Source organism: Streptomyces sp. NPDC107522 (genome assembly GCF_055657525.1).
This window is the reverse complement of sequence record NZ_JBVKAU010000016.1, coordinates 57,336-113,901: the sequence shown is the minus strand read 5'-3', so window position 1 is coordinate 113,901 and position 56,566 is coordinate 57,336. Positions and strand designations below refer to the sequence as shown.

51 protein-coding genes (2 of these 51 only partly in view) are annotated in these 56,566 nt (G+C 71.2%); 24 read left to right on the top strand and 27 right to left on the bottom strand.

Features of this window, described 5'->3' with window-relative positions; genetic code table 11:
• The 3 genes from ACZ7L6_RS35100 to ACZ7L6_RS35090 all read left to right on the top strand — a co-directional run.
• On the top strand, positions 1–749 hold the end of the coding sequence (locus tag ACZ7L6_RS35100) for a YfjP family GTPase (RefSeq protein WP_471931072.1). 1,489 nt of this gene lie to the left of the window's left edge; only the last 749 of its 2,238 coding nucleotides appear in the window; its start codon lies beyond the left edge, outside the window; the stop codon is at positions 747–749.
• A gap of 419 nt (positions 750–1,168) precedes the next feature.
• Positions 1,169–1,633: a single-stranded DNA-binding protein gene (locus tag ACZ7L6_RS35095; protein WP_471931070.1), complete on the top strand. Its 465-nt coding sequence runs from the start codon at positions 1,169–1,171 to the stop codon at positions 1,631–1,633.
• A 261-nt stretch (positions 1,634–1,894) separates the two neighbouring features.
• On the top strand, positions 1,895–3,316 hold the full coding sequence (locus tag ACZ7L6_RS35090; protein WP_471931068.1) for a Cys-Gln thioester bond-forming surface protein: 1,422 nt from the start codon (positions 1,895–1,897) through the stop codon (positions 3,314–3,316).
• 273 nt (positions 3,317–3,589) lie between these two features.
• Here the strand turns inward: ACZ7L6_RS35090 and ACZ7L6_RS35085 are convergent, their stop codons facing one another.
• Positions 3,590–3,865 carry a hypothetical protein gene (locus ACZ7L6_RS35085; protein WP_471931066.1) on the bottom strand — a complete coding sequence of 92 codons (276 nt, stop codon included), beginning with the start codon at positions 3,863–3,865 and terminating at the stop codon, positions 3,590–3,592.
• Between the two features lie 245 nt (positions 3,866–4,110).
• On the opposite strand from ACZ7L6_RS35085, the gene ACZ7L6_RS35080 reads away from it, so the two are divergent.
• The 4 genes from ACZ7L6_RS35080 to ACZ7L6_RS35065 all read left to right on the top strand — a co-directional run bounded on the left by ACZ7L6_RS35080 (position 4,111) and on the right by ACZ7L6_RS35065 (position 7,605).
• Positions 4,111–4,659: a GNAT family N-acetyltransferase gene (locus tag ACZ7L6_RS35080; RefSeq protein ID WP_471931064.1), complete on the top strand. Its 549-nt coding sequence runs from the start codon at positions 4,111–4,113 to the stop codon at positions 4,657–4,659.
• A gap of 166 nt (positions 4,660–4,825) precedes the next feature.
• Entirely contained in the window at positions 4,826–6,490 is a 1,665-nt protein-coding gene (ettA, locus tag ACZ7L6_RS35075) for an energy-dependent translational throttle protein EttA (RefSeq protein ID WP_471931062.1), read from the top strand.
• 6 nt (positions 6,491–6,496) lie between these two features.
• Positions 6,497–6,937: an acyl-CoA thioesterase gene (locus ACZ7L6_RS35070; protein WP_471931060.1), complete on the top strand. Its 441-nt coding sequence runs from the start codon at positions 6,497–6,499 to the stop codon at positions 6,935–6,937.
• The gene (locus ACZ7L6_RS35065) at positions 6,934–7,605 is read left to right on the top strand and encodes a DUF8185 domain-containing protein (protein ID WP_471931058.1); all 672 of its coding nucleotides are present in this window, start codon (positions 6,934–6,936) and stop codon (positions 7,603–7,605) included. Before ACZ7L6_RS35070 ends, ACZ7L6_RS35065 begins: the two co-directional genes overlap by 4 nt.
• Positions 7,606–7,637: 32 nt before the next feature.
• Here ACZ7L6_RS35065 and ACZ7L6_RS35060 read toward each other — a convergent pair whose 3' ends face one another.
• The gene (locus ACZ7L6_RS35060; RefSeq protein ID WP_134041762.1) at positions 7,638–8,042 is read right to left on the bottom strand and encodes a globin; all 405 of its coding nucleotides are present in this window, start codon (positions 8,040–8,042) and stop codon (positions 7,638–7,640) included.
• A 124-nt stretch (positions 8,043–8,166) separates the two neighbouring features.
• Between ACZ7L6_RS35060 and ACZ7L6_RS35055 the strand changes: the two genes are divergently transcribed.
• The gene (locus ACZ7L6_RS35055; RefSeq protein WP_471931056.1) at positions 8,167–9,162 is read left to right on the top strand and encodes a methyltransferase domain-containing protein; all 996 of its coding nucleotides are present in this window, start codon (positions 8,167–8,169) and stop codon (positions 9,160–9,162) included.
• 100 nt (positions 9,163–9,262) lie between these two features.
• Here ACZ7L6_RS35055 and ACZ7L6_RS35050 read toward each other — a convergent pair whose 3' ends face one another.
• From ACZ7L6_RS35050 to ACZ7L6_RS34990, 13 genes are all read right to left on the bottom strand, one after another.
• Positions 9,263–10,810, bottom strand: coding sequence for an FHA domain-containing protein (locus tag ACZ7L6_RS35050; protein ID WP_471931054.1), 1,548 nt, complete (start codon positions 10,808–10,810; stop codon positions 9,263–9,265).
• A gap of 31 nt (positions 10,811–10,841) precedes the next feature.
• The gene (locus ACZ7L6_RS35045; protein ID WP_471931052.1) at positions 10,842–12,188 is read right to left on the bottom strand and encodes a vWA domain-containing protein; all 1,347 of its coding nucleotides are present in this window, start codon (positions 12,186–12,188) and stop codon (positions 10,842–10,844) included.
• Between the two features lie 98 nt (positions 12,189–12,286).
• The gene (locus ACZ7L6_RS35040) at positions 12,287–13,729 is read right to left on the bottom strand and encodes a PP2C family serine/threonine-protein phosphatase (protein WP_471931050.1); all 1,443 of its coding nucleotides are present in this window, start codon (positions 13,727–13,729) and stop codon (positions 12,287–12,289) included.
• A gap of 3 nt (positions 13,730–13,732) precedes the next feature.
• Positions 13,733–16,246, bottom strand: a complete 2,514-nt coding sequence (locus ACZ7L6_RS35035) for a serine/threonine-protein kinase (RefSeq protein ID WP_471931048.1) — start codon at positions 16,244–16,246, stop codon at positions 13,733–13,735.
• A 25-nt stretch (positions 16,247–16,271) separates the two neighbouring features.
• Entirely contained in the window at positions 16,272–17,603 is a 1,332-nt protein-coding gene (locus ACZ7L6_RS35030; protein ID WP_471931046.1) for a zinc ribbon domain-containing protein, read from the bottom strand.
• Between the two features lie 90 nt (positions 17,604–17,693).
• Positions 17,694–18,842, bottom strand: coding sequence for a glutamate ABC transporter substrate-binding protein (locus ACZ7L6_RS35025; RefSeq protein WP_471931044.1), 1,149 nt, complete (start codon positions 18,840–18,842; stop codon positions 17,694–17,696).
• Positions 18,843–18,856: 14 nt separating this feature from the next.
• On the bottom strand, positions 18,857–20,329 hold the full coding sequence (locus tag ACZ7L6_RS35020) for a hypothetical protein (RefSeq protein ID WP_471931042.1): 1,473 nt from the start codon (positions 20,327–20,329) through the stop codon (positions 18,857–18,859).
• Positions 20,330–20,907: 578 nt separating this feature from the next.
• Positions 20,908–21,879, bottom strand: coding sequence for an N-acetylglucosamine kinase (locus tag ACZ7L6_RS35015; RefSeq protein ID WP_471931040.1), 972 nt, complete (start codon positions 21,877–21,879; stop codon positions 20,908–20,910).
• Entirely contained in the window at positions 21,870–23,135 is a 1,266-nt protein-coding gene (locus tag ACZ7L6_RS35010; protein WP_471931038.1) for a 6-phospho-beta-glucosidase, read from the bottom strand. Before ACZ7L6_RS35010 ends, ACZ7L6_RS35015 begins: the two co-directional genes overlap by 10 nt.
• Before the next feature lie 90 nt (positions 23,136–23,225).
• Positions 23,226–24,116 carry a carbohydrate ABC transporter permease gene (locus ACZ7L6_RS35005; RefSeq protein ID WP_471931036.1) on the bottom strand — a complete coding sequence of 297 codons (891 nt, stop codon included), beginning with the start codon at positions 24,114–24,116 and terminating at the stop codon, positions 23,226–23,228.
• A gap of 3 nt (positions 24,117–24,119) precedes the next feature.
• Entirely contained in the window at positions 24,120–25,061 is a 942-nt protein-coding gene (locus tag ACZ7L6_RS35000; protein ID WP_471931034.1) for a carbohydrate ABC transporter permease, read from the bottom strand.
• Between the two features lie 6 nt (positions 25,062–25,067).
• Positions 25,068–26,405: an ABC transporter substrate-binding protein gene (locus ACZ7L6_RS34995; protein WP_471931164.1), complete on the bottom strand. Its 1,338-nt coding sequence runs from the start codon at positions 26,403–26,405 to the stop codon at positions 25,068–25,070.
• Positions 26,406–26,523: 118 nt separating this feature from the next.
• Positions 26,524–27,735: an ROK family transcriptional regulator gene (locus ACZ7L6_RS34990; RefSeq protein WP_471931032.1), complete on the bottom strand. Its 1,212-nt coding sequence runs from the start codon at positions 27,733–27,735 to the stop codon at positions 26,524–26,526.
• A 284-nt stretch (positions 27,736–28,019) separates the two neighbouring features.
• Here ACZ7L6_RS34990 and ACZ7L6_RS34985 point away from each other — a divergent pair, with 284 nt between their 5' ends.
• On the top strand, positions 28,020–28,280 hold the full coding sequence (locus tag ACZ7L6_RS34985; protein WP_471931030.1) for a hypothetical protein: 261 nt from the start codon (positions 28,020–28,022) through the stop codon (positions 28,278–28,280).
• Positions 28,281–28,304: 24 nt separating this feature from the next.
• On the opposite strand, the gene ACZ7L6_RS34980 is transcribed toward ACZ7L6_RS34985, so the two are convergent.
• The gene (locus ACZ7L6_RS34980) at positions 28,305–29,399 is read right to left on the bottom strand and encodes a mechanosensitive ion channel family protein (RefSeq protein ID WP_471931028.1); all 1,095 of its coding nucleotides are present in this window, start codon (positions 29,397–29,399) and stop codon (positions 28,305–28,307) included.
• 317 nt (positions 29,400–29,716) lie between these two features.
• Between ACZ7L6_RS34980 and ACZ7L6_RS34975 the strand changes: the two genes are divergently transcribed.
• Positions 29,717–30,253, top strand: a complete 537-nt coding sequence (locus ACZ7L6_RS34975) for an HNH endonuclease (protein ID WP_109498769.1) — start codon at positions 29,717–29,719, stop codon at positions 30,251–30,253.
• A 96-nt stretch (positions 30,254–30,349) separates the two neighbouring features.
• On the opposite strand, the gene ACZ7L6_RS34970 is transcribed toward ACZ7L6_RS34975, so the two are convergent.
• The 4 genes from ACZ7L6_RS34970 to ACZ7L6_RS34955 are packed head-to-tail and all read right to left on the bottom strand — an operon-like array spanning position 30,350 to position 33,148.
• Positions 30,350–31,696, bottom strand: a complete 1,347-nt coding sequence (locus ACZ7L6_RS34970) for an FtsX-like permease family protein (RefSeq protein WP_471931026.1) — start codon at positions 31,694–31,696, stop codon at positions 30,350–30,352.
• On the bottom strand, positions 31,693–31,923 hold the full coding sequence (locus ACZ7L6_RS34965) for a hypothetical protein (RefSeq protein WP_471931024.1): 231 nt from the start codon (positions 31,921–31,923) through the stop codon (positions 31,693–31,695). Before ACZ7L6_RS34965 ends, ACZ7L6_RS34970 begins: the two co-directional genes overlap by 4 nt.
• Positions 31,920–32,618: an ABC transporter ATP-binding protein gene (locus ACZ7L6_RS34960; protein ID WP_471931022.1), complete on the bottom strand. Its 699-nt coding sequence runs from the start codon at positions 32,616–32,618 to the stop codon at positions 31,920–31,922. The genes ACZ7L6_RS34965 and ACZ7L6_RS34960 overlap by 4 nt, the downstream gene beginning before the upstream one ends.
• Positions 32,615–33,148 (bottom strand): PadR family transcriptional regulator, encoded by a 534-nt coding sequence (locus ACZ7L6_RS34955; RefSeq protein WP_471931020.1) that lies wholly within the window; start codon positions 33,146–33,148, stop codon positions 32,615–32,617. The genes ACZ7L6_RS34960 and ACZ7L6_RS34955 overlap by 4 nt, the downstream gene beginning before the upstream one ends.
• A 238-nt stretch (positions 33,149–33,386) precedes the next feature.
• Here ACZ7L6_RS34955 and ACZ7L6_RS34950 point away from each other — a divergent pair, with 238 nt between their 5' ends.
• The 3 genes from ACZ7L6_RS34950 (at position 33,387) to ACZ7L6_RS34940 (ending at position 36,140) form a co-directional block, all read left to right on the top strand.
• The gene (locus ACZ7L6_RS34950; protein WP_471931162.1) at positions 33,387–33,596 is read left to right on the top strand and encodes a hypothetical protein; all 210 of its coding nucleotides are present in this window, start codon (positions 33,387–33,389) and stop codon (positions 33,594–33,596) included.
• Positions 33,597–35,711, top strand: coding sequence for a 4-alpha-glucanotransferase (malQ, locus tag ACZ7L6_RS34945; protein ID WP_471931018.1), 2,115 nt, complete (start codon positions 33,597–33,599; stop codon positions 35,709–35,711).
• Positions 35,712–35,864: 153 nt separating this feature from the next.
• Positions 35,865–36,140, top strand: coding sequence for a hypothetical protein (locus ACZ7L6_RS34940; RefSeq protein ID WP_471931016.1), 276 nt, complete (start codon positions 35,865–35,867; stop codon positions 36,138–36,140).
• Positions 36,141–36,287: 147 nt separating this feature from the next.
• Here ACZ7L6_RS34940 and ACZ7L6_RS34935 read toward each other — a convergent pair whose 3' ends face one another.
• Entirely contained in the window at positions 36,288–36,872 is a 585-nt protein-coding gene (locus ACZ7L6_RS34935) for a TetR/AcrR family transcriptional regulator (RefSeq protein ID WP_471931014.1), read from the bottom strand.
• A 115-nt stretch (positions 36,873–36,987) separates the two neighbouring features.
• On the opposite strand from ACZ7L6_RS34935, the gene ACZ7L6_RS34930 reads away from it, so the two are divergent.
• Positions 36,988–38,514, top strand: a complete 1,527-nt coding sequence (locus tag ACZ7L6_RS34930; RefSeq protein ID WP_471931012.1) for an FAD-dependent monooxygenase — start codon at positions 36,988–36,990, stop codon at positions 38,512–38,514.
• A 378-nt stretch (positions 38,515–38,892) separates the two neighbouring features.
• Here the strand turns inward: ACZ7L6_RS34930 and ACZ7L6_RS34925 are convergent, their stop codons facing one another.
• Positions 38,893–39,405, bottom strand: coding sequence for a MarR family winged helix-turn-helix transcriptional regulator (locus ACZ7L6_RS34925; RefSeq protein WP_471931010.1), 513 nt, complete (start codon positions 39,403–39,405; stop codon positions 38,893–38,895).
• 106 nt (positions 39,406–39,511) lie between these two features.
• Here ACZ7L6_RS34925 and ACZ7L6_RS34920 point away from each other — a divergent pair, with 106 nt between their 5' ends.
• From ACZ7L6_RS34920 to ACZ7L6_RS34910, 3 genes are read left to right on the top strand one after another with little or no spacing between them, the layout of a single operon-like run.
• Positions 39,512–40,459, top strand: coding sequence for an EamA family transporter (locus tag ACZ7L6_RS34920; RefSeq protein WP_471931008.1), 948 nt, complete (start codon positions 39,512–39,514; stop codon positions 40,457–40,459).
• A gap of 35 nt (positions 40,460–40,494) precedes the next feature.
• The gene (locus ACZ7L6_RS34915) at positions 40,495–41,433 is read left to right on the top strand and encodes a DMT family transporter (protein ID WP_471931006.1); all 939 of its coding nucleotides are present in this window, start codon (positions 40,495–40,497) and stop codon (positions 41,431–41,433) included.
• 14 nt (positions 41,434–41,447) lie between these two features.
• Positions 41,448–42,350: a LysR family transcriptional regulator gene (locus ACZ7L6_RS34910; protein ID WP_471931004.1), complete on the top strand. Its 903-nt coding sequence runs from the start codon at positions 41,448–41,450 to the stop codon at positions 42,348–42,350.
• 307 nt (positions 42,351–42,657) lie between these two features.
• Here ACZ7L6_RS34910 and pepN read toward each other — a convergent pair whose 3' ends face one another.
• A complete protein-coding gene (pepN, locus tag ACZ7L6_RS34905; protein WP_471931002.1) occupies positions 42,658–45,234 on the bottom strand; it encodes an aminopeptidase N in 2,577 nt (858 codons plus the stop codon).
• Between the two features lie 198 nt (positions 45,235–45,432).
• Between pepN and ACZ7L6_RS34900 the strand changes: the two genes are divergently transcribed.
• Together ACZ7L6_RS34900 and ACZ7L6_RS34895 are read left to right on the top strand one after the other, a co-directional pair.
• Positions 45,433–45,663, top strand: a complete 231-nt coding sequence (locus tag ACZ7L6_RS34900) for a ribbon-helix-helix domain-containing protein (protein ID WP_471931000.1) — start codon at positions 45,433–45,435, stop codon at positions 45,661–45,663.
• Positions 45,650–45,997, top strand: coding sequence for a type II toxin-antitoxin system PemK/MazF family toxin (locus tag ACZ7L6_RS34895; protein ID WP_399102239.1), 348 nt, complete (start codon positions 45,650–45,652; stop codon positions 45,995–45,997). The genes ACZ7L6_RS34900 and ACZ7L6_RS34895 overlap by 14 nt, the downstream gene beginning before the upstream one ends.
• Positions 45,998–46,055: 58 nt before the next feature.
• Here ACZ7L6_RS34895 and ACZ7L6_RS34890 read toward each other — a convergent pair whose 3' ends face one another.
• A complete protein-coding gene (locus ACZ7L6_RS34890; RefSeq protein WP_471930998.1) occupies positions 46,056–47,072 on the bottom strand; it encodes an aspartate-semialdehyde dehydrogenase in 1,017 nt (338 codons plus the stop codon).
• 307 nt (positions 47,073–47,379) lie between these two features.
• Between ACZ7L6_RS34890 and ACZ7L6_RS34885 the strand changes: the two genes are divergently transcribed.
• On the top strand, positions 47,380–47,907 hold the full coding sequence (locus ACZ7L6_RS34885; RefSeq protein ID WP_471930996.1) for an RNA polymerase sigma factor: 528 nt from the start codon (positions 47,380–47,382) through the stop codon (positions 47,905–47,907).
• A gap of 1 nt (position 47,908) precedes the next feature.
• Positions 47,909–48,661: a hypothetical protein gene (locus ACZ7L6_RS34880; RefSeq protein ID WP_471930994.1), complete on the top strand. Its 753-nt coding sequence runs from the start codon at positions 47,909–47,911 to the stop codon at positions 48,659–48,661.
• A 50-nt stretch (positions 48,662–48,711) separates the two neighbouring features.
• Here the strand turns inward: ACZ7L6_RS34880 and ACZ7L6_RS34875 are convergent, their stop codons facing one another.
• Positions 48,712–51,999, bottom strand: a complete 3,288-nt coding sequence (locus tag ACZ7L6_RS34875; RefSeq protein ID WP_471930992.1) for a S8 family serine peptidase — start codon at positions 51,997–51,999, stop codon at positions 48,712–48,714.
• A gap of 225 nt (positions 52,000–52,224) precedes the next feature.
• Between ACZ7L6_RS34875 and ACZ7L6_RS34870 the strand changes: the two genes are divergently transcribed.
• The 3 genes from ACZ7L6_RS34870 to ACZ7L6_RS34860 all read left to right on the top strand — a co-directional run bounded on the left by ACZ7L6_RS34870 (position 52,225) and on the right by ACZ7L6_RS34860 (position 56,006).
• On the top strand, positions 52,225–52,695 hold the full coding sequence (locus ACZ7L6_RS34870; protein WP_471930990.1) for an NUDIX hydrolase: 471 nt from the start codon (positions 52,225–52,227) through the stop codon (positions 52,693–52,695).
• Between the two features lie 199 nt (positions 52,696–52,894).
• The gene (locus tag ACZ7L6_RS34865; RefSeq protein WP_471930988.1) at positions 52,895–54,682 is read left to right on the top strand and encodes a TIGR03767 family metallophosphoesterase; all 1,788 of its coding nucleotides are present in this window, start codon (positions 52,895–52,897) and stop codon (positions 54,680–54,682) included.
• Between the two features lie 100 nt (positions 54,683–54,782).
• A complete protein-coding gene (locus ACZ7L6_RS34860) occupies positions 54,783–56,006 on the top strand; it encodes a serine hydrolase domain-containing protein (RefSeq protein WP_471930986.1) in 1,224 nt (407 codons plus the stop codon).
• A gap of 13 nt (positions 56,007–56,019) precedes the next feature.
• Here the strand turns inward: ACZ7L6_RS34860 and ACZ7L6_RS34855 are convergent, their stop codons facing one another.
• On the bottom strand, positions 56,020–56,406 hold the full coding sequence (locus ACZ7L6_RS34855) for a hypothetical protein (protein WP_471930984.1): 387 nt from the start codon (positions 56,404–56,406) through the stop codon (positions 56,020–56,022).
• A gap of 102 nt (positions 56,407–56,508) precedes the next feature.
• On the bottom strand, positions 56,509–56,566 hold the final stretch of the coding sequence (locus tag ACZ7L6_RS34850) for a hypothetical protein (RefSeq protein WP_471930982.1). It continues 989 nt past the right edge of the window; the window shows 58 of its 1,047 coding nt (coding positions 990–1,047); the start codon falls outside the window, past its right edge — the gene reads right to left on this strand; its stop codon occupies positions 56,509–56,511.

Below are 56,566 nucleotides of genomic sequence, written 5' to 3'. Positions count from 1 at the left end.
GGCTCAGCGAGGAGGCACGGGACGAGTTCTCCGCCCGGCTCGCGGACGCGATCGGCGCCACCGCCGCGGGCGAGGCCGCCGAGCGGGCATGGCTGCGCAACGCCAACCGCGCGTGCGGGACGCCGTGGCTGCGGCTGTGGCGCTGGTACCAGGACCGGGGCGAACCCCCGACGGGACGCCTGTCCCTGCGCGCCCAGACGGACGAGGAGTCCACCGCTCGCCAGCGCGTCGAACAGGCGGTGCGCACGGTCGCCGAACAGGCCTCGGCCGGACTCCCCGCGCCCTGGGCGCAGGCGGTGCGCGAAGCGGCCGTACGGGGGGCTCAGGGGCTGCCCGAGGCGCTGGACGAGCTGGCCGCGCGGGCCGGACTGCCGCCGGGGCGGCCGCCGAGGCCGGGCTGGTGGCCGGCGGCCGTGCTGGTACAGGCCTCCATGACGATCCTTCAGGTCATCGGCGGGCTGTGGCTGGTGGGGCAGATCATCGGGGTGATGGCACCGAACCTGGGCGTGCCGGTGCTGCTGATGGTGGCGGGCATCGTCGGCGGGCCACTCGTCGAGTGGGGCTGCCGTATCGCGGCACGAGGACCGGCGCGGCGGTACGGCCTGGAGGCGGAGCGGCGGTTGCGGGAGGCGGCGGCCGGGTGCGGGCGGGCCCGCGTGCTGGATCCGGTGGCTGCCGAGTTGCTGCGCTATCGGGAGGTTCGGGAGCAGTACGGGCGGGTGATGGGGGTTGGGGGCGCGGTGAGGTGAACTGCCGCCTGGGAGACGGCCCTTGGCCGGGGGCGGTCTTTGAGGGGGCGATCTTTGAGGTGAGTGTCCTGGGGCGGCGGGGAGTGTCCCGGGACTGCGGGGGGCGCCCCGGGGCGGCGGGGAGCGCCCCCTGGGGCGGCGGATGCGCGTGGGTCGCTCACTCACTCGTCCGGGTGGCGGAGATATCCACAAGCGGCCGGTGGTCCACAGCGCTCAGCGGGCTCGGCCCGGCGGAGGCAGTCTGGCTTCGCGGCGACCCCGACGGACGCGGTCGACCGCGGTGACGGCGGTGCACCAGGGACGCCCACGGACGTCCAAGGGCGCCCAGGGACATGCCGTCACGTCCGACGCAGTTGTACGGGACGGGCCCGTACGCGTATCCGCCCGGCGGGAACGGCCGGGTGAGGGAGGGGTTCGAGATGAACGAGACGATCATCTGCGCAGTGGGCAACGTGGCGACGCAGCCGGTGTACCGGGAACTCGCGACGGGACCGTCCGCGCGCTTCCGGCTGGCGGTGACCTCGCGCTACCTGGACCGCGGGAAGAACGAGTGGACCGACGGGCACACCAACTTCTTCACGGTGTGGGCCAATCGGCAGCTCGCCACGAACGCCGCCGGGTCGCTGAACGTGGGCGACCCCGTCGTGGTGCAGGGCAGGCTGAAGGTGCGTTCGGACGTGCGGGAGGGGCAGAGCTGGACCTCGGCCGACATCGACGCGCTGGCGATCGGCCACGATCTCGCCCGCGGCACCTCGGCCTTCCGGCGCACTCCCAGGCCGGAGGCCGGCGTCGCCGCGGCCCCCGACCGACCGGAGCCCGACTGGGAGACGTCCCCTTCGGACAACGGCTCTCAACAGGCCGCGGAACCAGTCGCGGTGACGTGACGTCAGTCACGCCCAGAGTCTGACCGAACTGCGGCTTATCGGCGAATGCGCTCCGAACGCCCCCGGTGGATTTGTCGATAAGCCCTGCTCGCAAGGGATCTTGGCGATAACGATTCCGAGTCGGATCGGCCCTGCGACGGGATCACAGGGAAGCGTGGTGCGCCGCGTACCTAGGATGCCGGGCATGGCTCTCGGGGCTTGAAGATTCTGCTGGTGGGACCGTCCCCCCACGTCAACGGGTCCTGCTCGAAGGGGAATTCTGTGTTTGCTGCGTTCTCTGCGCTGTCGGTGCGGGGGCGGCGAGGGGCGGCCCGCCTCGCCGCCGCGACCCTGATGTCCGGGCTCGTCGCCGCCTCGGTGATGGCCGGCGCCGGCTCCGCCGCGGCCGACGGGACGGCGCAGAGCCAGGGCGGCGCGACCGCCACGATAGGCGGCCTGAAGACATACGGCGCGGCGGTCGTCCACGCCGACTCCGGGGACCAGGAGATCTCGGCGGGCCTGTTCGAGATGTCCGTCGACGGTGGCGGCACCCTGCAGACGTACTGCGTCGACATCCACAACCCCACACAGCGCGACGCCCGCTACCACGAGACGTCCTGGAGCGGCACCTCGCTGGGCGCCAACAAGGACGCCGGCAAGATCCGCTGGATCCTGCAGAACTCCTACCCGCAGGTGAACGACCTCGCGGCACTCGCCGGCAAGGCGGGCGTCAAGGGCGGCCTCACCGAGGAGGACGCGGCGGCCGGGACCCAGGTGGCCATCTGGCGCTACTCGGACGGCGTGGACGTCGACGCCGTCGACCTGCAGGCCGAGCGGCTCGCGGACTACCTCGAGAAGAGCGCGCGGGAGGTGGCGGAGCCCCGGGCCTCGCTGACCCTCGACCCGCCCGCGGTCTCCGGCCGGCCCGGTGAGCGGCTCGGCCCGGTGACGGTGCACACCGACGCGGAGAGTGTGACGGTGACGCCGCCGGCGGACGCGGCCACCAGCGGGGTGCGGATCGTGGACAAGGACGGCAAGGCCGTCACGTCCGCGGTCGACGGCGGCCAGGTGTTCTTCGACGTGCCCGAGAAGGCCGCGGCCGGCCAGGCCGAGCTGACCGTGCAGGCCTCGACGACCGTGCCGGTGGGGCGCGCCTTCGCCGCCGAGAGCCGCAGCCAGACGCAGATCCTGGCCGGTTCAAGCGAGTCGACCGTCTCGGCGACGGCCGACGCGACCTGGGCGCGGACCGGCGCGATACCCGCGCTGTCCGCGGCGGAGAACTGCGACAAGGGCGGTGTCGACATCACCGCGGCCAACGAAGGGGACGAGCCGTTCACCTTCGAACTGCTCGGGATCGAGCACACCATCCCGGCGGGCGAGTCGCGGACGGTGACGGTCCCGCTGCAGGAGGACCAGGCGTACGACTTCACCATCGAGGGGCCGGGCGGCTTCCAGAAGCGGTTCACCGGAGTGCTGGACTGCATGACGCAGGTGACCGAGGCCGAGGCGGCGGGCCCCGCCACCCAGACCCTCAGCGAGCCGAGCCCCGCCACCGTCGGCACGGCATCCGACGACACCAACCTCGCCGCGACGGGCGGCTCCGACATGACTTCCCTGATCACCGGTGTCGCCATCGGCCTGGTCCTGATCGGCGGCGCGGCTCTGGTGGTCGTGAGGAAGAGGGAAGCGCCGACTCAGGACTGAGTGCCGGACGAGGTCTCCTTCTCCTCTCCCCACCCGGCAGAGAACCGAGTCAGGGGCCTGATCCACTTGCGTGGGTCAGGCCCCTGACGCCAGACACCGGTGCGTTGCCATCGGCGGGACCCATGGACCGTCTGCCCACGGCCCGTACTCCACCGGTAGGTCCTGCCCTGGGGGCACCGGCCCGCACCCGGCAGTCGATGCCGTCGATCAGCCTTCGCCGACCTGCGGAGGGCTGCCGGGCTGCGTGGTGGGAAGCCCTTTGCGGAACGAGGGCTAGAAGGCGCTGCTGTTGCAGCCCATGGTCGAGCCGATGTGGGAGTCCTGGCCACCCGAGTTGCCCTCGCCGTTGAGCGCGTTGCCCAGCACGCCGTTGAGCACGCCGACCTGGCCGAGGACGTCGAGGTTCAGGTCGTGCGACTTGCAGCTCGAGCTCTGCAGGACACTGTTGCCGTGACCATCGAGGCCCTGGGCGGCGGCGGTGCCGGTGCCCAGGAGCCCGACGCTGCCCAGGGCGGCGACCAGGACGGAAGCCTTGCGAAGCTTGTGCATGTCATCTCCGGTGAAGTGAGGTGTGTGCGAGGGGTGCGATCCGTGACAGATCGACTTCGTTCAGTCACGGAAGGCTAATATGAAAAAATCCGGAAATGTCCGAACGGCGCGCCGACATGTGATCTCATCCCGAATCCACCCGAACGACCGCGACCCCCCTGTCGTGAGGGGTCAGGCAAAGCCCCTCAGCAGGCGGTATCCCACCTCCGGGCCTGTCTCACGGGCGTGCGATACGTTTTCCCGCCATGAGTGAACTCGGACCCGTCGCCTGGCCACCTGCCCCGATACGGACCGAACGGCTCGTGCTCCGAGAGTCCGAGGCCCGGGACCGTGCGGCGTTCATCGAGTTGTTCGCATCGCCGGAGGTGGGCACCTACATCGGTGGCTCTCGACCGCGTGATGAGCTGGAACGCGCCGTGCCTGAGGTGCCCGGGCGGCGCCCTGGCCTCTTCGTGATCGATCTCGACGGGGCGATGGTCGGCATGATCACGCTCGATCGGCGCGACGCGGAGCGTCCGGGGCACATCCGCCCGGATGCCGGGGAGGCCGAGCTCGGCTACCTGCTTCTGCCCCAGGCATGGGGACGCGGGTACGCCGCCGAGGCGTGCACAGCGGCCCTCGACTGGTTCGCCCACGCGCATCCCGGCGAGCCGGTGGTGCTCTGCACCCGGACCGCCAACGACCGCGCGATGCGCCTCGCGGCGAAACTCGGGTTCACAGAGGTGGAGCGGTTCGAGGAGTACGGCGCCGAGCAGTGGTTCGGCGTGTGGTCCCCGGTCACGCCGTCCGGTTGAGCGGTGGGGCGTTCGGCGGCGACAGCGACACGCGAGCGAGAGCCGCCAGCGGCGAAGCCCCAGGTCAGAGGCCCCCGACCATACGGGTTTCCCCCAGGGGGTAGCGATCCGGCAAGATGGGGTGTATCTGCCCACTGCCAGATTTCAAGCTGCCGGACGGTTTCTCTTGGCTGAGTTCATTTACACCATGCGCAAGGCGCGCAAGGCGCACGGCGACAAGGTGATCCTCGACGACGTCACCCTGAACTTCCTTCCGGGTGCGAAGATCGGCGTCGTCGGCCCGAACGGTGCCGGTAAGTCGACCGTTCTGAAGATCATGGCGGGGCTTGAGCAGCCCTCGAACGGTGACGCCTTCCTGTCGCCCGGGTACAGCGTCGGCATCCTGATGCAGGAGCCCAAGCTGAACGAGGAGAAGACCGTCCTGGAGAACGTCCAGGAGGGTGTCGCCGAGATCAAGGGCAAGCTCGACCGGTTCAACGAGATCGCCGAGCTGATGGCGACCGACTACTCCGACGCGCTGCTCGACGAGATGGGCAAGCTCCAGGAGGAGCTCGACCACGCGAACGCCTGGGACCTCGACGCCCAGCTCGAGCAGGCCATGGACGCGCTCGGCTGCCCGCCCGGCGACTGGCCCGTCACCAACCTCTCCGGTGGTGAGAAGCGCCGCGTCGCGCTCTGCAAGCTGCTGCTCGAAGCGCCCGACCTGCTGCTCCTCGACGAGCCCACCAACCACCTCGACGCCGAGTCCGTGAACTGGCTGGAGCAGCACCTCGCCAAGTACGCGGGGACCGTTGTGGCCATCACCCACGACCGGTACTTCCTCGACAACGTCGCCGAGTGGATCCTCGAGCTCGACCGCGGCCGCGCCTACCCGTACGAGGGCAACTACTCCACGTACCTGGAGACCAAGCAGACCCGTCTGAAGGTCGAGGGGCAGAAGGACGCCAAGCGCGCGAAGAGGCTCAAGGAAGAGCTCGAGTGGGTCCGCTCCAACGCCAAGGGGCGGCAGGCCAAGTCCAAGGCGCGTCTCGCTCGCTACGAGGAGATGGCCGCCGAGGCCGAGAAGATGCGGAAGCTGGACTTCGAGGAGATCCAGATCCCGCCGGGTCCGCGTCTGGGCAACATCGTCGTGGAGGTCAACAACCTCAGCAAGGGCTTCGGTGAGAAGCTCCTCATCGACGACCTGAGCTTCACGCTGCCGCGCAACGGCATCGTCGGTGTCATCGGCCCGAACGGCGCCGGCAAGACGACCCTGTTCAAGATGATCCAGGGGCTCGAGACGCCCGACTCCGGTGACATCAAGGTCGGCGAGACCGTCAAGATCTCCTACGTCGACCAGAGCCGCGAGAACATCGACCCGAAGAAGACCCTGTGGGCCGTCGTCTCGGACGAGCTGGACTACATCAACGTGGGCCAGGTCGAGATGCCGAGCCGTGCCTATGTCTCGGCCTTCGGCTTCAAGGGTCCCGACCAGCAGAAGCCGGCCGGCGTGCTCTCCGGTGGTGAGCGCAACCGTCTGAACCTGGCGCTCACCCTCAAGCAGGGCGGCAACCTGCTGCTCCTCGACGAGCCGACCAACGACCTCGACGTCGAGACCCTCTCCAGCCTGGAGAACGCGCTGCTCGACTTCCCCGGCTGCGCCGTCGTCGTCTCCCACGACCGGTGGTTCCTGGACCGCGTCGCGACGCACATCCTCGCCTACGAGGGTGAGTCCAAGTGGTTCTGGTTCGAGGGCAACTTCGAGTCGTACGAGAAGAACAAGATCGAGCGGCTCGGACCGGACGCCGCGCGTCCGCACCGCGCCACCTACAAGAAGCTGACCCGGGGCTGATCGATCTTGCGGCACATCTACCGCTGCCCGCTGCGCTGGGCGGACATGGACGCGTACGGCCACGTCAACAACGTGGTGTTCCTCCGGTACCTGGAGGAAGCCCGTATCGACTTCCTGTTCCGCCCGGACAAGGACTTCCAGCAGGGGTCGGTGGTGGCGCGCCATGAGATCGACTACAAGCGGCAGCTCGTCCACCGGCACACGCCCGTGGACATCGAGCTGTGGGTCACGCAGATCAGGGCCGCGTCCTTCACCCTCACCTACGAGGTGAAGGACGACGACCTCGTCTACGTCCGGGCGTCGACGGTGATAGTGCCGTTCGACTTCGAGGCGCAGCGGCCGCGCCGGATCACCGCGGAGGAGAAGGAGTTCCTCCAGGAGTACATGGACGGCTCCGCCGACGACGAGGGCGATCCGGACGACGAGGAGGAGGCCGTCGCAGCATGACGGTGCTCCACCTCGCCGACGAGGGGGAGGCGGCGGACCTCGCGGCCTTCCTCTCCCGGCTGCTCCACTACGACCGTTCCGCCGCGGTGCGCCTGCAGGCGGCCGGCACCGCGCTCGCCGTCTTCGGGCGGCCGCCGTCCTTCGAGGTGCTGGCGATCCGCGCGGTGCGGCTCGCCAAGCCGTACGAGAACGGGCTCGACGTCACGCTGGACGTGACCGTGTCCGCCGGTGAGCTGCTGGAGTCCGTCGACGAGAAGGCGGCCACCGCCGTCGTACCGGCTGCCGTGACCGGGCCGCCGTGGGCCGGAGTGCTGCCGCCGCGCGGTGGCTGGCGGGCGGAGCCGGGGCTGCCGGCGCCGACCGAGCTGCGGGGCATGGTCGGCGCGGCCGTCGGCGAATTCCGGTCCCGTACGCAGGAGCTGGCACCCGAGGGGCGTACCCGCGCAGAGCTCGACCGGATCGGGCGGGAGATCTGGTCCCGGACGGTCGGGGAGACGCGCCTGCCGGTACGGGCCGTGCACGCGGCCCAGTCGCTGGGCTTCCTGCGACCGGGCCAGGAAGAGGCGGCGCTGCTGTCCTCGGGGGCGTGGCTGCGGCTGCGCACGCCCTACGGGTCGATCGCCGTACGCCGGGCGGGGCTCGGAGCGCTGGACGTCAGCGTCCGCTGACCCCGCAGCGCCGCTGGGCGGGAACCGGCGGCTCAGCCCGCCGTGTTCACCATCGACGCCGCCGCATACGTCAGGTAGTTCCACAGCGTCCGCTCGTGCTCCTCGGAGAGGCCGAGCTCGTCGACGGCGACCCGCATGTGCTTCAGCCAGGCGTCGTGGGCCGCCCGGTCGACGGTGAAGGGGGCGTGGCGCATGCGCAGGCGGGGGTGGCCGCGGTTCTCGCTGTACGTCGTCGGGCCGCCCCAGTACTGGATCAGGAACAGGGTGAGCCGCTCCTCGGCCGGACCCAGGTCCTCCTCGGGGTACATGGGCCGCAGCAGCGGGTCCTCGGCGACACCCTCGTAGAAACGGTGGACCAGGCGGCGGAAGGTCTCCTCCCCGCCGACCTGCTCGTAGAAGGTCTGCTCCTGAAGCGTGCCGCGCCGAATCTCATTCACGGATCCATGGTCTCAGACCGGACGGACCAGGACTCAAGGCCTAGGACCACCGCACCGAGCCCCCATTCCGGACGCTTCCGCCACGGCACTCGCCTCGTGCCGCCCGCCGCAGCACAGTGGACGTATGAGCACGCAGGATCTCGACAGGGACGCCGGGGAACTCGCCGGCCTCGCCGCGTCGGCGCGGGCCGCGCTGGTGCGCGAGATCGACGCGAGCGGGGCCTGGGCCGACGACCTCGTCTGGCGTGACGTCTTCGCGGCGGTTCCGCGGCATCTGTTCGTGCCGTACTACTACGTCGGCGTCGCCGGTGGCTACGAGCGGCGCTGGGGCCAGAGCCCCGACCCGGCAGCCCGGGAGCGCTGGGTGCGCGGCGCGTACGCCGACACCCCGCTGGCCACCCGGCTGCGCGACGGCGAGCTGGTCTCCTCCAGCAGCCAGCCGTCCCTGATGGCGATGATGCTGGCCGCGCTGGAGGTGGAGGACGGCGACAGAGTCCTGGAGATCGGCGCGGGCACGGGCTACAACGCCGCCCTGCTCGCCCACCGGCTCGGCGACGACGACCTCGTCACCACCGTCGACCTGGAACCGGAGATCACCGAGTCGGCCCGGCAGCACCTGGCGGCCGCCGGGTACCACCCCGTCGTCGTCACCGGCGACGGCGCACGCGGTGTGCCCGAACGCGCCCCCTTCGACCGGATCATCGCGACCTGCACGCTGCCGTCGATCCCGCGCGCCTGGCTCGCCCAGTGCCGCCCCGGCGCCCGCATCCTGACGCCGCTCGCCACCGGTCTGGTCGCCCTCGCAGTACGCGACGCCGAGCACGCCGAAGGGCGCTTCCTGCACACGCCCGCCTACTTCGTGCCGCTGCGGGGCGGGAGCCGGTCCGAGCCGGGGTCCGCGCACCTGGGCGGGCTGCCCCGCCGGGCGCGTGACCACGAGCTGTTCCGCTTCCTGCTGGCGCTGACCCGCGGCAGCCTCGATCCGCAGGAGGCGTACGCGCTGTGGGAACGCGAGGGGCAACCGCAGCGGGAGCGGTACGGGATCACGGTGAGCGGCGAGCACGAGTGGGCGTGGCTGGACGACCCGGAGGGGCCGTACGCGTGGGCGCTGCCCGGCTGAGACGCCGGGAGACCGAAACGCCGGGAGTCGAAACAGGGGGAGGGGGCGGTCGTACGGCACTTTCTCGCCGTACGACCGCCCCCTCCCGGAGTCGAGAGACCTAGCCGCGTCGGATCGTGATCGTCGTCCACGCCCCGACGTGCACCCGGTCGCCGTCCTGCAGCGGTACCGGCACGAACGGCTGGATGGGCTCCTCGGCGCCGTTCACCGTCGTGCCGTTCGTCGAGTTCTGGTCGACGACCGCCCAGCTGCCGTCGGGCTGCTGGACCAGGACCGCGTGCTGGTGCGAGACGCCCGGGTCCTCCGGCGGCACCGACAGGTCGATGTCGGGGGTGTCGCCGGTGGAGTGGCGGCGGCGGCCGATGGTGATCTGGTTGCCGGTGAGCGTGCGCTGCTGCTCGGGCGAGTACGCGGGCAGGTTCAGGCCCGCGGCCTCGGGGCCGGAGCGCTGCATCATCGCCATGAAGTACTCGCGGTCCGGACCGATGGTCGCCGTCCAGGTCGCCGGCTGCTGCGGGTAGCCCGGACCGGGGGGCGGCGGGGCCTGCGTCGAGCCGGGCTGCGGGTAGCCGTACCCGCCCTGGGCGGGGCCGGGGCCACCCGGTCCGCCGGGACCCGACGACGGAGGCGAGATCACCCAGTCGTCACCGCCGCCGAAGGACGGGCCGCCCTGCTGCGGAGGACGCTGGGTCTCCTGCGGGAAGCCGGGAGGGGCCGGCGGGCCACCAGGGGCGGCCTGCCCGGGCTGCTGGAACCCCTGCGGAGCACCGCTGGTCGCGCCCGGACCGCCGGGCGGGGTGGGACCGGGCGGCGGCGGAACCGGCCGCGACGGGTCGCCACCGAAGCCGGAGGGGCCGTTGGCTCCCGGACCGCCGGGGCCACCGGGACCACCCGGTCCGCCGGGGTTGGTGCCGCCCGGACCGCCGGGACCGAAGCCACCCGGGCCGCCAGGGCCACCCGGACCGCCGGGCGGCGGGAAGCCGTAGCCGCCGCCGGGGCCGCCAGGACCAGGACCACCAGGGCCAGGACCGCCGGGACCAGGGCCACCTGGGCCGCCAGGACCACCGGGGCCGCCGTGGCCACCAGACCCACCCGGACCGCCAGGGCCACCCGGCCCCTGCGGCTCCGCGCCGAACGGCGGGATCGGTTCCGCCGGGCGGTTCACCTGGGACGGGCGCGAGCCCTGGTACTCGTACGGGTCACCGCCGCCGAACGACGGCGGGGGCCCCGACTGCTGCTGGAAGTGGGAGGGCAGGCCCGGGCCGCCGGGCGCCGGGGGGCGCGGGGCGGCGGGGGTGTACGACGTCGCCGTGTTGGTCAGGAAGTTCCACCGGCACTCCTCGCAGAACGGCGCACCGCCCTCACGCGGTGTACGGCACTGCGGGCACAGCTCGGGCTCCGGTGCGGCGGACGGGTGCGGACGGCCGCCCTGCTGACCGGCGTTCGGGCCACCGAACGGACCGCCGGGGCCGCCGGGGCCGCCCGGACCGGGACCGGGCCCACCTGGGCCGCCGGGCGGCGGGAAGCCGTAGCCGCCGCCGGGCGGGGGCGGCGGAGGGGGTGGAGGTACGGCACCGGCCATGCGGTGACCGCAGACCTCGCACCAGTCGTCGGAACCCGACTGGTGTCCGTTCGGGCAGGTCGGCATGTCGGCGCGTCCCTCCTTCGTTCCTTCTAGGTCACTTCTTTACACGAACAGTCTTTGTCGACCGTGTCTCGAGAGTCATCTCGTCGGCCTCCGCGACCTTCGCCTTCAGTCGCACAGTACCTGCCGCGGCATCGACCACGTCCACCACCTTCGCAAGGAGTTTCGCCGTATCCGCGTTTCCGGAGGCGCTGGCGAGCTGAACGGCGCGGCCCAGTTTGGCCGTTGCGCCGTCGATATCGCCTGCTTTGCGAAGATCCAGCCCTTGTTGGATGGCTTGTGCCAGTTCGGCCTGGCCGGTGTAGTGGGCCACCTGCGGGTTGATCGACGTCGAGGCGGCCATGTCGTCGGTCCATACGGCCCGTACGAGACCCTGGGCGCCCAAGTTCCGTGCGGTGCCGTCCGGTTGCGGGACGACCAGGGAGACCCGGGCGGCGAGCATCTCCTGGCCGAGGCCGGCGGCCGGGACTTCGACGCAAACGTGGTAGTCACGGGACTCGTCGCCCCAGGAGCCGGTGGGGTAGTCACCGGCGCGCGGGCCCGCCTCCGTGCGGCGGTCGGTCAACTCCTCGACCGTCGGAGCGACTTGCTTGACGAATTTGATGGTCGTGCCCACCGGCGTCCACACCCGCAGAGCGACGTCCGCGACCTCCTTGCCCATCGCCGTCTCCATCATCTGCGTGAAGTCCGCGGCGAGAGCGGCCGGGTCGGCGACGATGTCGGCGCTGCCGAGCAGGGCGGAGGCGATGCCTGTGACTTCTTTCACTTCCCAGTCGGTGCCCACGCCACGGGCGTCACAGGTGAAGCGTCCGGCGCAGGCGTCGAGCGCCGCCCTCAGATCCTCGGGCGACTCGTGCTCGTTGCGGCCGTCGGTGAGCAGGATGCCGTGCCGGATGGCGACGTCGGCCGAGGACAGCAGGCGGTCGGCCAGGCGCAGCCAGGTGCCGATGGCCGTGCCGCCGCCCGCGCTGAGCCTGCGCAGGGCCTGCTTGGCCTGCTCCCGGCTGGTGGCGTCGGCGACCGCGAGCCGGCCGCCTCCCGGATACACCTCCTTGGCCACGTGCGTGCCGCCGATCACCGCGAAGTGCACGCCGTCGCGCAGGGTGTCGATCGCGGCGGCCGTGGCGTCGCGGGCGTTGCGCATCTTGGTCGGCGGGTAGTCCATCGAGCCCGAGCAGTCGACCATGACCGCCACGGCCGCGGACGGGCCCTGACCCGGCGAGTAGACATGGGGCGCCGCGACCGCGCTTCCGATCGTGCCGCCGCCGGTCGAGGTCACCGTGACGATCGCGTTGACCTCACGACCGCCCTCCGGCAGGTACTCGTTCTGGTACACGTCCACCGAGAACTGCGGCACGTTCGACTTCGAGAAATTGGCCATGCGTTCTCAAATCCCCCTAGAACACCCCATGGTGGGGCAATGGCTGTCGACGGACCGGTCCCCTCCGGTCCGATGAGACCTCTCCCCGTGCTGCGGCCTCAGGCCGATCCTGCCCCCATCGGCGGTGCCGGGAACGGCAGGACGGCCACTGTTACGTTGTCGTGGCCCCCGCCGTCGAGCGCGTGACCGACCAGCACCTGGGCGCTGTGCAGGGGGCGCGCGACGGCGTCGAGGGGTACGACGTCGGCCATGTCCTCGGCGGCCTCCGCGTAGTTCCACAGCCCGTCCGTGCACACGACCACTACACCCGGACGGTCCGGTTTGAAGGAAGCGGTGTGCGGCTCCAGTTCGTAGGCGTCCGCGCCGAGCCAGCCCGTGATGGCGTGGGCGCGCTCGTCGGCGTACGCCTCGGCCTCGTTCATCAGGCCCGCGGCGACCATCTGCGCCGCCCAGGAGTCGTCCTCGGTGAGCCGGGCCGGCGGGGTGCTGCGGTCCAGCGGCACCCAGTACGCGCGGCTGTCGCCGACCCAGCCGACGATCAGCAGCTCGGGCGTCACCACGGAACCGACGATCGTGCAGGCGGGGGCGTTCTGGTGCGGGCCCTGCTCGCGGGCCGTGGCCGGTTCGGCGGCGAGCGCGTTGACCGCGTTGGAGGCGGCGACGATCGCGTCGTGCATGGCCTGCTGCGGGTGTGTGCCGCGCGGCAGGGCTGCCAGCAGCGACTCGCTCGCGGCCCGGGAGGCGGCCATCGAGGCGTCGTCGGGGCGGGTCGCCGAGGACACGCCGTCGCAGACGACCGCCAGGACCGCGGGCCGGCCGTCGGGCAGCGCGGTGCAGCCGACGGCGAACGCGTCCTCGTTGCGGTGGTGGCGCAGACCGCGGTCGCTGACGGCGGCGACCGGGCCGGCGTCCTGTTCCATGTGGTCGCGCTCGCGCGGCTGGGCGTGTCCGCAGTTCTCGCAGTACCCGTCGTGGTCGACACGGCCCGCACGGCAGGCCACGCACACCTTGCCGCCCTCGCGCTGGTTCGGCAGGTCGGCGACGCGCGGGTCGGGCGCCTGCAGCGGGTACTCCTCGGGCTCGGCCGGGTGGTCGAACCGGACGCCGGAGGCCGGGGGGACTGGGGAGCCGGTCGGGGCGGGCGGCACGCCGGGGGTCCCCGGCGCCGGCACGCTGATGCCGGGCGGTGCGTCGGGAGCGCTCACCGCCGGGGGCATCGGCGGGGCGGACGGCGGTGACTGCGGGGGCGGCGGTGTGCCCGGGGGCAGGTCGTGGCCGCCGGAGCCGGTGCCCTGGAGGTCCGCCGGCGGACGGGTGGCCGCCGGGGTGGCGGTGCCGGCCGGCGCGGGGGCGACGGGCCAGTCCGGGCCGGGCGTGCCCGCGGGGGGCGGCGCCGAGCCGTTCATGGCGATGGTCGGGTTGTCGTCCGGCCGTACGGGCACGGCGGACAGGTCGTATCCGCACGCACCGCAGAAACGGTCACCCGACTCGAGCGGCCATTCGCAGCTCGGGCAGGCGGACAACTGGGGCATCTGCGACATCAACTACACCCACGTCCGGGGGCGGTAACGGTTGGCACGTTCCACCAGGTCGATCCTCTCCTCGCCGCCCCGTGCGAGCCGGGCCAGCGTGCGGTACGAACGCTCCAGGCCGAAACGCAGTCCCCGCTCGTCCAGGCCGCTGCCGAGCAGCGTCCGTCCTCCGGCGGCTGGGGGAGGGGCGGAACCCTGGCCACCGGAGAGTATCCAGTCCAGCGCGCAACCGAGGACTTCCGCCGACAACTGCTCCCGGCGCGCCGGATCCAGACCGTACGCGTCCAGCGCCTCGACCTGGCCCGCGGCGGCGGTCAGGTCCTCCAGGAACGGTACGTCGGCGGCGACGGCCGTGCGGCCGCGCAGCCGGGCGCGGACGGCCGCGACGCGTGCGGCCGTGTAGTGAATGGAGCTCTCCGGAACCGACTCCAGCGTCCGTACGGCGCTGCGGCGGTCGCCGCTCGCCAGCTGGACGCGGGCGAGACCGAAGGCCGCGCTCACATAGCTCGGGTCCGTCGACCACACCAGGCGGTAGTACTCGGCGGCGTTGTCCAGCTGGCCCAGCACCTCCGCGCACAGGCCGAGGGCCAGCTTGGGGGCGGGCTCGCCGGGGAAGGCGTCGTAGATCGCGTCGAAGGCGAGCGCGGCGCCCTCGTGGTCGCCGGTGACGAGCGCGGCCACGCCGCGGTACCAGACGACCCGCCAGTCGTCGGGCCGCTCGTCCTCCAGCTTCAGCAGGGCCTCGTGCGCGGTGGCGGTGTCGCCGTTCTCCAGCCAGGCCCGCACCTGCCGCAGCCGCGTCTCGGTCGACGGCGCCGACGCGGCGGCGAGGGCGCCGAGCAGTTCGGCCGGCGCGGTGGTCATCAGGCCCGCGAGGAAACCGGCGTTGGGGTCGGAGGGGTCGACGTGGGGGACGGGGAGCGCCAGGGCGGCGGCGGGGGTGTTGACGCCCTTGACGATGCTCGCGGTGCCGACCTCGGGGGCAGGGGGGATGGCGGCAGAAGTGGCGAGCCCCTTCCGTGGACGCGCGATCCGCGCGCCCAGCCGCGACACCTCCCCGTTCAGCTGCGGGAACAGCTCGGTGTCCGTGACCCGCACCTCGGGCCCGAACAGCGTCGACAGCGACGGCCTCGCCCGCCCCGTCTGCAGCGAGACGACCTCGCGCAGGACGCCCGTCAGCTGCTCCGTCATCTCCTGCGCGGAGGCGAAGCGGCGGGCCGGGTCGGGGTCGGTGGCGCGGACCAGGAGGCGGTAAAAGGACTCGTACTGGCGGAAGACCTCGATGTGGTCGGGGTCGGGCAGGGAGTCGACGTAGACGTTCGTGTAGCCCTGGAAGTCGAAGGTGAGGACGGCGAGGGTGCGCGCGACCGTGTAGAGGTCGGACGCCACCGACGGGCCGACCTCCGCGACCTCCGGCGCCTGGTAGCCGACCGTGCCGTAGATGGCCGACTCGTCGTCGTCCATCCTGCGCACCGCGCCCATGTCTATCAGCTTGAGCTGGTCCTCGGTCTGGATGGCGTTGTCGACCTTGAAGTCGCAGTACAGCAGGTTCCGGCTGTGCAGGTGGCCGAGGGCCTCCAGCGCCTCGATGCCGTACGCGCACGCCTGCTCGACGGGGAGCGGGTCACGCTTCCCGGTGGGCGTACGGCGGCCGTTGGCGATCTCCTTCAGCGACTTGCCGCCCACGTACTCCATGACGATGTAGCCGTCGAGGGAGCCCGTGCGCTGGTCGAGGTGCTCGACGAAGTTGTAGATCCGCACGATGTTGGCGTGCTCGATCTCCGCGAGGAAGCGCCGCTCGGAGATCGCCGCCGCCATCGCGTCCTGGTCGCCGGTGTCCAGCAGGCCCTTGAGCACCACCCAGCGGTCGGAGACCGCGCGGTCCACGGCGAGGTAGATCCAGCCCAGGCCGCCGTGTGCGAGGCAGCCCACCACCTCGTACTGACCGTGCACGATGTCGCCGGCCTTCAGCTTCGGCACGAAGGAGTACGGGTGCCCGCACTTGGTGCAGAAGCCCTCCGTACGGCCCGGCCGCTCACCGCGTGCCCGGCCCACCGGCGCCCCGCAGTCCGAGCGGGAGCAGAACCGCTTGCGCTCCGGCACCTCGGGGTTCTCCAGCACCATCGCGCGCGGGTCGGGGCGCGGCACGTCCGGGACCTGGACCAGTCCGGCGCCCAGTCGGCCGCGGCCGCTGGAGCCGGCGGTGGAGCCGGAGCTGCGCACCGACACCGAGCGGCCCGAGGAACGGCCCGACAGGGAGCGGGAGAGCCGTCCCGACACCGAGCGCCGGGACTTCGACGACTGCGACGACGTACGGGAACTGCCGCGGCTCGTGGAGCGGGAGCTGCCGCTTCCCGCCGAGCCCTTGCCTCCGCCGGTCACCCCCGTGGGCGGTGAACCGACCGTCCCGGTCGCCGAGACGACCGGGGCGAGGCCGCAGGTGTCGCAGTACAGCTCGCCGCCGCCCACGTCCTCGTACGTCCCGCCGCAGTCCGGCCGCTGGCAGCTCTGCTGTGCCTGACTCATGACGACGACTCCCCCCTGTCCTCCCTCATGCTCCCGGCCCCCTGCGGTCCTCGGGCCCCCGCGGACCCGGCACGCGCGGGCTGCCGAGCAGTTCGGCGGCCGCCTGCTGGTAGCGCAGGACGGCCTGTTCTGCGACGCGCAGGTCGCAGGGCGCGCTCCACAGCATGCGGCGGGCCGCGTCGTACCGCTCGATGAGCAGCGGGTCCTCCGCGAGTCCGTGCCGGGCGACCTTCGCCTTGTACGCGTCGAGGCGGCCGCGCAGCTCGGCGCGGACCGCCAGGGGCGCGGTGACCGCGGTCAACGACTCGCGGGCGCGCAGCAGTTCGTCCTCCGCCTTCTGCTCCAGGGACTCCAGGAGCGGGGACAGGCGGTGCCACTGGGCCTGTCTGCGGTACTCGGCGGCCGTCGCCAGCTGCTCCTGCAGCGCGGTCGGCGGGCCGCTGACGACCGGCACCTCCGTGGCGGCGATCTTCGCCAGCACCTCGCCACGCGCGGTACGGGCCTCGGCGAGCGTGCGGTCCGCGCGGGAGAGCACGTCGCGCAGCTTGACCAGGCGCTGCTCGGCGTCCTGACGGACCGTCAGCACTGCGTCGATCTCCCGGCGTACGTCCTCCAGGGCGCGCGCCTCCCGGTCGTAGACCGTGGTGTCCGGCTTGCCGCCGCCGGGCGCCGAACTTCCCGGCGTGGGAATCCAGTAGGCGAGCGGGTCGGACACCACCTCCGCGCGCAGCTTGGTGAGCGTGCGTGTGATGCGCTCCAGGTCGTCGCCCGCCGGGTGCTCGCCGGGGCGTACGCCGACGGAGTGCGCGAGCCGGCGGGTGCGCTGGAGTTCCGCGGCGAGTAAATCGATACGGGCGGGCAGCGCCGACCAGACCGCGTCGGCGGCGACGACCATGTCCAGGCTCGTCGCGTAGAGCTCGTTCATCCGGTCCACCAGCGTGGTCAGGGTGAACTGTTCGCTGAGCTTGCCAGAACCGCCGTGCAGGGTCGGGGCGTTGGCCGTGGCCGTGGCGCTCCCGGCCACCGTCACGGATTCGCCGCGCAGCAGCTCCGTCAGCTCCACCAGGTCGTCGCGGCTGGACCAGCGGCGGCGGGCGCGGATCTCGCGGGCGGCGCGCAACGCGTCCGTGTACGCGTCGAAGTACGCCCACAGCAGCGTGATCGACGCCTCCGTGGTCGTCCAGCGTTCCTTGGTGATGCCCGTGAGCTCGGCGCCCTCGAGAAGTCTGCGGCCCGCGTGGTCCTGCAGGGCGAGGAGCGAGGTCTCGATCGCCTCGTGCTCCGCGCCGAGCCGCGCCAGCGCACGGTCCACCTCGTCCCGGTCCATCACCGGCCCGGCGGGGTCCGTGACGCCCATCGATCACCTCTCGCTGCTGTTGTGGTCCGTCGGTTCTGTCTGTCGGTTCTGTCCGTCGGTTCCGGTTGTGCGTCCGTCAGTTGACGGTCGTCACTTGTACTGTGCTTCGGGAGGAGTCGCCGACGCCGACTTCTTGTCGCCCTGGTCCATGGTCGGGTGGAGCCACTTCTCGTACGACGCCTCCCAGCCGCCGTCCTTGATGTAGTTCTCCAGAGTCCGGTTGACCTGGCGTACCAGATCGTCGGAGCCCAGCTTCATCGCCACGCCGTAGTACTCGTCGGTGAACAGGCCGCCCTTGAGCTGCACTGTGGGGTCCTGCGCGGCCTGACTCGCGGCGAGCGCGCCGTCGGTCACGACCGCGTCGACCTCGCCGAGCTGCAACTTCACCAGGCAGTCGAGCTGGTTGGGGACGGTGGTCCCGATGTCGGTGGAGGCGGGCAGGTCGCGGTTCTTCTTGCCCGCTTCGAGGTTGTCGTACGCCGTGGATCCCGTTGCCGAGCAGATCCGCTTGCCGGCGAGCGTGTCGTTGTAGCCCGTGATCGTCGAGGTCTTGGGCGCCAGGACCTGCTGGCCGGTCACGAAGTAGGGCGCGGAGAAGGCGACTTTGCCGACGCGGTCGCAGTTGATCGTCATGGTGCGGACCACCATGTCGACCTCGCCCTTCTGGATCGCCTCGATACGGCGGCTGGTCGGGATGGCCTTGAACTGCACCGCGTCGCGGTCGCCGAGGATGTCCTGGGCGATCCGGTGGACCAGGTCGATGTCGAACCCCTCCAGCTCACCGGCCGGGTTGTTCGGGTCGAGGTAGCCCCAGCGGTAGCTGTTGGTGTCGACGCCGACGATCAGACGGCGGTCCTTGCGGGCCTTGATGGCGTCGAGGACCGGGGTCTCGCCGTTGCCGCCGGACGGCGACAGGCTCTGGTCCTGCGGGTCCTTGCAGTCCTCGACCTTCACCTGGCTGCCGTGGGCGACGCCCTGGGCTCCGGTGGCCGTACCGTCGTTGCCGCCGTGCGACTGCGACAGGGGCAGCAGGAGAACGAAGGTCACCGCCAGGGCGCAGACGAGCGCCATCGCGCCCACACCGCCCCAGCCCCGCAGGCCGGCCCTCAGCCGCCGCCACGGGCCGGCTGTGCCACCACTGGCCCGGAGGCGGATCGAGTCGTCGCGTGCGCTCGTCGTCGTACCGTGTGCGTCTGGCGTCGTGCCGCTTGCGTCCGGCGTGGTGCCGCGTTCGTTCATCGTCGTGCCTCCTCTCACCGGTATTCCGACAGCCTGCGGCCGATGCCGAGGATCGCGCCGGTCGCGCCCAGGACCGCGAGGACCGCGGCGCCGGTCGGGAGGCCGGTCAGCGAGTCACGGCCGTCGCTCGCGGCCTGCTTGAACTCGGTCTGCTCGTGCTCGAGCGCAGTCGCCAGGGCCTTGTCGACATTGTCGAAGCACACGCTCGTCGGCTCCTTCGCGGCGCCGATGACGCGGTCGCGCGCAGCCTGGTAGTTGCCCTTCTCATTGTCGACGCGGGCGAGGCCATGGCGGTCCTTCCAGACCTTCATGAAGCCGTTCGCGTCCTGGACGGGCTTCTTCCCGGCCGTGTCGTCGGCGAGGCCGTCGGCCCGGGCGAGCGCCTTGCGGAGCTGGTCGATCTGCTGGTCGTAGCCCCACTCGTACGCGTCCACGACCTTGCCGTCGTCGAGTGTCCTGGAGTCGGCGCCGCGGCGCACCAGGGTGAGGTTCTCGTCGCTGCGGGCGGTCAGGGAGGCGATGCGGGCCTCGTGCAGCACGTTCAGGGAGCGGACTCCGTGGTCGTAGGAGTCGTTCAGGCCCGCGCGTGCCACGGTGTGGCTCACGGCGAGCCAGAGCAGGACCACGGTGGAGGCGGCGGTCGCGGTGACGAGGCCGTGGTTGAGGACCCTGTTGGTGCGCTGGTAGTTGCGGCGCTGGGCCCAGGCGAGGGCGGCCAGGGCGAGGATGCCGAGGCCTGCCGCCGCCCACGGGAAGGACTTTGCGTCCGCGTAGTCGTCGCGCAGGCGCTGGTTCTCCGTCTCGTAGAGCTTCTCGGCGGCCGGCAGCATCTTCTGCTGCATCATCTCGTTCGCGGTGCGCAGGTAGGCGCCGCCCACGGGGTAGCCCTGGCGGTTGTTGGCCCTCGCCGTTTCGACCAGGCCCTTGTACTCCGGCAGGAGCCTGCTGAGTTCGGCGATCGTGTTCGCCGAGGTGGAGCCCGGTTCGGAGTTGGCGGCGGCCTTGACGAGTTTTTCGGCGGCCGTGCGGATGTCCTTTTCGTAGCCCTCGCGCATGGCGGGCTTCTCCTGCAGGCCGGCGAGGTAGCCGCTGGCCGCCGCGGTGTTGGCGTCCGCCAGGGAGCGGTAGATGTCGGCCGCGTCGGAGCTGAGGGGCTGGCTGCGGTTGAGGACGTCGTCGGCTGCTGTGGCCCGGTCGGTCATCTGCCAGGCGGCCACGGCGCCGAAGGCGATGACGAGGGCGGCGAGGAGGGCGCCGATGATGCGCAGGCGGCCGGGTTCGGTGGTGGCGGCTGCGCGGAGTTGGTCGAAGCCCTCGGCGAAGGCGGTGCGGCGTGCCTCCGGCGGTTGGGCAGGGGGGACGGGCTGGTTGGCGCCGGTGTGCTGTTCGGGCGGGCCCGGCTGCGGGGGTACGGACGGCATGGTGGGTGTGCCGGGTGCCGGGCTGTGTCCCGGTGGTGGTGCGCTGCTCTGCGGCGTCTGTGTCACTGTTGACCTCCCCCATGGTCATCCGTCGACGCAAGTATCGCTGCCGGGACTGACATCCGCACCGGCCTTCACTGGATCTTGATCGGATCGCAGCGCGGACCGGAGCCTCCGGCATACCTGAACACGCCCCGCACGTCCCCCTGCCCATGAATACGCCGGGGGAATCGGTTCGGTTCCAGGATCGGGGGGCCGGTCTGGTGGGTGCTGTGCGGTTGGGTGGGGGCGTGCGTTGATGCCTGCGGCGCCTGTGCGGGTTCGGTGGGGGTGCGCGTAGCGCCTGCGGTCCGGTGGGTGGGTCGGGGCCGTGCCGGGGGGGTGTCCGTCCTCGGACCGGCGGTTGGGCTCAGGCCGGGAGGTGCTGCGTGTTGACGCCGGCCGCTGCGGGCGGACACCCCCCGGCACGTCCCCTTCCCGCCGTGGGCGACTGCGGGCGCGTGGGGCCACGGGCCAGCATGCCCACTTGGCGGCGGGCAGTCGTGCCGCTGGGCGGCTCCCGACCCACAGAGGCGGCACCCCGCCGGCGCGGGCGAGCGCACCCACCCCCGCCCAGCCCCACGCCGGGTACGCCGCAAACCGGCCTACGGCTCGAAGTGCTGCCGGAGTCGGGTGTGGACCTCCGTGGGTGCCCCCACCGCGTCCAGGCCCAGCAGCGCCGCGCCGAGTACCGGACTCGCTGTGACGACCTTCGGTACGGCCTTGGGGGCGCGGGATGTGAGGAGGGAATTGATTCCGTCGATCAGTTGGGGGTGGCGTGCCGCGAGTACGCCCCCGCCCAGCAGCACCGGCGTCTCCTCCTCCAGCAGGTCGAGGCGGGTCAGTGCCACCGTGGCCATGGTCACCACCTCGTCGGCCAGGCGGTCCACGACCGCGCGGGCCACGGGGTCGCCGTCGGCCGCCGTGGCGAACAGCACCGGCGTCAGCTCGTGGCGGCGGGCGGGTGGGATGGCCTCCAGGTGCAGGGCCTCGATGAGGGCGTACATGGTGGGGAGGCCGAAGTGGGCGGGGAGGGTGCGCGCGAGCGACGTCCGGGTGCCGCGGCCGTCCTCCGCGCGGGCCGCGTGCCACAGGGCCTCCTCCGACAGGCCCCAACCGCCGCCCCAGTCCCCGGAGATACGGCCCAGCGCGGGGAAGCGGGCCGTACGGCCGTCGGGGCGCATGCCCACGCAGTTGATGCCGGCGCCGCAGACCACGGCGACCCCGCGCGGTTCGGTGACCCCGGCCCGCAGGATGGCGAAGGTGTCGTTGCGGACGGCGACGTCCGTGCCCCACGCGCGGGCGTGCAGGGCGCTCGCCAGCCGCTCCTCCTCCACGGGGAAGTCGGCGTTCGCGAGGCAGGCCGAGACGTGGTCGACCGAGGTCACGCCGGCGGCGGTGAAGGCCCGTTCCACCGTCTCGGCCAGCTTGTCCACCGCCGCCTCGACTCCCACCACGGGCGGCCGGAACTCGCCGCCGCGCGCCGTGGCGAGGACGCTTCCGTCCGCCGCCACGACCGCGACGTCGGTCTTGCTGTTGCCCGCGTCGACGGCGAGGACACGTGCGGTCATGCCCACGCGAGATGCTCCTGGTTGTGTGCGATCAACTGGTCGGTGAGGGCGTCGGCGTACGCGTACTGGCCGACGAGGGGGTGCGCGAGCAGCGCCCTGAACACCCGGTCGCGGCCGCCGCGCAGCGCGGCGTCCAAGGCCAGGTCCTCGTACGCCGTGACGGCGGCCATCAGGCCTGCGTACAGGGGGTCCAGGGCGGGAACCGGCAGGGGGGCCGGGCCGGTCGGTGTCACTGCTGCCTGTACTTCGATCACCGCGTCGTCCGGGAGGAAGGGCAGCGTGCCGTTGTTGTGGGTGTTGACTACTTGGTGCGGGCTGCCTGTTCCGGCCAGTAGGCCGGCTGCCAGATCCACCGCTGCTTCCGAGTAGTACGCGCCGCCTCTCTTGGAGAGCAGTTCCGGCTTCTCGTCGAGGGCCGGGTCGGCGTAGAGGGTCAGCAACTTTCTTTCCATTTCGGCCACTTCCGCGGCGCGGGACGGTTTGGTCCGCAGTTCCTTCACCACCTCGTCGTGGGCGTAGTAGTAGCGCAGGTAGTACGACGGGACCACGCCCAGGCGGTCCAGGAGGGGGCGGGGGAGGTGCAGGTCCGCGGCGATCGTGTCGCCGTGGGTGGAGAGGAGCTTCGGGAGGGTGTCCTCTCCCTCGGGGCCGCCGAGGCGTACTCCTGTCTCCCAGGTGAGGTGGTTGAGGCCCACGTGGTCGAGGTGGACGTCGGAGGGGGGCACGCCGAGCATCGCCGCGAACTTGCGCTGGAAGCCGATCGCCACGTTGCACAGGCCGACCGCCCTGTGGCCTTCCTGGAGCAGGGCGCGGGTCACGATGCCGACCGGGTTGGTGAAGTCGATGATCCAGGCCGTGGGGTTGGCGCGGCGGACGCGGTCCGCGATGTCCAGGACCACGGGGACCGTGCGCAGTGCCTTCGCCAGGCCGCCGGCGCCTGTTGTCTCCTGGCCCACGCAGCCGCATTCCAGGGGCCAGGTCTCGTCCTGCTCGCGGGCCGCCTGACCGCCCACGCGGAGCTGGAGGAGGACCGCGTCGGCGCCCTCCACTGCCGCGTCCAGGTCTGTTGTGGTGGTGATGGTGCCGGTGTGGCCATGGCGGGCGAAGATACGGCGGGCCAGGGCGCCGATCAGTTCCAGGCGGTCCGTCGCCGGGTCCATCAGGACCAGTTCCTCCAGGGGGAGGGTGTCCCGGAGGCGGGCGAAGCCGTCGATGAGTTCGGGGGTGTAGGTCGAGCCTCCGCCGACCACGGTGAGTTTCACTGGGAAGTGCCTCGCCTTCGGGCGCCGGGGACGGTGATCATCGGCCGGGGGTCCGGGGGTTGGCCCCCGGGGAGATGCAGCACAGGTGGTTCAACCCTTTACTCCGGTGAGCGTGACGCCCTCGACGAACGCCTTCTGCGCGAAGAAGAACACGAGGATCACGGGGGCCATGACCAGTACGGTCGCGGCCATGGTCAGGTTCCAGTCGGTGTGGTGTGCTCCCTTGAACGACTCCAGGCCGTAGGAGAGCGTCCAGGCGCCCGGGTTCTCGGACGCGTAGATCTGGGGGCCGAAGTAGTCGTTCCACGCGTAGAAGAACTGGAAGAGCGCCACCGCGGCTATTCCCGGTTTCGCCATGGGGAGGACGACTCGGACGAGCGTGCGGAGTTCGCCGCAGCCGTCCACCCTTGCCGCGTCCAGGTATTCGTTCGGGATCGTCATGAGGAACTGGCGCAGCAGGAAGATCGAGAAGGCGTCGCCGAACGCCATCGGGATGATCAGGGGCCAGAGGGTGCCCGAGAGGTCCAGTTGCTTCGCCCAGAACAGGTACATCGGGATGATGACCACCTGCGGCGGCAGCATCATCATCGAGATCACCAGCATCAGGGACAGGTTCCGGCCGCGGAAGCGGAACTTGGCGAGCGCGTACGCCACAGGGATGGATGACACGACGGTGAGGACCGTGCCCAGGCCGGCGTAGATCAGCGTGTTCTTCCACCAGGTCAGGAAGCCGGGGGTGTCGAAGACCTTGGTGTAGTTGCCCCACTCCCAGGTGTCGGGTACCAGGTCGCGGGTGAGCGCCTGCTGGTCGCTCATCAGCGAGGTCAGGACGACGAACACGAAGGGGAGAGTGAAGAAGAGGGCGGCCGCGACGCCGAGGGAGTGGATCGCTATCCATTCCAGGAGCGCCTTGCGGCGGGCTGTGCGCTCGGCGACTGTTGGGTTTCCCAACTGAACTGGCTTGTCGAGCACTTGGGTCATGGGTCAGTCACCTGCCTGGATCAGTCCGCCCCGGCGCCGCATCAGCAGCGCGGTGAACGCCATGGCCAGGGCGAACAGTACGAGTGCGACCACGCAGGCGGAGCCGTAGTCGAAGCGCTGGAAGCCGAGGTTGTAGACGAGCTGGGGGAGGGTCAGCGTGGACTTGTCCGGGTAGCCGGGTTCGAACTGCTGGCCGGAGCCGCCGATGATGCCGGAGGCGACCTTTCCGGCCACCAGCGGCTGGGTGTAGTACTGCATCGTCTGGATCACGCCCGTGACGACGGCGAACATCACGATCGGCGAGATGTTCGGCAGGGTGACGTAACGGAACCGCTGCCAGGCCGACGTGCCGTCCAGCTCCGCGGCCTCGTACTGCTCCTTCGGTACGTCGAGCAGCGCGGCCATGAAGATGACCATCAGGTCACCCACGCCCCACAGGGCGAGTGCGGTGAGGGCCGGCTTGGACCAGCCGGGGTCCGTGAACCAGCCGGGGGTCGGCAGTCCCAGGCCGTCGAGGACCGAGTTGACCGGGCCGGTGCCGGGGTTGAGGAGGAAGACGAACGCCAGCGTCGCGGCGACCGGCGGGGCGAGGTACGGCAGGTAGAAGAGGGTGCGGAAGACGCCCGCGCCGGTCTTGATCTTCGTGATGAGCAGGCCGATGCCGAGGCCGAACACCACCCGGCAGGTCACCATCACCAGGACCAGCCAGAGGGTGTTGCGCAGGGCCGGCCAGAACAACGGGTAGTCGTTGAAGACGTACGACCAGTTGCCCAGGCCGCGGAAGACCGGGGTGCCGAAGCCGTCGTACTTCATCAGGGAGAAGTACACGGTGGACACGAGTGGGTAGGCGAAGAAGACGCCGAAGCCGATGAGCCACGGTGACAGGAAGGCCACCGTTCGAAGCGCCGACCTGCGGCGCTTCGCGCGGAGAGTGTGCGTGGACATCGGACGCTACTTCGCCTGCTCGATGTCGGTGTCGATCTGCCGGGCGGTCTTCTCGAGACCTGCCTTGAGGTCCTTCACCTTGCCGGACTCGTACTGGTAGCCGAAGTCCTGGAGCGTCGTCTGGTACGTGGATCCGTTGACGGAGGCCGGCGGGGTGTTCGAGTGCGGGTTCTGGGCGATGTCCAGGAACGTCTTGAAGCCGGGGTCCACCTTCAGGTCGGGCGACTTCAGGGCCGCGAACGTGGACGGCACGTTGTGGATGGCGTTGGCGAAGGAGACGACGGCCTCGGTGTCGGTCGTCAGGTACTTCACCAGTTCCCAGGCCGCGTTCTGCTTCTCGCTCTGCGGAGCGATGCCGATGATCGTGCCGGAGAGGAAGCCCTTGCCGTACTCGTCCACCTCGTCGTCGGCGACGGGCATGGGGGCGGTGCCGATCTCGAAGTCGACGCCCGCGTCCTTCGCCATGCCCAGGCGCCACTCGCCGTCGAGCTGCATGGCCACCTGGCCGGTGTGGAAGGGGTGCTTGGCGCCCCATTCGTCGCCGAAGGTGTTGCGGTACTTCTCCAGCTTCGCGAAGCCGCCGAGGTCGTCGATGAGCTTCTTCTGGTACGTGAACATCTCGGCGAATGCCGGGTCCTCGGCGATGCTGGACTTGCCGTCGGCGTCGAAGTAGGCGTGGTCCCACTGGGACATGTAGTGGTCGACGACCGTCTCGTAGCCGTGGTACGTCGGCATGAAACCGAGCTGCCGGTAACTGTCACCCTTGCTTACAGTCAGCTTCTTCGCGACCTTCGCGAACTCCGACCAGGTCTTCGGCGGGGACTTGATACCGGCCTTCTCGAAGGCGTCCTTGTTGTAGTACAGGCCGTAGGCGTCGCCCAGCAGGGGCAGGGCGCAGCGGGTGCCCTCGAACTGGGTGTAGTCCAGCATCGGCTTAGGGATGAGCTTGTCGAGGTCCAGCTTCGACTTCTCGATGAAGGGCTTCAGGTCGAGGAAGGCGCCGGAGGAACAGAACTTGCCGATGTTGGAGGTGGTGAACGACGACACCACGTCCGGGCCGTTCGAACCGCCCGCGCGCAGCGCCTGGTTGAGCTTGTCGTCGTTGATGTTGCCGACGACCTTCACGGTGATGTTGGGGTGGGCCTTCTCGAAGCGGTCGACGTTCTCCTGGATCGCCTTCACCTCGGCGGGCGCGCTCCAGCCGTGCCAGAAGGTGATCGTCGTCCTGGCGTTGGGGTCGTCGTTGGCGCCTGTCTCCGACTGGCCGGTGCAGGCTGTGGCGAGGAGGGCCAGGGAGGCGGATGCGGCCAGCGCGGCGGCCGCCTTGCGGGGCGCTGAGGGTATGACTTTCCAGGACTTTCCGGGCATGGCAAGGTCTCCCAAGGGCGGGACAGGGATGGGTGAGGGAAGGCGGGGGGTGGGTCAGGGGGTGTGGTGTGCGTGCGTCAGCGGGGCCGGGCGGTCAGCGTGAGGTGTCGAAGACCTCGTCGCGTGTGGTCGCGAGCGCGCTCTCCAACGCGCCCCGCAGCACGGGGTGTTCACGGACGCCGCCGACGACGAGCCGGGGCCGGGACGCGGCCAGCTCCTCCAGCTCGTCCTGGACGAGGGCGCGCAGCACCTCGCCGCCGGAGGTGAGGGAGGCGCCGCTGAGGACGACGAGTTCGGGGTCGAGGACGGAGACCAGGGAGGCGAGACCGGTGGCCAGCCGGGTCGCGTAGGTCGTCAGGAGGAGCCGGTTCAGGACGGTGTCCTCCGCGGCGGCCCGCTGGACGAGTTCGGCGGCGGCCTCGGCGTACGGCCCCGACGGGATGTCCGTCATGCCGAGTTCGCGCGCGAGCTGGGGAATCGCCTGCGAACCGGCGAGTTCCTGGTAGCCGCCACTGTTGGCTTTGGTCACCTGCCGGACCAGCGGTGCCCCGGGAACCGGCAGGAAACCTACCTCGCCCGCGCCGCCCGTCCAGCCGCGGTGCAGGCGGCCGCCGAGGACCAGGGCGGCACCGAGGCCGCCCTCGTTCCACAGCAGCACGAAGTCCTCGTGGCCGCGGGCCGCGCCGAGCCGCTGCTCGGCCACCGCCACGAGGTTGACGTCGTTCTCGTACTCGACCGGCATCGGCAGTGCGGCCGCTAGTTCGTCGAGCAGTGCGGGGGTGTGCCAGCCGGGGAGGTGGGAGGCGTAGCGCAGCCGGCCCGTGTTGGGGTCGAAGGCGCCGGGGGTGCCGATGACGAGCCGGTGGACGTCGTCGCGGGCGAGGCCGGCCGCCTTCACCGCGCCGTCGAGGGCGTCGGTGACCTGCCGGACCACGGGGTGGGCGGGGCGTCTGCCGGGGGTGGGCAGTTCGTACGACCCCACCGTGCGGCCGGTGATGTCGGCGACGGCGGCGCGGATGCGTTCGGGGGTGACATCGAGCCCCGCGGCGTACGCGGCGGCCGGGTTGACCTCGTACAGCTGGGCGCCCGGGCCGGGTCGGCCCTCCGTCGTGCCGGTGGCCAGGACGAGGCCGGCGGCCTCCAGGCGGGCCAGCAGCTGGGAGGCGGTCGGCTTGGACAGGCCGGTGAGCTTGCCGATCCGCGTGCGGGACAGCGGGCCGTGCTCCAGGAGGAGGTCCAGGGCGGCACGGTCGTTCATGGCGCGCAGGACGCGCGGGGTGCCCGGCGTACCGGCGGTTCCTGCCATGGGTATCGACACCTGCCTTTCGGCTGACCAGCTTCTCAGCGATCTGCGAGGGAAGTCCATCCAGGATCGCGAGGGGGATCACTGTTAGGAAGGTTTCCTATCGGATGGCCAGAAAGTACGCCCCCCAGGAGGCCGCGTCAAGGGTGGTCTACACCAGCAATGCAGTCGTTACTTCTGGGCGCCGAGGTGCGGGCGGCGCGGCACACGAGAAGCCCGAACTGCGGCTCGTGGCCGGCCGTCAGTGTTCCCGCGAAGCCCTGACCGGTCGCCGCTAGGCTGCCCGGATGCCGCGTGATGGTCGCCGTTCGCTGCTTGCCCTCGCCTCGCTCGCCGTGATCGTCGCGGGCGGGTACTTCGTCTTCTGGGCGAAGCGGCCGGTGTCGCACGGCGAGTGTGTGGTCGCCTACTCCCGTATCTCCACCGCGGGCAGCCCCCGCCCGACGGAGCGTGAGCTGGCGGAGTTCGCCCGGCGGGCCTATGAGAAGGCCGTCGCCGACGGGCGGTGCGAGCGGCCCTGGCCGCGGTGGCGGGAGTGGGTCGACTGAGGGACGTGTGCGCTGCCCGCGCGCCTACTTGGTCACGCTGGGCGGCGTCAGCGGGGTGGCGTTCTGAGCCTGCGGGGAGGACGTGTTGGCATAGGCCGAGGGGGCCGCCACGGCCGCCGTCGGGTCGGGCGCGGGGGCGTCGTCCGCCGGGAGGGCGGGGCCGCCGACGATGGGGATGTCGGCCGCGTCGAAGGCGCGCTTGATGCGCCAGCGCAGTTCGCGCTCCACCGTCAGGGACTTGCCCGGCATGGTCTTCGCGGAGACGCGGACGACCATCGAGTCCAGCAGCACGCTGTCCAGGCCGAGGACCTCGATCGGGCCCCAGAGGAGCTCGTTCCAGGGCTCCTCCTTGCTCATCTTCTCGGCGACCTCGCCGATCGTGCGCTTCACCTTGTCCAGGTCCTCGGAGGAGCGGACCGTGACGTCCACGCCGGCCGTCGACCAGCCCTGCGAGAGGTTGCCGATGCGCTTGACCTCGCCGTTGCGGACGTACCAGATCTCGCCGTTGTCGCCGCGCAGCTTGGTCACGCGCAGGCCGACCTCGATGACCTCGCCGGAGGCGACGCCCGCGTCGATCGAGTCGCCGACGCCGTACTGGTCCTCCAGGATCATGAAGACGCCGGAGAGGAAGTCCGTCACCAGGTTGCGGGCACCGAAACCGATGGCCACGCCCGCGACACCGGCGGACGCCAGCAGCGGGGCCAGATTGATCTCGAAGGTGGCGAGGATCATCAGGGCCGCCGTGCCCATGATCAGGAAGCTCGCCACCGAGCGCAGAACCGACCCGATCGCCTGGGAGCGCTGCCGGCGGCGCTCGACATTGACCAGGAGACCGCCGAGGGCCGTGCCGTCCACCGCCTGAGCGGTGCGGTTCATCCGGTCTATGAGCTTGGTGATCGCCCGCCGCACGGCCACTCTCAGCACTGCCGCTATCACCAGGATCAGCAGCACCCTCAGGCCGATGGCGAGCCAGGTCGACCAGTTCTCCTCGAACCAGCTCGCGGCCTGGGTCGCGCTCTCCTGGGCGTCCTGGATCGAGGGAACCGCGGGAGTCGTCGTCTCCGAGGGGGACGGTGACGGGGTCGAACCGGCGGCCAGTAGGACGGCGGGCAAGGACACGGCAGGTACCTCCAGTGCAGCGGCCCGCCCCACCGGCAGATGGTCAAGGTCACGAAAAGGTCACCGGCGGGGCAGGTTCACCACACTATCGGGGCATCGTGTGTGGATCCGCGCCATGTTCGAGGGAGGAACGGTGCCCACCTGGGGATGAACTGGTGGGATGAACAGTTCGTCGTCCTGGGGATGAATCAGATGTGGTCGAAAACACTCCCAGCCCGTTACCGGGACATGGTGGCGCTTTCACCAGGCAAGAGGGGAGACTGACTACAGATCGTCCCGGCGCGAGCCACGCGCCGCCGACGCCCAAGGAGGCATCCGTGCCGCATGTCCTGGTCCTCAACGCGTCGTACGAGCCACTCGGCGTCGTACCGCTCCGCCGCGCGCTCGTCCTCGTCCTCGAGAACAAGGCCGTATGCCTCGAGGAGTCCGGCGCCTTCATGCACAGCGCAACCGTCACAGTCCCCGCACCCAGCGTGGTCCGGCTCAAGCGATTCGTCCGGGTTCCCTATCGGGGGCCCGTTCCTCTTACCCGGAGGGCGCTCTTCGCGCGCGACGGGGGCCGGTGCATGTACTGCGGTGGCGTCGCAACCAGCGTCGACCATGTCATTCCGCGCAGCCGCGGGGGCAAGCACGTCTGGGACAACGTGGTGGCGTCCTGCCGCCGCTGCAACCACGTGAAGGCCGACCGACATCTGTTCGAGATCGGCTGGCGGCTGCGCCACAAACCCGCTCCACCCACCGGTCTCGCCTGGCGCATCATCGGCACCGGGCATAGGGACCCGCGCTGGCTGCCCTACTTGCAGCCGTTCGGCGCGGATGATGCCTTGGCCCGGATCGACGGCATTTCCGCCTGACGATCCGGGCCTTCGCATACCTGGCGTGCGCCTGCGGCGCGTGCGCCGTGACCGGCCCCGGAGGTCCCCAGTGCCCCCGGGGCCGGACGGCTGCTCTCACACGTACCGCAGCTCCGCCGGCCGTACCGACCGCCGCAGCAACGGCAGGGACGTGGCCGCGGCCAGCAGGCAGGCGGCGTACACGGCCACCGGAACCAGCACCGGCAGCAGCGGCACGGGCCCGACGGCGTCGTCGATCATCCCGGCCCAGCCCACGTAGATCGCCGTGCCGCCCGCGCCCGCGAGCAGGACCGCCGGAGCCAGCGGCAGCGCGGTCTCCAGGAGCAGCGCCCGGCCGAGCACACTCTGCGGCACCCCGGCCGCGGCCTGCGCGGCCAGCCCCCGGCGCCGGGTGGCCAGCGACTCGGCGGTGCCCACCGCCAGGGCCGACAGGGTCAGCACCAGGGCGACGAGGATCGCGGCGCCGGAGAGGTCGAGGCCGGTGGTGTAGTACGACCGGTTCTCCGCGAGGTAGTCGGTGTGGTCCACCACGTGCAGCAGCACCTGACGGATGCCGGCGAACGCCGTACCCACGACCGTCACCAGCAGCACCGCGGCATGGGTGCGTGCCGTCGCCCACGGGTCGTCGCGCAGCCGTTCCGCCGCGATCAGCAGCGCCGGGCGCTGGGCGCGGGCCGCGAGCGCGATGCCCAGCCGCCGGGACGACCAGCCCGCCAGCCACACGGCCGAGACGCCGATCAGCAGACTCGTGGCGAACACCGTCAGCGGGGCGAGGGCGAACTCGAGGGGATTGGCGAAGTACGTGGTCAGAACCAGCCCCACAGCCAACACGGCCATCAGCACACACACCGCCAGGAACGCCCGCCCCGGTCCTCGCGTCGGACGCACCCGCCGTACCCAGCCCAGGGGCGAGGCCACCACCTGGCGCAGTGACACCGCGCTCACGGCCGCGCCCAGCACCGGGACGGCCAGGGCGACCAGGGCGATGCCGAGCCACGCCAGGGGCTCGGGGTGCTGCCACATGCGCAGCAGGAGGAGGACGGAGAAGACGGTGGCCACGGCCGAGCCGACCAGGCAGGCAAGACCCGCCTCCAGCGCCGCGATCCGCCGCACCTGGGCGGGCGTGGCCCCCGCGAGCCGCAGCGCGGCAAGGCGCCGGTCGCGGTGCACGGCTCCCACGCGCGCGCACTGCCCGAGAAACCCGAGCACCGGAACCAGCAGCAGCAACAACGCGATGATCACGCCCTGCCGGTCGCTGGACTGGTCGAGCAGTCCGGCGCCGACGGACACCGAGTACCGCCCTGCCATCGAGGCGATGGCGGCGACCGCCAGCCCGATGCCGGTCGCCAGCGCCGCCCCGATCGCGGTGAGCGTCACCCGCCACCACTCGCGCCGGTCGGACCCGCGGGTGAGCAGCCAGGCCAGCCGGAGGTCGGCCCTCATGCGATCACCTCCGGGTGGGTCGTGGTCGTGCGGGTGGAGTGCAGGCCGGCTCCCGTGGCGGGCGCCTTCGGGCAGGTCGTGGTCGTGCGGGCGGAGCGGAAGCCGGGGCTCGTGGCGGCCGCTCCCGGGCGCGTCACGGTCGTGCCGGTGGGCCGGACGCCGCGCCTCATGACGGTCGCCTCGGGCCGGGCGGCGATCCTCGCGGCGCCGTGGAGCTCGTTCCTCATGCCGCCACCTCCAGCGGTGTCACGGCCCCGTCGGCCAGCCGCACCTCGCGGTCCGCGTACGCCGCCACCTGCGCGTCGTGCGTGATCAGCAGCACCGCCGTGCCCGACTCGCGGGCCGCGTGCACCAGAGCCGTCATCGCCTGCTCGCTCGCCAGTGAGTCCAGCGCCCCGGTCGGTTCGTCGGCGAAGACGACCTTCGGGCCGGTGGTCAGAGCCCGGGCCAGCGCCACCCGCTGGGCCTGGCCGCCGCTCATCTCGCCGGGCCGCAGTCCCTCCTGCCCGCGCACCCCGAACCGCTCCAGCCACTCACCGGCCGCCGTCTGCGCCTCCTGGCGGCGGGCGCCCGCGAGCAGCAGCGGCAGCGCCACGTTGTCGAGGGCCGTCAGCTCGGGAATCAGCTGCCCGAACTGGAAGACCACGCCGAACTCCGTGCGCCGCAGCTCGCTCAGCCGCTTCTCGGCCAGCTGGTCGAGCCGCTGTCCGCCGTAGGTGACCGAGCCGCTGTCCGGGCGGACGATGCCGGCCAGACAGTGCAGCAGCGTGGACTTTCCGCTGCCGCTCGTGCCGGTGACGGCGAGGATCTCGCCGCCGTGCAGCTCGACGGAGGCGCCGCGCAGGGCCTCGGTTCTGCCGTGCGCCTTGACGAGGTCACGGGCCGCCAGCAGCGGCATCGTGGTTCCCCCCTTGTTGCTCATGCTGTGTCGACCTCCGCGGTCAGGGTGGTGAGCCGGGCCGCCGTGGTCGTCATCCAGCGGAGGTCGGCGTCGAGGTGGTTGAGGGCGTAGTCGGCCGAGAGCACCGTCGCGAGATCGGCGCCCGGCGCGGTCTTGACCGCCGTGAGCTCCCGCATCCGCTCCATGTGGGCGGCGCGCTGGGCCCGCAGATAGGCCTCCGGGTCGCCGCCGGACAGGATCGAGACGACGACCTTGGCGAAGATCTCGTTCGTCACGAACGGCGCGGGCGGCGCGATCTCCCCGGCCCACTTGGCCAGTTCCCGCGCCCCGTCCTGAGTGGAGCGGTACGTCGTCCGCTCCGGACCGCCGTCCGAGTCGGTGCCCTCGATCTCGGCCAGGCCGTCGCGGACCAGGCGCTGCAAGGTCGTGTAGACCTGCCCGTAGGCCAGCGGACGGGCCTGCGGGAAACGTTCGTCGTGGCGTCGCTTGAGGTCGTAGCCATGGCTCGGCCCTGCGGCGAGCAGCCCCAACAGGATGTGGCGGGTGCTCATGCCGATCATTATGTACTGAGTACATGTACTGAGTGAATAGTGGCCGGGGAGAAAGTCTTACGGCGGAACAGAGGGTGCGGAACAGAATGTGACGACAGGCACGTTGTTCCGTTCTGTACGTCTGCCTTCGCGCCCGCTGGGTAGGGCTGCGATAACCCGCTCGCCGTACTCGCAAAGGAGACCACCCGTGGCCACAGCATCGGTCCTGTTCAAACCTGAGGCGCCCATCGAGCCGGAGATGCACGACTGCGTCTTCAGCGCCGAGGGCGCCTGCGCCGAAGCCCCTCTCACCAGCGAACCGCCCCTGCCCGACGCCGAGCCGCTCACCAGCGAGCCGCCGCTCGCCGACGCCGCGCCGCTCACCAGTGAGGCGACCGCCTGGGACGCGGGTATGGACACCGGTATGGGTATGGACACCGGTATGGACATGGATTCCCCGAGGCCGTAGATGACAGCTCAGCGGCCGGCCGGCACCCCAGACCAGGAAATCCCCTCCGACGACCTGTCCCGGCTCGCCGAGCTGCACGGCGTCGCCACCTCCTACCAGCCGTCCGCGGACCGCACGGTCACGGCCTCCGCCACCGCACTCACGCTCGCCCTGGCCGCCCTCGACGTCGACACCGGCACGCCCGCCGCCGTCCGCGCCGCGCTCACCGCGCGGGAACGGCAGCTGCGCGAGCGGCTGCTGCCGCCGACGGTGGTGTGCTGGAGCGGTGCCGAGCCCGAGACGCAGGCCGCCCTGTCGTCGCTGCCGGCCGGTACCCGGCTGCACATCGAGACCGAACAGGGCGAGACCCGCGCCGCCGCCGGCCAACTCCCGCCCGGGGTCCACCGCTTGACGGCGACCGCACCCGACGGCCGTACCGCGACCAGTCACCTGGTCGTCGCCCCGCCCCGCCTGCCCACGCCCACCGGACGCTCGTACGGCCTCCTCGTCCAGCTCTACTCCCTCCTCTCCCGCCGCTCCTGGGGCATGGGCGACCTCGGCGACCTGGCCGAACTCGCCGCCTGGGCCGGCCGGGCGCTCGGCGCCGGATTCGTCCAGGTCAACCCGCTGCACGCGGCCGTACCCGGAGCGCCGACCGACCCTTCCCCCTACCGCCCGTCCTCCCGCCGCTTCCCCGACCCGGTGCACCTGCGGGTCGAGGACATCCCCGAATTCGCCTACGTCGAGGACCGTGAGCGCGTGCGGGGGCTGCTGGAGCGGGCCGGGCGGCTGCGGGAAGCGGTGCTGGAGAAGGGTGAGCTCATCGACCGGGACGCCGTGTGGGAGGCGAAGCGCGAGGCGCTGGAGCTGGTGCGCGAGGTGCCGCTCGGGCCGGGGCGCAGCGCCGCGTACGCCGACTTCCTCGCGCGGGAGGGGCAGGCGCTGGAGGACCACGCCACGTGGTGCGCGCTGGCCGAGGTGCACGGCTCGGACTGGCTCCGGTGGCCGGAGGGCCTGCGAGATCCACGCTCGCCCGAAACCGCCCGCGCGCGGGGCGAGTTGATGGACCGGGTCGACTTCCACTGCCGTCTCGCCTGGCTCACCGACACCCAGCTGACCGCCGCCCAGCGGGCCGCGCGGGAAGCGGGGATGCCGGTCGGGATCGTGCACGACCTCGCGGTCGGGGTGCACCCCGGGGGCGCGGATGCCTGGGCGCAGCAGGACTACTTCGCGGCCGGGATGTCGGTGGGCGCACCGCCGGACGCCTTCAACGCGCGCGGCCAGGACTGGGGGCTGCCGCCCTGGCGGCCGGACCGGCTGGCCGAGTCGGGATACGAGCCGTACCGGCGGTTGTTGCGGGCGCTGTTCCGTTACGCCGGCGCCCTGCGCATCGACCACGTCATGGGGCTGTTCCGGCTGTGGTGGGTGCCGCAGGGGCAGGCGCCGACGGAGGGGACGTACGTCCGTTACGACGCCGAGGCCATGCTCGCCGTCCTGGTGCTGGAGGCATCCCGGGCCGGGGCGGTGGTGATAGGGGAGGACCTCGGCACGGTGGAACCGGGCGTGCGCGAGACGCTGCGCTCGCGGGGCGTCCTCGGCACCTCGGTGCTGTGGTTCGAGCGGGACTGGGACGGGGACGGCCGTCCCCTGCCGCCGGAGTCCTGGCGCGCCGACTGCCTCGCCACCGCCACGACCCACGATCTGCCGCCCACAGCGGCCCGCCTCACCGGCGAACACGTCGAACTCCGCGACCGCCTCGGCCTCTTGACCCGGCCCTTGGAGCAGGAGCGGGCGGAGGCGGCGGCCGACACGGGCGAGTGGCTGGAGCTGCTGTCCCGGCTGGGGCTGCTGCGCGGCACGGGCGGCGGCCACGGCACCTCGGAGGAGGAGGCCGAGATCCAGGCGGTCCACCGCTTCCTGCTGCACACCCCGGCCCGCATGGTCGGCATCTGGCTCCCGGACGGCGTGGGCGACCGCCGGCCGCAGAACCTGCCCGGCACCTGGGACCAGTATCCGAACTGGCGGCTGCCGATCGCGGACGCGGACGGGAGGGCGGTGACGCTGGAGGAACTGGCGGCTTCGCCGCGGGTGCGGGCGCTGGTGGACGTGCTGCGGGGAAGCGCCGGTCAGCGATAACCAGCCCGTCCGGCGTTTGAGGACGAGGCCCGTTCAGGGCCGAAGCGGGGGTCTGGGGGCGGCAGCCCCCAGGGACGGCCACTGCAGCGCCGGGCACCCTTACGACACCCCCCGGACGCGCGCCCCCCGGAGGGGTTCGGTACTTTTGGCCCCGTGGACAAGAAGAACGCCCTGCGCGCCGGCGCCCTGGCTGCCGGTACGACGCTGATGATGCTGCTCATGTCGTCCCCCGCGCTCGCGCTCACGCGTGACGACGGCGACGACCCCGGCCAGGGCCTGAGCGTCATCGAGACGCTGGGCCAGTTCGTCCTGGCCCCCCTCGTGCTGTTCGCGGTCATCGCGGGCCTGGTCATGGTCCTCGACAAGTCGCACAAGCAGAAGGACACGACCAGCTCCAACATCCGCACCAAGGCCGACGTGAAGGCCTGACGCGAGACTCTTCGAGTCCGCCGCGCACTCCTCGAGGGCGCCGGCTCCGTCGTACGTACGCGCATCCGCCGTATCTACGCCGAGGCCGGCGCCCTTGGTGTGTTCAGCGACAGGCGGCCCTCACGGACGGTCACGCAGGGGTGACCCTCACGCCGGATACGGCGCCGTCAGATACCGCTGCACCGTCGGCGCCAGCCATGCCACGATCTCCTCGGTCGCCAGGTCCACGGCGGGCGGGAACCGCAGGACGTAGCGCGTGAGCGCCAGCCCGAGCAACTGGGCCGACACCAGCGCCGCCCGCGCCGGGGCCTGCTCGGGGTCGGGGCACACCCGGCGGGCGACCGGCAGCAGCTGGTCCCCGAAGATGCCCCGCATGCGGTCGGCCCCGGCCTGGTTGGTCGCGCCGACCCTGAGCAGGGCCGTGAGCACCTCGTTCTTCTCCCACATGGCCAGGAAGTGCGTCACGAGCGCCCGGCCGGCGTCGTCCCGGGTCAGCGACGCCGGGTCCGGCAGCTGCAGATCGATGGCGACGGCCGCCGCGAACAGGCCCTCCTTGTTGCCGTAGTAGCGCATCACCATCGACGGATCGATGTTCGCGTCCTTGGCGATCGCGCGGATGGTGGCGCGGTCGTAGCCGTCGGTCGCGAAGCGCTCGCGGGCGGCGTCGAGGATCGCGGTGCGGGTGGCGTCGGAGCGGCGCGGTGGGGTGGGGGGCTTGCTGGGCGGCGTCATGCCAACAAGTGTAGGCCAACAAGTGTTGACACGTTTCGGAGTCGGGGTCTAAGTTTGCCAACAAGCGTTGACCAACAGGTGTTGGCAAACGAACGTTGGCGCCCAGGAGGCCACCATGAACGGCAACGGAACCAACAGCAGCAGCGGCAACCACCCCGTGATCGTCGTCGGCTCCGGCCCCACCGGCCTTCTCCTGGCCGGTGACCTGGCCGCCGCCGGCGTCCCCGTCACCCTCGTCGAGAAGCGCCCCCACGAGATCAGCAACCTCTCCCGCGCCTTCGGCGTCCACGCCCGCACCCTCGAGCAGCTCGACGCCCGCCCGTCTCCCACCACCACCCTCAACGGACGTGCTGCGCACGCACCTCTTTCGCGGAGTCTCGCCGACGACCTGCTCGCCACCGGCAGCACCATCACCGAGCTGCGCCTCTTCCGCCGCCTCTCCCTCGACCTGGGTACGCTGCCGTCCCGCTTCCCGTTCCTGCTCATCACTCCGCAGTACGAGGTCGAGCGGCTGCTGGAGCGGCGGGCCCGTGAGCTCGGCGTCGAGTTCCTCTTCGAGAACGAGGTCCTGGGGCTGCGGCAGGACGACAGCGGTGTCGACCTCGATGTGCGCGGCCCGGACGGGACGGTCCTCACGCGCCGCGCCGCCTATGTCGTCGGGACGGACGGTCACCGCAGTGCCGTACGCCAGGCGCTCGGCCTGCCCTTCCCCGGTGTCTCCGTCATCAAGTCCCTGTTCCTGGCGGACGTCCGGCTCGCCGAGCGGCCCGAGAGCGTGCTCACCGTCAACGGCGCGGGCGACGCCTTCGCGATGATCGCCTCCTTCGGCGACGGCTGGTACCGCGTCATGGGCTGGAACCGCCGCCACGAGGTCCCCGACGACGCCCCGCTCGACCTCGACGAGATCAAGGAGGTCACCCGCCGCGCCCTGGGCACCGACTACGGCATGCACGACGCCCGTTGGCTCTCCCGCTTCCACAGCGACGAGCGCCAGGCGCCCGAGTACCGGGTCGGGCGGGTCTTCCTCGCGGGCGACGCCGCGCACGTGCACTCACCGGCCGGTGGACAGGGCATGAACACCGGCCTCCAGGACGCGGCCAACCTCGGCTGGAAGCTCGCCGCGGCCGTCCAGGGCTGGGCGCCCGAGGGCCTGCTGGACACCTACCAGGCCGAACGCCACCCCGTCGGCAAGGCCGTCCTGCGCAGCAGCGGCGGGCTGGTCCGGCTGGCCCGTGCGCAGAGCCCGGCGCTGCGTGCCGTACGTGCCCTCGTCTCCGCCTTCGTGAACGCGGCCAAGCCCGCCCGGGCGAAGGCCCTGGCCCAGATCTCGGGCATCGGCTACGCCTACCCCGCCCCGCGCGGCTCCCACCGCCTGGCCGGCACCCGCGTCCCCGACGTCGCCTTGGAGAGCGGCCGCCTCTACGAGGCGCTGCGCGGCGGACGGTTCGTACTGATCACGCCGAAGGGCTCGATGCCGTACGACGGGCAGGGCGCCCGCAAGGACCGGCTGACCGTGGAACGCTGGGCGAGCGACCGCCGTACGACCGTGCTGGTGCGGCCCGACGGATACGTGGCGTGGGCGGCGGACGGCGCGGACGCGGCGACGGTGGAGCGGGCCGTCGCGGCGCACCTGGGGTCCTGAACCCCGGGACCGGTCCCGGGGGCAGGGGGCTAAGGTCGGCGAGCTCGCCCTGGTTCAGCGCCCGTCTGCAGGTTCCGGAGGCCTGGATGCTCCTGATCTTCGCTGTCCCCGTCTTCTGTGTCTTCGTCTGGATGGCCTGGACCGTGTTTCGGATGAGCCACCTGTCTCCCTGGCGCCAGTGGCTGCCCGCGACCCTGCTCACGGCTTCCGCGTCCTCGTGGTTTCTCCTTGCGGCTGCCGGTGCCTCCGTGTTCTGGGTGTATCTGCCGATCTGCTTCGCACTGGCATCGTGGGCCGTGAGCCTGCGGGAACGCCGAGCGGCGGGCAGGCGAGAGCGTGAGCTTGAGGCGGACGCGGCGCCTTGAGCGTCGCAGGCTCCTACCGGGGTTCCGGCGTCCCCGCCAGCAAGTCCCGCAACAGGTCGGCCAGTTGGCCGGCCTGTTCGTCGTCCAGGGTGGACAGGGCCTCCGTCTGGACGGCGAGCCCGGCGGTGACGGCCTCGTCGATGAGGCTCAGGCCCTTCTCGGTGAGCGTGACCTGAAGGCCGCGGCGGTCGTGCGGGTCGGGGGAGCGGCGCAGCAGGCCGGCCCGTTCCAGCTTGTCGAGGCGCCCGGTCATGCCCCCGGTGGTGAGCATCAGCGTCGCCGAGAGCTGGCGGGGCGAGAGCGTGTAGGGCTCACCGGAGCGGCGCAGGGTCGCGAGGACGTCGAACTCGCCACGTGAGATGCCGTAGGGCGCATACGCCTTCTCCATGCGGTCGCCCATCATGCGCGCGAGGCGGTAGATCCGGCCGAAGACCTCCATGGCCCTCGTCTCCAGGTCGGGCCGCACGGCCGCCCACTGGTCGATGATCGCGTCGACGGGGTCCTTGCGCTGCGGGCGTTCGCTCATGGGCCGAGTATCGGCGGTCGACCGCTCGGCCGCAAGAAAGTGGCTTGACGGAAAGTTGCTTAGCGCTAAGCTACTTTCTGCTGACCTACTTCGAAAGGTGCGTTCCATGGCCGCGAACCGCGCCGCCCTGACCCTCCTCACCGCCCTCGCCCCCATCTCCTGGGGCACCACCTACGCCGTCACCACGGAGTTCCTCCCACCCGACCGCCCGCTCTTCACGGGCCTGCTGCGCGCCCTCCCCGCCGGTCTGCTGCTGCTCGCCGTGGCCCGCGTACTGCCCCGCGGCGCCTGGTGGTGGAAGTCGGCGGTCCTGGGTGCGCTGAACATCGGCGCCTTCTTCCCGCTGCTCTTCCTCTCCGCCTACCGGCTGCCCGGCGGCATGGCGGCCGTCGTCGGCTCGGTCGGCCCGCTGTTCGTCGTGGGCCTCTCGGCGCTGCTGCTGGGGCAACGGCCGACGCTGCGCAATGTGCTCACCGGGATCGTGGCGGCGTTCGGCGTCAGCCTGGTCGTGCTCAAGGCGGCCGGCGCGCTCGACCTCGTCGGCGTGCTGGCGGCCCTCGCCTCCACGGCGGCCATGTCCGCCGGCACCGTCCTGACCAAGCGCTGGGGACGCCCGGACGGCGTCGGCCCGCTCGCCCTCACCGGCTGGCAGCTGACGGCCGGCGGCCTGCTCATCGCCCCGCTCGCCCTCCTCGTCGAGGGCGCGCCGCCCGCACTCGACGGCCGGGCGACCGTCGGCTACCTCTACCTGGCGCTGGCGAACACGGCGGTCGCGTACTGGCTCTGGTTCCGCGGCATCGGCCGCCTCACCGCCACCCAGGTCACCTTCCTCGGTCCGCTGTCGCCCCTGACCGCCGCGGTGGTCGGCTGGGCGGCGCTGGGGCAGACGCTGACGCCGGTTCAACTGGCCGGGATGGGGCTGGCGTTCGGCGCCACGGTGGCGGGGCAGCTCGGGCCGCGCGGGAAGGCCGAGGCCGTACGACCTTTCAGTTCTGCTGAAAAGAAGCTTCCGAAAGTTTCGATGGACGTGACAGATGTCGCGCTGCGACGGTAGACGCACCGACGTCACCGCCCACCGAAAGGACCTCTGTGCCCGCCGTCCTGAACCGGACCGCCCGTAGAACACTCACCCGTACACCCACCCCGAGCCCCGCACCCAGGGCGGCGGCGCTCGGCATCGCGCTCGCCGCTCTCGCCACCGTCGTCTGGTCCGGCAGCTTCGTCACCTCCCGGGCGCTGCACGACAGTGTGCCGCCGGTGCAGCAGGCGTTCTGGAGATGGCTGGTCGCGCTGGTCGCCGTGGCCCCGTTCGGGGCGCGGCAGGCCTGGCGGCAACGAGAGCTGATCCGGCGTCACCTCGGCTTCGTGAGCGTCGCCTCCCTCCTCGGCGTCACCGTCTACAACACCCTCGTCAACCAAGCGGGGTTGACCACGCCCGCCGCCAACATGGGCATGATCATGGCCGCTTCGCCGGTTCTGATGGCCGTGTTCGAGCGGGCCTCGGGGGTACGGCTGGGTGCGCGCCGGGTGGCGGGCCTGCTGACGGCCTGCGCGGGTGTCGTGCTGCTGATCGGGGGAGGAGCGGGCGGGGCCCGTTTCGCGGCCGGGGACCTGTGGATGGTCGCGGCGGCCTGCTGCTTCGGGGCGTACAGCGGCCTGTTGCGGCGGCGGCCGGCCGAACTGGGCGGTACGGCCTTCCTGTTCACCACCTTCCTGCTGGGGACGGCCCTGCTGCTGCCCGCGCAGGGGGTGAGCCTGGCGGTGCAGGGCGGCTTCGCCGCGACGCCCGGCACGGTCCTGCCGATCCTCTACGTGGGAGTCGCCTCCTCCGCCGTCGCCTTCTTCGCGTGGAACAGGGCGATCGCGCTGCTCGGGCCGAGCCGCGCCGGAATCGTCTACTACCTCCAGCCGGTGTGCGTGTCCCTGCTGTCCTGGGCCGTCCTCGGCGAGGCGACCGGCTGGGCCCAGGTCCTGTGCATGGCGCTGATCCTGGGCGGAGTCGTCCTGGGGGCGGCGACGCGGCGGTGACGTAGGTTGCCGCCATGGTCGAGTGGGACATCCGGAAGCTGCAGATCCTGCGGACGTTGCGCGAACGGGGGACGGTGACCGCGACGGCCGAGGCGCTGCGGATGACGCCGTCGGCCGTGTCGCAGCAGCTGACGAATCTCGCCAGGCAGGTCGGGGTGCCGTTGCTGGAGGCGCAGGGGCGGCGGGTGCGGCTGACGGACGCGGCGCGGCTGGTGCTGCGGCATGCAGAGGCGGTGTTCGAGCAACTGGAGCGGGCCGACGCGGAGTTGGCGGCCTATGTGCACGGCGAGGTCGGGGAGGTCCGAGTGGCTGCCTTCTCCACGGCGGTGCCGGCGCTGGTCGTACCGGCCGTGCGGGCGCTGCGCGAGGCGCATCCCGGGGTGGTCGTGCGGGTGCGGGAGGCCGAGGCCGGGGAGGCGTACGAGCTGCTGGCGGGTGGGGAGGTGGACCTCGCGCTGTCGCTCGCGGCGCAGGCGCCGACGGTGGGGGACGCGCGCTTCACGCGGGTCCCGCTGATCGTGGATCCGCTGGATGTCGCGTTGCCTCCGGGGCATCGGCTGGCGGGGGCCGGGGTGGTGCGGCTGGCCGATCTCGCGGGGGAGGACTGGATCTTCGGGGGGAGCGGGCCCTGGTCGGACATCACGCGTGGGGCGTGTGAGGCGGCCGGGTTCAGTCCTCGGCAGGGGCATTCTGCGGCCGGGTGGACGGCGATTCTGGCGATGGTGGAGGCGGGGATGGGGGTGGCGTTGGTGCCGCGGATGGCGGTGGGGGCCAGGGGTGGGGTCGTGATGCGGGAACTGGGAGCGGATCGGCCGGTTCGGCATGTGGTGGCGGCTGTGCGGAGGGGGAGTGAGGCGCGGGTTGCGGTGGGGAGGGTGCTGTCGGCTCTGGGGGCTGCTGCTGCGCGGCTCGCTTGATGGTGCACCGGCGTGGCGGCTGGGCGCGGGTGGGTGCGCAGCCCGGCGCGACGGGGTGCCGCCTTCTGCGGGTCGGGAGCCGCCCCAGCGGCACGACTGCCCGCAGGCTAAGGCGGGTTGTGGCGATGTCGGGAGGCTGAGTGGGTTGTGCTGCAGGCTGAGTGGGTTGCGGCGATGCCGGGAGGCTCAGTGGGTTGCGCCGGTGCCCGCAGGCTGTGCCGGTTGGGGTGCTCGCTTGCTCTGCGGATACGGCAGAGGGCGTCCGGTCTGAGACCGGACGCCCCCCTCCATGTACGTACGACGACCGTTACTGCTCCGCCGCCGCGTCTGCCGCCTGGGCCTTCAGTGCTCGTTCCACGCCTGCGCGGGACTCGGAGATCAGGCGGCGCAGGGCCGCGTTGGGCTCGGCCGAGGACAGCCAGGTGTCTGTCTTGGTCAGGGTCTCCTCGGAGACCTGGACCGTCGGGTACAGGCCGATCGCGATCTGCTGGGCGATCTCGTGGGAGCGGGAGTCCCAGATGTCCTTGACCACCTCGAAGTACTTGTCGGTGTAGGAGGCCAGGAGTTCGCGCTGGTCGGTCTGGACGAAGCCGACGATGACCGCTTCCTGCATGGCGTTGGGGAGCTTGTCGGAGTCGATGACCGACGACCAGGCCTCGGCCTTGGCCTCGGGGGTCGGGCGGGCGGCGCGGGCCGTGGCGGCGTGGCGCTCGCCGGCCGCCGTCTTGTCCCGCTCGTACTCGCCCGCGATCTCCGCCTCGTCGAAGCGGCCCACCGCCGCCAGGCGCTGCACGAACGCCCAGCGCAGCTCCGTGTCGACGACCAGGCCCTCGATCGTCTGGGAGCCGTCCAGCAGGGCCTCCAGCAGGTCCAGCTGCTCGGGCGTGCGGGCCGTCGTCGCGAAGGCCCGCGCCCACGCCAGCTGGTGGTCGCTGCCCGCCTCCGCCGAGCGCAGGTGGGCCAGCGTGGCGTCCGTCCAGCGGGTCAGCAGGGCCTCGCGGGCGGCCGGGGCGGCGTACAGCTCGATCGCCAGCTTCACCTGCCTCTGCAGCGACTGCACGACGCCGATGTCGGACTCCTTGCCGATGCCCGACAGGACCAGCGAGAGGTAGTCGCGGGTGGCGAGTTCGGCGTCCCGCGTCATGTCCCAGGAGGACGCCCAGCACAGGGCCCGGGGGAGCGACGCCTCGAAGTCGCCGAGGTGTTCCGTGACGAAGGCCAGGGACTGCTCGTCCAGGCGGACCTTCGCGTACGACAGGTCGTCGTCGTTGAGGAGGACCACGTCCGGGCGGCGCTTGCCCGACAGCTGTGGCAGGGCGGTCAGTTCACCGTCCACGTCCAGCTCGATGCGCTCGTCGCGCAGCAGCTTGCCGCTGTCGGCGTCGAGGTTGTACAGGCCCACCGCGATGCGGTGCGGGCGCAGCGTCGGCTCGCCCTTCGCGCCGGCCGGCAGCGCCGGGGCCTCCTGGCGGATCGCGAACGACGTGATGACCCCGTCGGAGTCCGTCTCGATCTCCGGGCGCAGGACGTTGATGCCCGCCGTCTCCAGCCACTTCTTCGACCAGGTCTTCAGGTCACGGCCGGAGGTCTCCTCCAGGGCGCCGAGCAGGTCGGACAGGCGCGTGTTGCCGTACGCGTGGCGCTTGAAGTACGCCTGGACGCCCCGGAAGAACTCGTCCATGCCGACGTACGACACCAGCTGCTTGAGGACGGAGGCGCCCTTGGCGTAGGTGATGCCGTCGAAGTTGACGAGCACGTCGTCCAGGTCGCGGATCTCCGCCATGATCGGGTGCGTCGACGGCAGCTGGTCCTGGCGGTACGCCCACGTCTTCATCTGGTTGGCGAACGTCGTCCACGCGTGCGGCCAGCGCGACTCGGGGGCGTGCGCCTGGCAGGCGATGGAGGTGTAGGTGGCGAACGACTCGTTCAGCCACAGGTCGTTCCACCACTCCATGGTGACCAGGTCGCCGAACCACATGTGGGCCAGCTCGTGCAGGATGGTCTCCGCGCGCGTCTCGTACGCCGCGCCCGTCACCTTGGACCGGAAGACGTACTGGTCGCGGATGGTCACCGCGCCCGCGTTCTCCATCGCGCCCGCGTTGAACTCCGGCACGAACAGCTGGTCGTACTTCTTGAACGGGTACGGGTAGTCGAACTTCTCCTGGAACCAGTCGAAGCCCTGCCGGGTCACCTCGAAGATCGCGTCCGAGTCGAGGTACTCGGCGAGCGACGGCCGGCAGTAGATGCCCAGCGGGACCGACTGGCCGTCCTTCTCGTAGACGCTGTGCACGGAGTGGTACGGGCCGACGATGAGCGCGGTGATGTACGTCGAGATGCGCGGCGTCGGCTCGAAGGACCAGACGTTGTCCTTGGGCTCCGGCGTGGGCGAGTTGGAGATGACCGTCCAGCCGTCCGGGGCCTTCACGGTGAACTGGAAGGTGGCCTTCAGGTCGGGCTGTTCGAAGGACGCGAAGACGCGGCGGGCGTCCGGGACCTCGAACTGGGTGTAGAGGTAGGCCTGCTGGTCGACCGGGTCGACGAAGCGGTGCAGGCCCTCGCCCGTGTTGGTGTACGCGCAGTCGGCCACGACCCGCAGGACGTTGCGGCCCTGCAGCAGGCCGGGCAGCGCGATCCGGGAGTCCTGGAAGACCTCGCCCGCGTCGAGCGGGTCGCCGTTGAGCGTCACCTCGTGGACGGTCGGGGCCACGAGGTCGATGAAGGAGTCGGCGCCGTTCTCGGTGACGTCGAAGCGCACCGTGGTGACGGACCGGTAGGTGCCGCCCTCCTGCGCGCCGGAGAGGTCGAGATCGATCTCGTACGAGTCAACGGTGAGCAGCTTCGCCCGCTGCTGCGCCTCTTCGCGAGTCAGGTTTGTGCCAGGCACGCGGTCATCTCCTCGATATGTGTGGGTTCGGCCATCCTTCCATGGCGCCTGCCGGGGAGGCGACGTCCAGGGACCCCTGCGGCACCGCCCTAGGGAAAGCCCTCTACCACGATGTTCGTTCATGAGGTAGGCAAGGGTTGGCTCCCGCTCGGTGTTCAGTAGGTAGCAAAGGTGGTCATACCCTGGTACTCTGAGGGTATGAAGATCAGTGTGAGCCTGCCGCAGGAGGACGTCACCTTCGTCGACGAGTACGCCGCGCGTACTGATGCCGACTCCAGATCGGCCGTGATACACGACGCCATCGAGCTGCTCCGGCAGGCGCAATTGGAGCAGGAGTACGCCGAGGCTTTCGCCGAGTGGGACGGCAGCGAGGACGCGGAGTTCTGGGACCAGTTCTCCGGGGACGGGCTGACCGATGAAGCGCGGTGACATCTATCTGGTCGACTATGAGCCGACGCGTGGCAGTGAGGCCAACAAAGCCCGTCCGGCGGTGATCGTCTCGAACGACGGTGCCAACGCCGCGGTGGAGCGAACGGGGCGAGGCGTCGTCACGCTCGTTCCCCTGACGACGAACACGGCCCGCGTCTATCCGTTCCAAGTGCTGCTTCCCGGAGGGGAGTGCGGTCTTCTGAAGGACTCCAAGGTGCAGTGTGAGCAGGTGCGTGCTCTTGCCCTGGAGCGGCTGCTGCGGCCGATCGGCTCCGTGCCCCGCCAGCGCATGGCCGAGATCGACGTGGCGCTGCGGCGGCATCTGGCGCTCTGAAGACGCGAAGGGGCGCCCACCGTTCACCGGTGGGCGCCCCTCGGTCATCTCCGCGGCGTTACGCGCTCAGCTCCGCCGCCACCAGCTCCGCGATCTGCACCGCGTTCAGCGCGGCGCCCTTGCGGAGGTTGTCGTTCGAGAGGAACAGGGCGAGGCCGTGCTCGACCGTCTCGTCGGTGCGGATGCGGCCGACGTAGGAGGGGTCCTGGCCGGCCGCCTGCAGCGGGGTCGGGACGTCGGTGAGGGCCACGCCGGGGGCGCCGGCCAGCAGTTCCTTGGCGCGCTCCACGCTGATCGGGCGGGCGAAGCGGGCGTTGACCTGGAGGGAGTGGCCGGAGAAGACCGGGACGCGCACACAGGTGCCGGAGACCAACAGCTCGGGGATCTCCAGGATCTTGCGGGACTCGTGGCGGAGCTTCTGCTCCTCGTCGGTCTCGTTCAGGCCGTCGTCGACGATCGAGCCGGCCATCGGCAGGACGTTGTACGCGATCGGCGCGACGTACTTGTTCGGCGCGGGGAACTCCGCCGCCGAGCCGTCGTGGGTCAGCTTGGGCGCGTCCTCGCCGACCTTCTTGATCTGCTCGAACAGCTCGTCCACACCCGCGAGACCCGAGCCGGACACCGCCTGGTAGGTGGCGACGACCAGGGCCTCGAGGCCCGCCTCCGCGTGCAGCGGCTTCAGGACCGGCATCGCGGCCATCGTGGTGCAGTTCGGGTTGGCGATGATGCCCTTGGGGCGGTCGGCGATCGCGTGCGGGTTCACCTCGGAGACGACCAGCGGGACCTCGGGGTCGCGGCGCCAGGCCGAGGAGTTGTCGATCACCACGGCGCCCTGGGAGGCGACCTTCGGAGCGAGGGCCTTGGAGGTCGAGCCGCCCGCCGAGAACAGGACGATGTCCAGGCCGCTGTAGTCGGCCGTCGCCGCGTCCTCCACCGTCACGCCGTCCAGGACCGTCCCCGCCGAGCGGGCCGAGGCGAACAGGCGCAGCTCGGTGAGCGGGAAGTTGCGCTCCGTGAGGATCCTGCGCATGACCGTGCCGACCTGACCGGTGGCTCCGACGATTCCGACCCTCACGGCGACTCCTTTACGCGTTCTTGCATGTCTGCGGCCTTTCCATCATGCGGCCGACCCTGGTCCGCCTGTCCAATTCTTTGCGTTGCATGCCCGGGGACTGGAACACACCGACCGGCCGGGTGATTCCGGAAATCCCGCCCGTACCCGCGCTGAGCTGCAGAACTTCGCCTTCTGAGGGCCTCGTGCCGCAAGCTGTGCTGCGTCGTCCCGCGGTGTGACGTACGCCTCGCGGAAACTCCCGGAAACCCGGTCGAACGTTTCCGTGCGCCGCTGCGTCGTAGAAGAAACGCGGTGAGGGGGGTGGCTTGTGCTGCGCAGAAAGGCCCGCCGTGCCCACGAGGACGATCACGAAGATCCTCTGGACGCGGCCCAGGAGCGCAGGGTGCGGGCGGTGCTCGCGCTCGGCGGGGTGCCGCAGGCGGACCTGCTGGACGGGGTACAGCAGGTCCGCCTGCGGCTGCTGGAGCGGGCCGCGAGCGGCCGTGAGGCGCCGCGGGACGTGTCGGCGTGGGCGGCGGTCGTCGCCTCCAACCTCGCCATGGACTGGCACCGGGCCAAGAAGCGCCAGGAGCGGCTCGGCGAGCGGCTCGCGGCGCTGCGGCAGACGGAACACCCCTCCGGCGAGGACACCAGCCTGCTCTCCCTCGCCGTCTCCCAGGGCCTGGACGAACTGCCCGACGCCCAGCGTCAGGTCCTCGTCCTGCGCTTCTACGCCGACCTGCCGGTCCGCGGGATCGCCGAGGAGCTCGGCATCCCGGAGGGCACGGTCAAGAGCAGGCTGCACACGGCGGTACGGGCCCTGCGCGCCCGCCTGCACGAGGACGAGGTGGTGTGACGTGACCGCCGAGAACGAAGGCCGCACCGGCGCCGACGCGCTGATGGCCGCGATCACCGACGAGCCGCTCACGGACGAGGCGCGCGCGGACGCCGCCTTCATGGCCGAGCACCGGGCGGCGGCGGCCGATGTGGCGCTGCTCCGGGAACAGCTGGGGATCATCGGGCGGGCGCTCGCCGAGCCACCGGCACCGGCTCCCGAACCGGCTCCCGTACGACGGCCCTCTCCCGTCCGGCGGCGTGCGTTCACCCTCGCCTTCGGCACCCTCGCGGTGGCCGCCGTGGCCTCTGTCGTGGCCGGTCTGGGCTGGCTGGTGTCGCAGGCCGGGGACAGCGGTCTGGCCTCGGGCGGCAGCGCCGACCAGGCGAGTTCCAAGCAGGCCGACACCGCGTTCGGCAGCCCCCGCTACCTCGCCTGCGCCCGGCTGGTCGCCGAGGGCGACGTCACCTCCGTGGAGCCGTTGCCCGGGACGGGACAGGAGCGGATCACCCTGAGCGTGACCCGTTTCTACAAGCCGAAGAGCGGGCCGGAGAAGAGCGGGCCGGAGAAGGGCGAGAACGAGAAGGGCGAGGACGAGAAGGCGACCTTCCTGATGGAGCGGGACACTCTCCACAAGGGCGAACACGTGCTGGTCGGCATCCCCCGGCACAGCGCCGTACCGGACGTCTGGTTCGTCGGCGAGCGGGACATCGCCCCCGAACGGGCCTGGATCACCGCCGCGCTGACCGACTCGCGGGAGCTCACCTGCGAATGAGGAAGGGCGGGCGCCCGCAGGGGACGCCCGCCCTCACAGCCGTACGACGACTACGGCGTGACCTTCTCGATCTTCACGTTGCCCACGCCCGCGACCGTGCCGCGCGCGTTCACCAGGCGGACCTGGCCGAAGAACTCGCGGCCCTCCGGAGCGGCCGCCTTCGCGGTCACGCTGCCGGTCACCGTGGCCGAGTCACCCGTGCCGAGCTTCACCGGCGCCGACTCGTCCACCGTGACGGTGCCGAGCGAGGCGGAGTAGAAGACGTCCAGGTAGTCGTAGGCGGTCGAGCCGCCCGGCACCGCGTAGCCGATGACCTCGATGCTGTACGTCCCGGCGGCCGGCTTCGCGATCTTGACCGACTCCTCGGAGTCACCGTCGGCGGAGCTGCCCACCTGGGTGCCGGACGCGTCCTTCACCACCAGGTCGAGGTCCGCGGCGGCGTCGGAGACGTTGCCGATGGTCACGTCGAGGGACGTGGCGCCCTCGGGCACGTCGACCGTGGTGGTCTGCGTGACGCCCTCGGCGATCGTCGGACGCGTGGCCTTCGACGAGCCGAGCGGGCCGCCGGCCAGCTTGCCGTCGAGGGCGGCGTACTTGTTGGTCACCTTCCAGGAGGCGGCGGCCGGCGTGCCGACCTTGGCCTCGGGGACGGTCACGGTCTCCGGGTCGAAGGCCGCGCCCAGGACGGTGACGTCCAGCTTGTACGGGTTGTCGAGCAGCGGCGACGTACGGCGCGACTCGACCTCGATCTCCCAGACGCCGGGCTGCGGGTCGGCGTACGCACGCACGTCCGGCTTGCAGCCGTTGCCGTCGAGGTAGTTGTTGTAGCAGTTCGGCGTGCTGGTCGTGTCGACCGGAACGCCGTACGGGTGGATGGCGATGAACCGGGTCTGGCTCTTGCCCTTCAGCCCGCCGATCGCGACCTCCAGCGACTTCGCGCCCTCGGGAACGGTCACGAAGTAGTGCTTGGTGCTGTTGCGCTGCACCGAACCGGACGCCGAGTACGTGTACTTCAGCGGCGCGGAGACCACGACCGTGTTGAGGATCTGCTGGTCGACGCCCTCGGTGCGCGGGTCGTCGACCTCCAGGATCGCGCTCTTGAGGCCGGCCGAGGACGGCTTGGCGGCGACCTTGACGGTGACGGGCTTGTTCAGGCCGAGGCTGATCTCGTCGTCGCCGACGATCCGGAAGGTGCCCCCGGCGTTGTTCTCCAGGTCCAGCTCGTGCCGGATCGCCTTGTCCGGGCCGGACGTACGCGTGATCGTGACGTCGTACGTCTTCTTCTGCCCGGCCTTGAGGCCGCCCTCACGGTCGTAGATGCCGGTGCCGAAGCCCGGCGTCTTCAGGAACTGGTCGATCGCGGTGTCGACCGGCGCCTTCACGGCGTACTCGTGGGCGGTGGCGCCGTCGCGGATCGAGTCCCAGGCGTCCTCGATGTCGATGAGGCCGGCACCCTCCTCGTAGGCCTGCACACCCTTGATGTGGTCGGCCGTCGAGGTGAGCGCGGTGCGCAGCTTCGCCGGGGTGAGGGCGATGCCCTTCTGCTTGGCGGCGCTCAGCAGCAGCGCGGACGCGCCCGCCGCCTGCGGGGACGCCATCGAGGTGCCCTGGAGCATGCCGTAGCCGGCCGGCAGGGAGTAGCCCGCCTCGGCGACCGGGGCGCCCGGCAGCCAGGTCTGGATGGTGTTGATCGCGGCACCCGGGGCGACCAGGGTCGGCGTGAAGCCGCCGTCCTCACGCGGGCCGCGCGAGGAGAACGGCATCATCGCGTACGACTTCTCCACGACGGAGCCGTAGTTGGCGGCCCACGTCTCCTTGGAGATGGACGCGCCGACCGAGATGACCTTGGCGGCCAGAGCCGGGTCGCCGATGGTGTTGGCGCCGGGGCCGGAGTTGCCGGCGGAGATGACGAGCTGGACGCCGTAGGTGTCGATCAGGCGCGTGTACAGCTCGGCGCGGGCGTTGTTGCCGTCGTTGAGCGCCGGGAGGCCGCCGATGGACATGTTGACGATGTCGACGCCGCGGTTGACGACGAGGTCGATCATGCCCTCGGTGAGCGCGACGTTGGTGCAGCCGCCGGTCCAGGTGCAGGCGCGGGAGGAGACGAGCTTCGCGCCCGGCGCCGCGCCGTTCATCTCGCCGCCGAACAGGCCGTTCGCGGCGGTGATGCCGGCGACGTGCGTGCCGTGCTCGGACTCGATGACGCCGATGTTGACGAAGTCGCGCTTCTGGCCGACCCAGGTCCCGCCCAGCGGGTCCATCGGCACGTCCTTGCGGATCTGCACGACGAACGGCTGGCGCTCGGCGACGTCCGTGGCCGGGTTGTCGGTGCCGAAGTACCCGATCTGGAAGCCGTCCTTGTACGGCTTCATCGGGGTGTCGTCACCGAAGTCGTTGTTGTTGTTGAGGTCGACCCGGACGGTGCCGTTCGCGGCGTCGTAGAGGACGCCCCACGAGTCGGTCTTGTCGCCGTCGCGGTTGGCGTCGCCCGCCGCGTCACCGCCGGTGGTGTACGACTCCAGGAAGGTGCTGACCTGGTAGGAACCGGCGGGCGCGGTCCAGGTCTTGCCGCCGTAGGTGAAGGTGGGCCCGGAGACGGAGGTCACCATCGGGCGCCAGGTGCGGTCGCTGTCCAGGAGCGGGTCGGTGGCGGTGACCCAGTCGACTATCTTCCGCTCACCGGTGGTGGTCTTCTGCAGCGCCGGGTGGCCGAGGTCGACGCCGGAGTCGAGGATGCCGATGGTGATGCCGCGGCCGTCCGCCTTCGGGTGGTCGTCCACGAAGTCGACGGCGCCCGTCTCGAAGGACGGGTTGTACGGGTTCTCGGCCGGGGTCTTCTTGCCCGGGGCGGCGTAGGAGGTCGCCGCGGCCGTCGACTTCTTCGTGTCGACGGCGGGGTCGTCCAGGGGTATCTCCTCGCGCAGGTCGATGCCGTGCACCGAGGAGAGCTTCGCGGCGGCGGCGATGGCCGAGTCCGCCTTGCCGGTGGGGACGGTGGCCCGGACGTAGCCCAGCTTGTCGTAGGTGCGGCCCACAGAGCCGACCGCGTCCAGCTGCTCCGCGACCTTCTCGGTCTGGCCGGGCGCGGTCGCGATCATCATCGTGACGTTCTTGTCGCCGTCGGCCTTGGCCTCGGCGAGCAGGTCGGCGTCGTCCGAACCGAGCTTGTCGTGCGCGGACTTGACGCTCGGGTCCGCCGCGGCCGGCGCGGGGTCCGCGGCTATGGCCATGGGTATCGGCCCGGCCGCGGAGAGCGCGGCGACGAGACCGGCGGCCACGGCTATGCGGGCCGAGCGTCTCGCGCCCGGCTTCGGTTCGCGCTGGGGGGTGAGGGTCATCGGCATCCCTTGTTGGTAAAGGAGCAGGGGTCGTCCGGAATGCGATCCCGGACGACCGCACAGCTTTATGCAAGGGAAGGATGTTTGGGAAGAGTTGACCGAATCGAAATGGACGGATGGGGAAAACCCCCGATGCATTTGGGGCGAGAGGGAGTGAACAGGGCAAGTCGCCCGTAAGCCGAATATTCGGCTGCTCATCCGGCGCCGACCGCTTAACGTCCCTACGTGCGGAAGAACTTGAGGGTGGCGGCCTACGCCATTTGCGTGCGTGACGGACAGCTCCTCCTCGCCCGGTCCCCGGCGCCCCGCGGCGGCTTCGAGTGGGTCCTGCCGGGCGGCGGCATGGAGCACGGTGAGGATCCCTACGACGCGGTCGTGCGGGAGGTGGAGGAGGAGACCGGCTATCTCGTCGAACCCACCGGTCTGCTCGGCGTCGACTCCGCCCGCCGCGCCCTCCCGGACCGCTTCGGCCGGACCGTCGACCACCACGGCCTGGCGCTCGTCTACGAGGCCCGGATCACCGGCGGCGACCTGCGCTACGAGGTCAACGGCTCCACGGACATGGCCGCCTGGCATCCGCTCGACGACATGACCGCACTGAACCGGGTCCCGATGGTCGACAAGGGACTGGCGCTGTGGCGGGAACGACCGGCGGCCGGAAAGGCTTCAGTACCCCCGAAGATGAACACGGAGTGACCGAGTCCCGGCCGTTCGACGAGCGGTCGTGGACGCGGAAGGTAGGCCAAGATCCACGTACGGTGATCGGCGCTGCGCGTTGCGGTCATGTTCATGCGCAGGTCATCCCGGGTGCCAACGATCCACAGTGAGCGGGCCGTTCGCGGCAGCGACAGCCCGCGACCACTGCCGACGCGTTCGCACTCGGGGAGATCGCGCCATGTCGCGCATACGCTCTGTCGCCAGCTCCGCGCTGGGGGTCCACCGTCGTACCCTGCTCGCCGCCACCGGAGCGGTGACCCTCTCCGCGGGCGTCGGCTACGCCCTGCGGCCCACCGACAGCCAGGCCGCCACGACCACGAACCCCGCGAGCGCGCCGAACGCCGCCGCGGGCGCCGCCGCCGAGGCTCCCGTCGGCGCCTCCCGGAACCTGCCGGTCGCGCTCGCGCCGTACACCCGTGGCACCACCCTCGCGAACGTCGCCACCCCGCGCGGTGACTCCGGATACCGCCGGCTCGGTGACGGTCCCGGCTGGCGGCGGGTCGTCCGCGAGAACCTGGCGTCGGCCAAGGCGGGGCGCGAGAGGCGGCGTACGGCGCTCGCCGCCTTCGTCCAGCTCACCGACCTGCACCTGATCGACGCCCAGCACCCGCTGCGGCTGGAGTACCTCCGCTCGACGGACGTGCACGCCTGGCGGCCCCAGGAGGCGCTGACCGTGCCCGGCGCGGTGGCGCTCGTCGAGCGGATCAACGCGCTGCGGGGCGCCCCCGTGACCGGTGCCCCGCTGCACTTCGCGATGACCACCGGCGACAACACGGACAACAACTGCAAGTCCGAGCTGGAGTGGTTCCTGACGGTGATGAGCGGCGGCCGCGTCACCCCGAACACCGGTGACCCGCGGCAGTACGAGGGCGTCCAGAACAGCGGCCTCAAGCTCTACTGGCAGGCCGACGACAGCATCCGCGACGCCGACAAGCAGTTCGGCTTCCCGCACATCGAGGGCTTCCTCGCCGCCGCGATCCGCGAACTGCAGAGTCCCGGCCTGAACATCCCCTGGTACTCGACGGTCGGCAACCACGACGCGATGCCGCTCGGTACCTACGCCTCGCACAGCGACTCCTACCTGACCGACCTCGCCGTCGGCGGCAAGAAGCTGATGACAGTGTCCGCGGCGGACGCCAAGAAGCTCCAGGACTCCCTCAAGCAGGACAAGGACCCGAGGGGCACCGTCTTCAAGGACTTCCTCAAGGCCCACGCCCGCTCGATGCGCTCGGTCACGCCGGACGAGAGCCGCGCCCCGTTCACGCCCCGGCAGTACGTACAGGCCCACCTGAACCCGGCCCATCGCGGCCACGGCCCGGTCGGCCACGGCTACTCGACGGCCAACCTCGACGCCGGCACCCAGTACTACAGCTTCCGCATCGCCGACGACGTCATCGGCATCAGCCTCGACACCACCGACCCCGGCGGCCACTACGAAGGGTCCGTCGGGGCGGCCCAGTTCAAGTGGCTGGACCGGACGCTGCGCGACAACAAGGACTCGTACGCGATCATCTTCAGCCATCACACCAGCGAGACGATGGGCAACCTGCGCCGCGACCCGGCCCGCCCGAACGAGCGGCGCGTGGGTGGCGCCGAGGTGGTGGAGCTCCTCGCCCGGCACCGCAACGTCCTCGCCTGGGTGAACGGCCACATCCACAAGAACGTCGTCACCCCGCGGTCCGGCTCCGGCGGCGGCTCCTTCTGGGAGATCTCCACCGCCTCCCACGTCGACTTCCCCCAACTCGCCCGGATCATCGAGGTGGTGGACAACAAGGACGGCACGATCTCCCTGTTCACGACGCTGATCGAGTCCTCGGCCCCGCACCGCACCGACTTCACGGACCTCTCCCAGACGGGTCTGGCGGCGCTCTACCGCGAGCTGTCCTTCAACGCCCCCGGCGCGCGCACGACCCTCGCGGGCGACCGGAAGGACCGCAACACGGAGCTGGTGCTGAAGAAGGGCTGAAACTCACTCAACTGGCGTCCCTCGCCTCAACCTTCGCAGCACGCGCCCGGTCTCTCCCTCCGACCACGCTCGACATGAGCGCAGGAGTAGGGGGAGAGACATGAGCGTACGTACGACTCGCGCGACCCTGGTGGCGGCGACGGCGGTGGCACTGTCCGTGGCCCTTGCCGCACCCGCGGTCGCCGCGCCCGGCGGGACCGGCCACGAGGCGACCCGCACGGCCATGGAGGCCGCGGTCGAAGCCGGCGTGCCCGGCGTGACGGCGACCGCGAAGGACGGTCACGGCACCTGGTCGGCCACGGCGGGCGTCGGCAACCTCAAGACCGGCAAACCGCGTGCGACGCAGGACCGCTACCGGGTGGGCAGCATCACCAAGACCTTCGTGGCCACCGTGCTGCTCCAGCTGGAGGCCGAGGGGCGGCTGTCGCTGGACGACACGGTGGACAAGTGGCTGCCCGGTGTCGTCGAGGGCAACGGCCACGACGGCAGCGAGATCACCCTGCGCCAACTGCTCAACCACACCAGCGGCATCTTCAACTACACGGCGGACGAGGAGTTCATCCGCAAGGCGTTCTCCAAGGAAGGCTTCTTCGAGCACCGCTACGACACGGCGACCCCCGAGGAACTGGTCCGCGTCGCCATGGGGCACAAGCCGGACTTCGCCCCGGGCACGTCCTGGAACTACTCGAACACCAACTACACCCTGGCCGCCATGGTCATCGAGAGCGTCACGGGCAACCCCTACGGGGACGAGATCCACCGGCGTGTCATCAAGCCTCTGCACCTGCACGCCACGCTCGTCCCCGGCACCTACCCGAAGCTGCCGAAACCGAGCAGCCGCGCCTACGGCAAGCTCGCCCGGACGGCCACGGGACCGACGTACGACGTCACCGAACTCAACCCGACCCTGGCCACCGGCTCGGGCGACATGATCGCCGACTCCGCCGACCTGAACCGCTTCTACTCGGCCCTGCTCAAGGGCAGGCTCCTGCCCGCGAAGCAGCTGTCCGAGATGAAGACCACGGTCAAGGTCGAGGACATCCCGAACGCGGGCTACGGCCTCGGCCTGATCGAACGCAAGCTGAGCTGCGGCGTCACGGTCTGGGGCCACGGCGGCGGCATCCACGGCTCGATCTCGGAGGCGGTCACGACGGCGGACGGCCGCCACTCCCTCGCCTTCAACTTCAACGGGGACTGGACGGGCGACACCGACGCGGTGATCGAGGCCGAGTTCTGCGGACAGGGCGGGAAGGGCGGAAAGGACGGAAAGGGCGAGGCGATCGAGCCGAGCCGGACACGAAGCATGACGTTCATGCACCCGTGATGTCCGTACCGCCTCATATCGGCCGACCCGCGGCTTCACGTTTTCTGCGCGGCCGCCACGGCAGGCGGAGCGGCCCGCTCACGGCGAGGACCGTCAGCCCCACCGCACCGTAGGCCAGGTAACCGGCACCCCGAAGGTAGCGGCCGTCGCGCTCCTGCTCCTGGGCGTACTTCTGCTGCTCGTACGTCCGCGTGCCCGTCGACCGGCCGGTGGCGGTGTCGTAGCCCACGGCACAGGTGAAGCCGGGCCGCATCCGGCCGGGGTGCTCCTCACCCACCTCGTCCAACTGGAGCCCGGGGCACTTGGGGGCGACGGAAGTCGCCCGGCCGCTCGCCAGGCCGACCAGCCCCCAGGCCACGGGCAACAGGAAGAGCACCACCAACACGCCTCGGAATCTCATCCGGCCAACCTAGGCCCTGTCGGTGACACGAGGAGGGGCCGCCGGGTCTCGGCCCCGCGGCCCCTCCTCTCCCCTCCTGGCGCTGCGCGTCCCGGTCCGTCACTACCGGGGCAGCACCACGACATACGCGGCCGGATCGCGGTCCGCCGCCGCCATCAGT

Coding starts and splice junctions, on each gene's coding strand:
- ACZ7L6_RS35095 (WP_471931070.1), top strand. CDS start 1,169: ATGAACGAGACGATCATCTGCGCAGTGGGCAACGTGGCGACGCAGCCG.
- ACZ7L6_RS35085 (WP_471931066.1), bottom strand. CDS start 3,865: ATGCACAAGCTTCGCAAGGCTTCCGTCCTGGTCGCCGCCCTGGGCAGC.
- ACZ7L6_RS35080 (WP_471931064.1), top strand. CDS start 4,111: ATGAGTGAACTCGGACCCGTCGCCTGGCCACCTGCCCCGATACGGACC.
- ACZ7L6_RS35065 (WP_471931058.1), top strand. CDS start 6,934: ATGACGGTGCTCCACCTCGCCGACGAGGGGGAGGCGGCGGACCTCGCG.
- ACZ7L6_RS35055 (WP_471931056.1), top strand. CDS start 8,167: ATGAGCACGCAGGATCTCGACAGGGACGCCGGGGAACTCGCCGGCCTC.
- ACZ7L6_RS35050 (WP_471931054.1), bottom strand. CDS start 10,810: ATGCCGACCTGCCCGAACGGACACCAGTCGGGTTCCGACGACTGGTGC.
- ACZ7L6_RS35045 (WP_471931052.1), bottom strand. CDS start 12,188: ATGGCCAATTTCTCGAAGTCGAACGTGCCGCAGTTCTCGGTGGACGTG.
- ACZ7L6_RS35040 (WP_471931050.1), bottom strand. CDS start 13,729: ATGTCGCAGATGCCCCAGTTGTCCGCCTGCCCGAGCTGCGAATGGCCG.
- ACZ7L6_RS35035 (WP_471931048.1), bottom strand. CDS start 16,246: ATGAGTCAGGCACAGCAGAGCTGCCAGCGGCCGGACTGCGGCGGGACG.
- ACZ7L6_RS35030 (WP_471931046.1), bottom strand. CDS start 17,603: ATGGGCGTCACGGACCCCGCCGGGCCGGTGATGGACCGGGACGAGGTG.
- ACZ7L6_RS35025 (WP_471931044.1), bottom strand. CDS start 18,842: ATGAACGAACGCGGCACCACGCCGGACGCAAGCGGCACGACGCCAGAC.
- ACZ7L6_RS35005 (WP_471931036.1), bottom strand. CDS start 24,116: ATGACCCAAGTGCTCGACAAGCCAGTTCAGTTGGGAAACCCAACAGTC.
- ACZ7L6_RS35000 (WP_471931034.1), bottom strand. CDS start 25,061: ATGTCCACGCACACTCTCCGCGCGAAGCGCCGCAGGTCGGCGCTTCGA.
- ACZ7L6_RS34990 (WP_471931032.1), bottom strand. CDS start 27,735: ATGGCAGGAACCGCCGGTACGCCGGGCACCCCGCGCGTCCTGCGCGCC.
- ACZ7L6_RS34985 (WP_471931030.1), top strand. CDS start 28,020: ATGCCGCGTGATGGTCGCCGTTCGCTGCTTGCCCTCGCCTCGCTCGCC.
- ACZ7L6_RS34970 (WP_471931026.1), bottom strand. CDS start 31,696: ATGAGGGCCGACCTCCGGCTGGCCTGGCTGCTCACCCGCGGGTCCGAC.
- ACZ7L6_RS34965 (WP_471931024.1), bottom strand. CDS start 31,923: ATGAGGAACGAGCTCCACGGCGCCGCGAGGATCGCCGCCCGGCCCGAG.
- ACZ7L6_RS34960 (WP_471931022.1), bottom strand. CDS start 32,618: ATGAGCAACAAGGGGGGAACCACGATGCCGCTGCTGGCGGCCCGTGAC.
- ACZ7L6_RS34955 (WP_471931020.1), bottom strand. CDS start 33,148: ATGAGCACCCGCCACATCCTGTTGGGGCTGCTCGCCGCAGGGCCGAGC.
- ACZ7L6_RS34950 (WP_471931162.1), top strand. CDS start 33,387: ATGCACGACTGCGTCTTCAGCGCCGAGGGCGCCTGCGCCGAAGCCCCT.
- malQ (WP_471931018.1), top strand. CDS start 33,597: ATGACAGCTCAGCGGCCGGCCGGCACCCCAGACCAGGAAATCCCCTCC.
- ACZ7L6_RS34935 (WP_471931014.1), bottom strand. CDS start 36,872: ATGACGCCGCCCAGCAAGCCCCCCACCCCACCGCGCCGCTCCGACGCC.
- ACZ7L6_RS34930 (WP_471931012.1), top strand. CDS start 36,988: ATGAACGGCAACGGAACCAACAGCAGCAGCGGCAACCACCCCGTGATC.
- ACZ7L6_RS34925 (WP_471931010.1), bottom strand. CDS start 39,405: ATGAGCGAACGCCCGCAGCGCAAGGACCCCGTCGACGCGATCATCGAC.
- ACZ7L6_RS34920 (WP_471931008.1), top strand. CDS start 39,512: ATGGCCGCGAACCGCGCCGCCCTGACCCTCCTCACCGCCCTCGCCCCC.
- ACZ7L6_RS34910 (WP_471931004.1), top strand. CDS start 41,448: ATGGTCGAGTGGGACATCCGGAAGCTGCAGATCCTGCGGACGTTGCGC.
- ACZ7L6_RS34900 (WP_471931000.1), top strand. CDS start 45,433: ATGAAGATCAGTGTGAGCCTGCCGCAGGAGGACGTCACCTTCGTCGAC.
- ACZ7L6_RS34895 (WP_399102239.1), top strand. CDS start 45,650: ATGAAGCGCGGTGACATCTATCTGGTCGACTATGAGCCGACGCGTGGC.
- ACZ7L6_RS34875 (WP_471930992.1), bottom strand. CDS start 51,999: ATGACCCTCACCCCCCAGCGCGAACCGAAGCCGGGCGCGAGACGCTCG.
- ACZ7L6_RS34865 (WP_471930988.1), top strand. CDS start 52,895: ATGTCGCGCATACGCTCTGTCGCCAGCTCCGCGCTGGGGGTCCACCGT.
- ACZ7L6_RS34860 (WP_471930986.1), top strand. CDS start 54,783: ATGAGCGTACGTACGACTCGCGCGACCCTGGTGGCGGCGACGGCGGTG.
- ACZ7L6_RS34855 (WP_471930984.1), bottom strand. CDS start 56,406: ATGAGATTCCGAGGCGTGTTGGTGGTGCTCTTCCTGTTGCCCGTGGCC.